The sequence below is a fragment of the Actinobacillus porcinus genome, assembly GCF_901764995.1.
GTDB classification, from domain to species: domain Bacteria; phylum Pseudomonadota; class Gammaproteobacteria; order Enterobacterales; family Pasteurellaceae; genus Exercitatus; species Exercitatus porcinus.
This window is the reverse complement of record NZ_CABFKI010000015.1, coordinates 1-51,932: the sequence shown is the minus strand read 5'-3', so window position 1 is coordinate 51,932 and position 51,932 is coordinate 1. Positions and strand designations below refer to the sequence as shown.

Here is a 51,932-nt window from a genome sequence, read left to right as displayed (position 1 = left end):
CTGGAAAGAACGTTACAAGAAGAAAAGAAACTGAATGAAGTAGGCGGCTTGGCTTATTTAGCCGAAATCGCCAAAAGCACACCAACCGCGGCAAATATTGCCACTTACGCGAATATTGTGCGCCGTTCAAGTCAGTCTCGTCAATTATATGCACTTGGTCACCAATTATGTGCAGAAGTTTGCGTGGCAAAATCACAAGAGCAAATTGATACCATCATCAATAACACGGAAAAAGCTCTCACGGATTTAACCTTAAATGAAGCACAAACCGAAACCAATGCGGATTTAATGGATGTGATTGATTCCATTTTGAAAAGAATGGAACAAAATACCATGACTGGTTCTGTCGTAAGTGGCATATCCTTTGGTATCGAACGCTTAGACGCGAACACGACAGGTGCGCAAGATGGTGATCTCATTCTTGTGGCGGCTAGACCATCCATGGGAAAAACCGCACTTTCACTCACATTTGCCTATAGTGCATTAGAAACACAAAAAACGCGCCCAGTCCAATATTACAGTCTTGAAATGCCTGCGGAACAAATTATGTTACGCCTTTTGTCACTACATTCTCGCGTACCGCTACAACGTGTAAAACAAGGTATTACAATGAGTGATGAAGATATGGCGCGTTATGGCGCAGCCATTTCTCATTTTTGTGAAAATTGGGGCAATGCACGTTTTCAGCTGGACGATTCAAGCTATCTCACTCCGCAAATGTTACGCACGCGCGTAAGAAGAAATATCCGTAAATATGGCACACCATCGGTCATTATTGTCGATTATTTACAACTTATGCACGATCCTGCCTTTAGTGGTAATAAAAATCGTAATTTAGAAATTGAAAGTATTTCTCGCTCATTAAAACAGCTCGCGAAAGAAGTCGGCTGTCCTGTTATTGCTTTATCACAACTCAACCGAAACCTTGAAAATCGTGGCGATAAACGTCCTTTACCGTCTGATTTACGCGACTCAGGCTCATTAGAACAGGATGCCGACATCATTTTCTTCATTTATCGCGATGAAGTTTACAACCCCGAAACGGGTATGAATGGTATCGCTGAAATCATTATTGCTAAACAACGGAACGGCCCGATCGGCACTGTCTATAGTCGATTTAAAGGGGAATTTTCTTTATTTGAGAATATTCCTGATGATGAATATGAAAAATTAGCGAGAGAATAATTATGGCATTTTTTAACTCAAAATCACGTGAAGAACGCGCGAAATCAATGATGGCAGCCTTAAATACACCTGCTATCACAAGCAGTTCGCCTGTTTATCAACAAACCCAAATTGCAAATCCGCCGACTGCGGTAGATTTAAATAAAAAGCGTTTAATTACCGTTACATTGGATAAACTAAAACCTTATGAAGGCAACCCACGTAGAACAAAAAATCCCGCCTACGAAGAAATCAAGGCTTCAATTAAATCTCGTGGTTTAGATCACGCGCCTAACATTACGCAACGCCCGGGGGATGATTTTTACACCATTGCCGATGGCGGTAATACGCGTTTGCAGGCTTTAAATGAGCTATTTGTTGAGACGAAAGATATACGTTTTTGGTCTATCGAATGTGTATTTAAACCTTGGCAAGGTGATGATGAAATTTCATCTGAACTGAATATGATTATTGGCCATCTTGCTGAAAATGATATTCGTGGTGAGCTATCTTTTATTGAAAAAGCATTAGGCGTGCAGCGTGTAAAAACACTGTATGAAGAACAAAGTGGCGAAACACTTTCACATCGCAGATTAGCCGAAAAATTAAATGAAAATGGCTATCCGATTTCATTTCAACTCATTGCCCGTATGGAGCAATGTTTAACCTATTTATATCCCCACATTCCCAATGTTTTATTAGAAGGAATGGGGAAACCACAAATCGATAAACTTCTTGGTATGCGCAATAAAGCAGAAAATGCTTGGGATGTTCATCGATTGGACGTTGAACCGCAGGCTCATTTTGATGAAATCTGGTTAGATACTCTTTCACCTTTTGATGAACAACCCAATGAATTTGTGATTAATGATTTCCAAGATGTGCTAATTACTGCGCTTGTGGAAGCCTTTTATCATCAGATTCCTTATGAAACCTTCAAATTAGAGATCGATTTAGCTGAACAAAAATTACGTAAATTAGCAGAAAAACATGCGGATATTTTACAACTCGCCACAGAAAGTGAACGTCATCTTATTGAAGCAGAAAAAGAACAAACGGCAAAAGTGGCAAAACCGGCTATTCAGGATAATGACCACAAGGATAATGTCGATAATACAGCGTTCTCGGCAAATTCATTTACTGACACAGTAGAAGAAAATCTAAATACTGAAGCAGAAGATGAGTATAGAAATGAATCTGAAGAAACATCTGAAAATCTAGCGATACCATCGATTCAAGAAATGAATAATGCCATTCAAGAACATTTTTCTAATTTAGGTTTTATTCCCGGTGAAAACCCTGAAGCGCAACGTCAAAAAGAAGCCGCGGATAATGGTTTAGACTTTGCTTGCTCGGGGGCATTTCCAATTACGCATATTTGGAAAGTCAATCCTAATAAACCATTAACCATGGAAGCCTATTCCCTTGCGGTAGAAATTGCGGATGAATGTGGTATTGCAGATTGCATTGAACATATTATTCATGAGCCGATTGATTACGCTTTTCGCGTACATCCATTAAATACAGATAAAAATCACTCTGTTTTAACGCAACAAATTCATCAAATATTAACCGCACTTTCAACAACGGATGAACCACAAGAGATTGTCCTGTCACCGATGTTGTGGCTTGGCACTCAAGAGCAAGCACCGCAGGTCTCTGATTTAATGTTAGTGCGCCTATTTAGACTTATTCGCCTTAATCGCTATCTCAAAGAAATGACACTAGGGGGAAACCATGCTTAATGTCTCAATCAATCAAGCTATTATTTCTGAAATCCTTTCCAGTATTCGTAAAGGTGAGCTCGGCTACGGTAAGCAACTGGGCTTTGATGAAAATGAATTAGCGGTCATTTCCGATTTGAATACTCGAGAAATTTTAGATTTATGTAACAGTCCGGTGCCTTTTGCTAAAGTGCAAATTAATCATCAGGCTTTTTGGAATCTCATCGAAGTGGCTCGAGAAAACACACACCAGAGCAATATTATCGATCGCGCGTTAGAGTTAGGTGCGTCAAGTGAGATGTTACATAACCGATTTGGTTGGAGTTCTGCTGACGTTTCTGCTCGCCGCCGCTTGCGTGGCATTAAAGAACCAATGGGAAGAAAGCGCAATGCTTATGAAGCCGAAGAGCTCAAAGTTTGGGAACTTTGGCAAAAACATAAAGATAATGTTAAAGACGATATTGAAACATCCCCTGAAGGCTTTGACTTGCTGATGTTTATTGCGGAAGAAACCGGTGTGAGTTTAACCGAAGTATGGCGTTTAATATCAACATGGATAAAAGAAAATAATTAGATTGTCTCAGGGCGAGATACGCAAGTATCTCGCCAATAGATACGCAATGGACGAAAGAAGGGAAAATGTGATGAACGAGCAATTTCAGAGCCTGCTTTTTATCGGAAATAAGCACGAAACAGTGCCAACAAGATTACTTACGGATAAATATCTCACCGCACGAGCAAAATTGGCTTGGCAATTAATCAAATTAAATGCCGGCCAATTTCAAGGATCGCTATTCCCATCTTACGACCATTTACAACATTGGTTATCGGATAAAGCTTATAAAGATGAGTCTTGTTCACGTAAAATCGTGTCACAAACCTTACACTTACTCCGTTTAACTCGCTGGTTAACCTTGTGTGAAACGGTTCGTAATCACAAGGGACAAATTCTAGGCAACGTTTACATCATGAATGATGAGCCATTAAGTGTCATTGACAGTATCACATTAAATAGCGACTATTTAAATTTAGTGGAGAAGATGGCAAATCACAAAGATCCTATTTTAAAAGACGTAGCATTAAGTATCATTGATGAAATTGTCAGTGATAAATCCGGATTATGGCATTTTGTTTCTCACCTTGATGTATTTAAAGCACGCTATCGTGCATTGCATAAAAACCGTTTAATTGGCACGGCAGAATCGACATCGGTTCTACCAAACCATCTTTCAGAAGCGGTAAACAAAACACAGCAAATTTTGCTCAGTTCCCAAATGGAACTCAGTCAAAATACCGGGGAACTCAGTCAAAAATCACCAAGTTCCCACCTAAAATCACTGAGTTCCAAAATGGAACTAAGCACAAAAACCAATGCTAACTCATTGATTTCAAATGTAGTTCCCAATGGGAACTCTAAGTACAGTACAAGTACTAATAATATTACTAAGTACAGTACTGTACTGGAGAAGGATTTTTCAACACTGAAATTAACACCGCTCGAACAACAATCCGTGATGCAAGCGATGCAGGATTTAGATGAACAACTCTGCCAAGCTATTCTGATTGAAATTAAAGAGCGTATGGCTCAACAAGAAATTCGTAAACCGGTCGGATATATTTTCTCATTAATTCGAGAAGCAAAATTGGGTAAATTTAACCCATACTACGCCGCGAAACAAACGGCAACATCAACTAAAGCTGCGGCAGAAAGAAAAATACGCCCTGCAAGTCAACGTACATTAGGTAAATTGGACTCGGCTTTAACAGATAGTTTAAAATCATCGGAACGCTTTGCACAATTAAAACAACTAAAACAGCGATTAATGCTTTAAACTATGAAACCTGAATCAATATTATTTACTGATTAGAAAATGAACAGTGTCACCCTGGGTGACAGTGGTTAGAAAGTATACAAAGTGTCACCAGTGGTGACAAAATGGTTAGAAAGTATACAAAGTGTCACCAGTGGTGACAAAATGGTTAGAAAGTATACAAAGTGTCACCAGTGGTGACAAAATGGTTAGAAAGTATACACACATATCAATTTATTACTTCATTTATACGAGAATTAATTATGGCAGAATCAACTTCACAAAAATTAGGCGCACTTCGTAGTGAAATTTCCATCACATTACATACTCAACACGCCACTCGCTTATGGCAAGGCAGTAAAGAGATACGTGATCAGGATGGTAAGGTGATTAAACCGAGAATGTTAGGTGTAGTCGGTAGTCTTGGCGCAGTCGCTCGTATTCAACGAGAAGCCGCGAATAATTGTCCTTTCGCTGATTACTATTTAATACGTTTTGAAGATAAAATTATGGATAGTCATCAACAAATGAAGGAAATGACGCAGAAATTAATGCATGTTTATTTGGATGATTTACCTGAAAATATTGATGTACAGCGTTGCGTTAACATTGCGCCAATCACCTATGATCTTCATGTCAATTCGCCTTTAGGGTATAAATTTGCCTATCTCCTTTCTGAATATGACAACTTGGCTAAACTTGCTATGACGGCTGCTTATGTGGCGTTAATGACGCGTAAGGAAAGTCGTGAATGGTTAGAAAATGGTGCAAGATTAATTCGTCAATGTTTTGGTATATTAGATACTTACCGCTCATCTGGTGTTACGCGCGCTGATGATCTTGATAAAATTCAAGAAGCAGAAAAACGCTTGCGCGTGACACTTCCTGCTGATGTCCTTTCTGGTGAAAGACGTGCAATCTTTGCACCTGACATCAGAAAAACGAGCGCGACAGGTCTTTCTAACGCTCAGGCTGATTAAGTATAGGTATGACGCAATATGAATATCCATCGTATTATTCCTGATGATATGTATAAAAGTATCGCAATGAAGCATAATCTTAATGCTATCTTGCGAGATATGTTTAAATATATTGGGTCAGCAAAAGAATTGCATCGCTTGCATGCAGAAATGAATGATGTGCGGCAGTCTTTTGTGGATTATCAACCTGATATGATTGCGGCAATGACTAACAGCCCTGTTGGAACGCTACCATTATGGTTGTTGAGAGATAAAACCAGTAGTAATAATGTTCCTATTTTACGTTGGCGCAATGTCATTACAAAGCGTAACGGTAATTTAGCGTGGTGCGACATTCTTGAAAATGATCATTATGCGCCAGAAGTGAAGAAAGCGTTGCTGCAGATAGAAAAAGAACGATTATTGCTGAGCTTGCAGTTATCTTTATTAAATCATATCGTGCGGCAGTTAGAGACTTACGCTATAAAAATGGATGAGTTGGAGAAAATAATGCATTAATTGCGTCAGGATGGGGCAAAAAAGCAACCGTGAACGCGGTTGCTTTTTTGGGAATTGAGAAAATAATTGTTTTTGTAAACTTTACAATTAATTTTAAGACCATATTTGCACTAAAAATAATCAATTTTAGAGTAAATTTCAGTCGCATAACACTTGTCGGATTCTATTTTTGAGTGTTTTTTAGCCATTTTTCTCCGTGAAATCACCAAAATTTCATCCATGTACATTATCGAAACCTTGTTCTTGTTAATTATCGAACAATGACTTCTGGTAGATTCCCGTGTAAAGGGCCTTTTAAAGGTAAGGGAGCGAGCCCCTTACCTTTATGAAGAAAATACTTTTTTTGTTAAGGTGCAGTGATGAGCAATGTGAAAATGACATTTACCGTTGAAATCGATGGTAAGACTATTATTCAACATCAGATTGAAGAGCAAGTTAAAAAACGCTCTTACTTTTCGTCAGAGCGTAAATTAACTAAAGAAATTATAGATAAAATGAATGAATTTCATTCCGATAGATGGATTGATTCAAAGCCTTGGGAGCAGTAGTTATTAATCCTTTTCTGTTACGTATGCTTTTGGCAGGGATGAGTCACTTGCACTAATTGTTGTAAATCTAAATTTTATTAATGCTCGAATCCGTTGGTGAAATGTTTATGATGACTCTGCTTTTAATTTGTTAATAAATAATATGGCAGGTAAAAAATGGCAGGTGTGAATCAAGTTAATTTATTAGGTCGGTTAGGCGCAGATCCTGAAGTGAGAGTGATGCCTACGAATGGTGATTTGTTTGTGACATTAAGTCTTGCGACAAGTCGTCAGTGGAAAGATAAATCAACAGGTGAAGCAAAAGAGTTAGTCGAATGGCACAGAGTTTTATTAGCTAGACGATTAGCTGAAATCGCGCGTGATTTTTTAAAGAAAGGAAGTCAAGTCTATATCTCAGGATATTTAAGAACGCAAAAATGGACAGGGAAAGATGGCATTGAACATTGGTCAACAAGCATTATCGGTGAATCTTTACAGTTACTTGACAGTAAGCCTAAATCAGACAATTCGGCAATGTCACCTGAGTCTTCACATCCAATGCCGACATCACAAGATGAACTTCCAATCGTTGATGATGAACCGCCATTTTAAATTATAAACACTCAAGGGTGTACTAGCAGTACGTACAGCCAGCGTATGAAAATAAATGGCTGCTATGTCTTTTGGGTATTTAGAAGACTGTAATATGGAATTTATATTAGAAAGTGCGGCAAAATGAAAGAAATCAAATTAGGCATATCCCCTATAACCAATCAAATCTACGCAGGCTACACCAATAAAAGCGGTGAATTGTGGAAAGAAAAACAAGACGTTACTTTAATGGCGTTAGCCTGTGTTGCTCGATACTGCGAATTTATTGATGGCCCAGTAATTTTATCGGAAGGAGACAAAGCAAAATATGAAATAACAGTGAAAGTAATGAGATAGTGTACGAATGGAGAATAAAATGGAATCTTATAATCATGCCCAATTCCTTTCTAGTCTTATTCAGATTACGTCATTCATCGCTAACCGAATCAGATACCTGTTATCTACGAATGAAATAGATAAAGCAGATGCTTTGTTAGATGTTATGAGTAACTTTACACTTTTACAATCGATAGCACTTAATGATAATAAGCTCCAAGACCTAAAATTCTTTCAGTCATTACTCAACTCGCTTTCCTATTCAGAATTAAATGAACTTAAACATGTGATTAATTCTACAATTGCCATGATGGAGATTCGTAAAGATTCTTCCCACTAAGTAATTTTTCGAGTTCTAAATTTAATTCAGTTAAATCATAAAAAGATGTAGGTGTTATGCCTGCATGTTTGGCTAATAAAATCGCATTTTTTTCATTATACACATACACTGGAAATTGCTTTATACCATTCGCAAGCAAATATATTGTTCGAGTTATACCGTTAATAAATGAGCATTCTGCAATAGATTCTTCAGAATATCCGACTAATTTCTCAAACCATAGAAAGTGCTTTTTATAAATTGGTGTTCTTTTTATGTATTCTTTACAACTCACTTCTGCTAATGGAACAGGGTTTCTCCTTCCGAGATTAAAACCTTGTTCTGCATAATGAAATTTATAATCGTTTCTCCAATCATTTTCGTTTCCCCAGCTAAGCTGTGGTTCTTGTGGGTATTGCATATTTCGCCACATAGTCAAAAAGTTTTCAGCTTGGACGAATACAAGTTTTACTTCATCACTGGGATATTTAAAAATGGGATGTTTCAGATATAGCATTTGATTATTTTTAGTTTGTAATTCAAAAATTAAGTAATTCTGTAAGGTAAATTCCGCCTGCTCAATAAAAATCGTATGATGTGGAAATTTCATTAACTCCATCAAATTTTTCCTTAAATTAAAAAATTGAGTAAATTTTAACCGCACTTTTATGAGAAATGAATACTAACAAACTTATCCCTGTTATATAACTAGGTTTTTCAAATTTGATTTGATTTCTGAATAGAATAAATGCTTGTGAAGCATTGTTGCCTTGTTTGTAATATGTCTATTACATACTCTCTATTGGACATTATATGAAACTTTTTCTTTGTGAAAAGCTTTCTCAAGGTAATGATATTGCTAAAGTCTTAGGTGCAACAAAATTTGGTGATGGGTATTTATCTCGCGCAGATGGTTCAGTAGTTGTTACCTGGGCTGTTGGTCATTTGGTTGAGCAATTTAGCCCTGAGCAATACAATCCTGATTATAAACAATGGCGTTTTGACGCATTGCCGATTATTCCTAAACAATGGGGCGTTTCGGCTAAAGCGAACGTCAAGAAACAGTACAATGTGGTGATGGCTTTAATTAAAAAAGCCAGTGTGGTAGTCATCTCTACTGACGCAGATCGTGAAGGGGAAATGATTGCGCGTGAACTCTTAGATCTTGCTCGGTATAAAGGCAACATACAACGTTTATGGTTAAGCGCGCTTGACGCAGAAAGTATTAAAAAAGCCTTATCGTCTATCAAAGATGGACGAGAAACCGAATCGTTATATTATGCCGCATTAGCGCGTAGCCGTTCTGATTGGTTAATTGGCATGAATTTTTCTCGTCTGTTTACTCTACTCGCTCAACAACAAGGTTATATGGGGAAACCCTTAAGTGTGGGGCGTGTGCAAAGTCCAACACTTGCCATTGTGGTCAATCGAGACAAGGAAATTAAACATTTTATTCCTAAAGACCATTATACGCTGATTGTTCGCTTAACTAGCTCTCATGGCTCACCTTTTACGGCTCATTATGTTATTCCTGAAGCGGTGCGTGATGAAGATGGGCTTTGTTTAAATGCGGCAATCATACAAAAAGCGGCGAAAGATATTAATACGCTTGGTTCAGCTCAGATTATTAATATTGAAACAAAACGTGAAAAAAATGCACCGCCCTTATTGTTTGCATTAAGTGATTTGCAGTTTGAATGTAACCGTTTATTTGGGATGGGTGCGCAGCAAGTGCTAGATATTGCCCAATCTTTATATGAAACGCATAAATTGACAACCTACCCTAGAACAGATTGCGGTTATCTGCCTGAAGCGCAATTGGCTGAAGTACCTAATGTCATTCAAGGATTGGTAAATACAGATCCATCTTTAAAAGGCATTGTTGGTAAATTAAATTTGACGCAAAAATCCAAAGCATGGAATGACAAAAAGATTACCGCTCACCACGGTATTATCCCAACCATAAAAGGCGGTGATATAGCCAAATTAAGTCCGTATGAGATGAAAGTCTATGATTTAATTCGCCGCCGTTATTTAGCACAGTTTTTACCGCATTTTGAAGTGGACAAGACGACCGTGCAGTTACAATCAGGTGCGCATTCACTTATCTCGAAAGGCAAAGTCATTGTCGTTACCGGTTGGCAGGCATTGTTTCAAGGAGCGGAAAAAGATGAGAATGATGAATCAAATGATGGCCAAAAGCTCCCGAATTTGTCCAACGGTGAATCTTGTCCGGTTGTAGATACTGATGTCCGATCATTAAAAACGTCCCCACCTTCGCACTTTACGGAAGGGACGTTGCTGAGCGCGATGAAAAATGCCGCGCGTTTTGTGACAGATGAGCAATTAAAACAACGATTACGCGAAACGGAAGGATTGGGGACGGAAGCGACTCGTGCCGGATTAATACAGGGATTGATTGATAAAGGTTTTTTAACAAAAAAAGGAAAGCAATTGCTTGCGACAGCACAGGCAGTTTCGCTGATTGATAGTTTGCCTAATTTATTGAAAGATCCGGGATTGACCGCACTTTGGGAGCAGGCATTGAATCAGATTGCGGAACGTTCCATGACATTAAATGAGTTTATGTCAAAACAGGAAATCTTTGTGCGTCAGCTAATGGATGTCTGTATGAAACAAGGCATAAAAATGGGGAATATTGAAACGAAAAAATGCCCTAAGTGCGGTTCACCCATGGTCAAAAGACAGGGTAAAACCGGGACAGTGTTTTGGGGATGTACTCAATACCCGAATTGTGATGGCGTTGAATTTATTGATTCTGAGAAAAAACGAAAAACACGCAAATCAAGTGGTACATCCTATAAAAAACGCATATTGCAATAATATCATCTCTATGGCTTTAAAATGTGCTAATATGTTGATGCTTAATACATTGTATGGTTAAGCATCCTTTTTTACTACCAGAGTTCACTGGTGAAAAATTGAACGCCCTTTATGCCGTAATGGCGTGCGATGTACCAATAAACGACCACTTAGTTATTGGATAATATGCGGTAGGAAAGCGTTATATCTTGGCAGGGTAACAAATCCTTTAAACATATTAGTTTGGTCTTTTTAAGGGAAGTACATACGGATGGTATGGCTTCCCTTAATTCTTGGTGAGAAGAATTATTTTGTGAGAAGTTTGAATTAACGATTGGGAATCCGATGTAAATTGTCTATACTGCATTTGTGACGATAATATTTTGTTGATATAAATAATAAAAAATCGTACATATATAATCCCCTTTGCCATTAAATGATGATGGGTCATTTAATGGCTCTTTTTTAGCTTAGTACAATAAAATGACGCTGGGCGATAACATCATCACAAAAAAAGTCTCTTTTGTGAATTTTTACTTTTAGCTATTTATTTTCTTAAAAATTGTTTACATTGCGTATCAAGACGAATTCCTTAGTGCTATCGTTGATAGCAAGGAAAGTAGCCAGAGTCTGAAAGGTTACGGTTTTACTGCGGTAAAAATGACTCTTCCTTTAACACAATCGTGGTCTTGAGATTGTGGTTTGCGTAAGCAAATTGACCAATCCCTTAGCCATATATTGGCAAAAAACTCTTGGCTTTCTGTAAAAGAGTGCTCTTTTGAGTTGAAAGCATATATTACCTTATCATCAAACCATTTACCCTGACGGGAAACATTTTTCCCGAATTGGGTAGGAATGTTTCTCCGTCTTTTTTTTACATTTGGAGAAACATTATGAGTACTCAAAAACAAACTTCTTACTTCAATCTTCACACTTCTGGTATCGGTTATCTTAATGATGTTCGCATCATTGATACAAAGGGTGGTGACATCGTAGCTTGTCGTATCGCTGCATTAGTGGGTTCATCTGATAAGCCTGAATATCGTTATTTCGATATGAATGCGGTAGGTGACGAAACTGCATCACTTATCAGACGCTGCAAAGACGCAGTAGACGCGAAAAAGAAAGTTCTTGTTTCGTTTGTCATGGCTGATATGCGGGTTGAGACTTTCACTTATAAAAGTGATAGTCAATACCACAAAAAAGGCGATACCGGTGTTAGTTTGAAAGGTCGGTTGATTCAAATTAAATCAATTAAGATTGACGGTGAATCAAAATATGTGAAACAGTCCGACTCTGAATAGCTATCACTTATCCATAAGGCTTGATTTCTTTTGAAATCAAGCCTTCCCTTTACTTAACGTAGGGATGATTTCCTACGTGGAATCATTCCTACTAAATTCATCAAAGGTGGTGAATGATATGTATCATCTAACCAATCTAATTATACCTAAGCTTTTCATACCTAAAACATTACGCCGTCTTGGTGAAGATCTTCGCAAAGCCGGTGCAATTGCAGGTATTGGATTTGTCGGTTTTGTTCTTCCTAATGATGGCATTGAGACGCTTGAGTCCTTTGCTTTAGTGGTGTTTGGCATATTGTCTTGGTGTATCGGCTTGTATTTTGAATACTTGGTCGATAGAATAGAAGCAAAGCCATTAACCGTCTTGAAGAACAGAAAAGATAGTAGGAGACAATTATGAACTGGGCACTTATATCCGCTATGGCAATGGTTCTTTTACCTGTCATTGCACTTGCCATTTGGGTAACTTGGTTCTATCGAGATGTGTTATTTGAAAATAAAAAATCTCGATAAATTTTCACATTAACCCGTTGGGGATATTTATCCCGATGGGTAAATCTCCCCAATATGATATATTTAGGAGATTTATAATGGAGTTATCTATGACACTACGTTTTGATAAATTACGTTTTGTTAAAAAAGTTCAGGCTGCAAATTGGGATGATAAATCTGAATTGGCAGAAACGTTAGCAGACGCCCTTGATGAAGCTCTGGAGCAGAGTCAAAATGAATTGTTAACTAAAACTGAATTTAAACAAGCCATGGCTGAATTACGTTCCGACTTTAAAGTCGAGATGGCTAATTTGGAAGCTCGTTTGATGACAACCTTAAATGCAACCATGTATAAAATGGCTGGTTTAATCATTGCAAGTGTTGGCGTATTAATGAGCTTGATGAAGCTTATCAATTAATATGATGAAATTATCTATGACACAGCGTTTTGATAAATTAGCGACTAAGGTTGATTTACAGCTTGAAATGGCAAAATTGAAAAATGAATTAACCACCGAAATGTATAAAATGGCCGGTCTTATTTTGGCTGGCGTTGGCATTTTGATGGGATTAATGAAGTTTATCAATTAATTTAAATCACATCCTTCAGGGATATTTATCCCTGTGGGTAAATCTCCCTGATATTATTCAATAAGGAGATTTATAATGGAGTTATCTATGACACTACGTTTTGATAAATTGAAATTTGTGAAAAAACTTCAAGAAAGTGGTCAAGATGTAGCTCAGGCTGAAGCTTTAGCCGATGCCATTGATGAAGCACTTGAACAAAGTCAAAGTCCTTTAGCAACTAAAAGTGATTTAAAAGATCTTGAAGTTAAACTCACCACTGAAATGTATAAAATGGCCGGCCTTATTTTGGCAGGTGTTGGCATTTTGATGGGGTTAATGAAACTTATCAATTAGTGACTCAATTTATATCTACAATAGAGATTCTTTATGAATCGTACTTTAATTGTGTTTGATATGGATACGCACTGTTTAGAAGCACAATACCATCATCCAAACCGGAAAAATGCGTATGCGGATATTCAACGTATTCTTAAAAAACACGGTTTCACCAATATACAAGGTACTGTTTATTTAAGCGAAACAGGAATAAAACAAGCACATGGCACACTTGCGTTGCAAGAAGTTGCTGCTCGTTTTGAATGGTTTGCTCATTGCGCATCGAATATTCAATTTTATGAATTAAAAGATGATTTTAATGCGCAATTTATTGTTGATGGCGTACAACGTGCAAGAGAAGCGTTTAATCGCTCTATTGAAACGTTAAGAAAAGAGCTACTTGATGCAGGTCTTTCTGAAAATAAAGTAGAAGAGATTGTGGGTAAACGACAATTTTCTCTACAGTACGCTCAAGATCAACAATTATTATCTAAATAAGACCTTTCACTATCTACCCCCAAAGGGAAATATAACTCCCTTTTGGGTGTCGTATTTCCCTTTATTTTTTAGGAGAAATACGATGTCATTTTTCAATATACCACTTAATTGTTCACCGAAATGCAGTGCTTGGGAAGATATTCTTTATCATTACCGTGATTGGGTTAATGATGATGAAGTATGGGAAATAGCTCGGGAAAGTAAAGAGCTTCCTGTGCTTGGCAATGTCTATCAAAGTTTAGTGCTTGGACGAGTACTTTCACATTTCTGTGATGAAACAGGCTTAGAAGAGAATGATTTAGATATTTTCTTTTGGGTCAATTCGATTGATACACATTTAGTGATTAACGATTGGGATATTTGTACTGTCGATGATTACTGGAATTGTATTGAAAAAAATCGAGTTCATTAATTTATTTTTAACATTAACTACCCCAAAGGGAAATACAACTCCCTTGTGGGTATCGTATTTCCCTTTATTTTTTAGGAGAAATACGATGACTACTACAAATTCTTACGCTAAATTCGCACCAAATGTTTATGTTGCAAAATGCCCTGAAGCACATGCTAAAGGTGATTGCATTATACTGACGAGCAAATATGGTAATGAAACCGAAGTTGAAATCCATAATCTTGTCAAACAACAAGACGGATTTTTCTTCTATTCTTTCGTCCGTTGTGATGGCTCAAATAGTCAAACTCGTGCAGCAATGAAAGCAGAGCGTTATCAAGGTTATGCGCATAATGCAATGATTCGCAGTGAAAAATACTGTGAAGCTGCGAATGAAGGGCGCGAATTTCTTCGTTTAGGTGAGCCAATTAAAATTGGACATCATAGCGAAAAACGACATCGTGCTTTAATTGAGCGCAATGCGCGTAGAATGGATAAGGCAGTTGACGAAATGCGAAAAGCTGAAAGCTATAGCAGCAAAATTGCCTATTGGGAATTAATGGCGGATAAAATTGATTTATCTATGCCCGAAAGTGTTGAATTCTTTGAGTTTAAATTGGCGCAAGCTAAAGAAAAACATCAGGAATTAAAAACACATCCCGAAAAGCGTGCTCATGCTTACTCGCTGACTTATGCGAAAAAAGACGTCAATGAATTTGAGAAAAAAGTGAAATTAGCCAGATTACTTTGGGCATAATCACTTTTATTATTCATTTCTATATTTACTCACCCCTATGGGAAACATAGCTTTCCTATTGGGGAGACTTGTTTCCCTTTTTTTATTGGAGAAACAAGTTATGTGTAAATTTTTAACTGCAAATGAAAATGCTGTAATTGAACAAGCAGCGTTATTAATGGCTAAAGTGATGGAACAATCCCCTGTTTATCAATCAGGGATAACATTCAATGATCCGTCAATGGTGATGGATTTTTTGAAAATGAAATTAGGTTTAAAAGAGCGTGAAGAATTTATGGTGTTATTTTTAGATAACCAACATAAATTGCTTTCTGCTGAAATCTTATTTCAAGGCACAATCAATGCGACTGCGGTTTATCCAAGGGAAGTGATTAAACGAGCACTCGAGCTTAACGCAGCTGCATTAATTCTTGCCCATAACCATCCTTCCGGCCAAGTTACACCAAGTCAGTCTGATAGAAATATCACGACAAAAATCAAAGATGCAGCAGCACTATTTGATATTCGTTTACTTGATCACATCATTGTAGGCGGTACAACTACTTATAGTTTTGCTGAAAATCTTGATTTGTAATATCTCATTTTGATCTGCACCTTAACGAGCCGGCTGTTTCATCCGGCTCTTAGGGGCAGATCATGTTTTGATTAATCTTTCAATAAGCCAAAATTCAGCTTCTCCTAAGTTGGTTGAAATTCATAGTCAAACGTATCATTTAATGATACTGTTATCAATGTAATTTTAAATTTTATTAATGTTAACTGATTTTCTCACATTACCAGTTCATCATCTTTCCTTTCTCATTCTTACGTTCTTATTCATCACCATTTCTATTTGTACTCGATTAAAGTCTTAAAATCACAAATTTAATTTGTTATTAAAATTGATTTTAATTTTATTTATAGTTAATGCCTGTTTTTTTTAATAAAAGGTCTTTTATATGAATAAAAAATACATGGTAAAGCGTAATGCGCATGGTCAAGCTGTTGTTGTATCAGAACTTGCCAAATCAAAAGGTAAACTTTCATCAGTAGCTAAAGTAGTCGGACTTGCTATTTTAGGTCTTTCTTCATCTGCATTCGCAGAAACAACCAACGAAATCACCACTTACGGTCAAGGTGCAACAGCTCAAACCGGGGGAACTGCGGTTGGTGTCAATGCTAAAGCAGATACTAACGGGACCGCCATCGGACAACAAGCAACCGCAAGTAATAATGCGACAGCTAATGGGTATGTGTCAGCAGCGTTAGCTAATGATACGATCGCCATTGGTGTGAATAGTGGGGCAGTGGGTGATGGGTTAGGTAAAGAAACATTTACTCACTTAAAAGAAATCGATCAAAAAATTACAGAATATTCAAAAGAAACTCCACCAGTTGATCCATTAAAGGCGGTTGCACCAACATTACGTCCTGTTGAGGGTTCTATTTTAGCTAATCCATTTAAAGAGACTTCTGGTTACGTTTGGAGTCTAGGAAGTGATGGCGTTTTTGAACAAGTTACATTCATTTTAGGAAATGTAAATTCTTTCGATATTAATGAACAAATCAGAAATGACGCATCATCAGTATATAAAAATTTTTATGAACCTATTAAAGACCAGTTAAAATTTAATACTGAAGAAAAAATGCGTGCAGTGACATTAGATTCAATGAAAGCATTGTATCAAAGTTTTGTTGATAGCAAATCTTCAACAGTAAATGATTTCACTAGTGAATATGTGACAAATATTCAAACTAAATTAGCAGAATATGAAAATCAAAATAGTGCATTGTATGAAGCACTTTTAACAGTGTATCAAACTAAAAATCCAAATAGCTTAACAGAAACTCAAGCGCAATTAATTGTAGATAATGAAGCTTTATCTGTTGAGATCACAAAATTATTAACACAAAAAGAATATGGTGAATATTATTCAAAAGAATTAGATAGAGTGACTAATTACTCTTTAAATTCATTCCACGATGATAGAGGTGAAAAACCTTACGATGAAACAGTGGCTATCAATATGTATAATCAAATTGAAGCTGCATTAACATCTTACGATACAGCTCTTGCTGAATACAACGCTAAAGTTGCTGCTTATGACGAAGCCGTAAAAACTCGTGAAATCACGGAAGCAGAGCGTGTCGTAAAACTCGAAGAAGCGATCAAAGAGTTGAACGACAAAGCGACAGAATTAGGCTTGGGTGATGGCTATACCAGTCTTTCACAAGTATTAGGCTCGTTAGAAGGTCGTGCTATTGCTATCGGTAATCAGGCGTATGTGTCTGGTAATGAAGCAGTGGGTGTTGGTTATGGCAATACCGTAACAGGCTCTCGCTCAAATGTGGTCGGTACGCACAACAATGTGACAACAGCGAACAATAACGTGATGGGTAATGACAATACCGTAACCGTTAGCGAAGGTAACGTACTTGTGGGTAATAACATCACTTTTGCTCAAGGTGTAACAACCAGTGATAACATTGCATTAGGCTCGAATACTGTAATTTCTGCACCTTTTCCGACTACCAGTGTAGATATTCAAGGAGCAACATATAGCTTTGCTGGTAAAAATCCAACATCAGTATTAAGTATTGGTAGCGAAGGTAATGAACGTCAGATTCAAAATGTGGCGGCAGGTCGTGTTACCAAAACTTCAACCGATGCCATTAACGGTTCACAACTTTATGCCGTTGTAGAAGCGGTTAATGCTCTTCAAGCGATTAACTTTGACGGTATTTTTGCGGCAGATACCAACACACAATATGCCGTATCCGCTAAGTTAGGTAAAGGCTTAAAAGTGGACGAAAACGGCGCGATTGCGGCGACTGCTCAACCGATTAATGGCGGTTCAGGTGTTTCGATTACCACAAATGCTCAAGATGAAGCCGTAGTGAATGTTGCAGGTGTAATGACCACGACTGATGATGGCAAATCTTACGCTCGCTCTGATTTAACGAAAGCTGTTGACATAAAAGGCGATGGTAAAAATATTCGTACTTCAACCGCTGCTAATGGTGATGTACAGGTTCAATTGGCTGATGAAATTCAAGTCAAAAACATTGTGATTCAAAATGGTCCTGTCATTAATCAACAAGGTATTGATGCGGTAGGTACACGTATCACTCATGTTCAAGATGGTGTTGCACCCACGGATGCCGTTAATGTTCGTCAGTTAACCCAACAAGGAAATATTATCAATCAACGTATTGATAACCTTGCCGATCATGTGAAGAAAAACAAAAAACGCACGGATGCGGGTATTGCTTCCACTGCGGCAATGACCAATATTCCGCAAGTGTTGCTTGCCGGACAATCCGGGATTGGTGTGGGTATCGGTCACCGCGATGGACAAAGTGCGATTGCCGTGGGGTATTCTCGCGCGTCTGAAAATGCTAAACATAGCGTTAAATTCTCTGTAGGTATGGATACCCAAAGCAAAGCCACCTTGGGTGCTGGTTATATGTATAATTGGTAATGATTTGACATCAGGCATGTCTTTCGATATGCCTGATTTTCCTTTACTTAAGGTTTAATAATATGAAAATGACATTAAAATTAACCGCACTTACGTTGATCAGTGCAGCGATTACGGCTTGTGGTAATCTTTCGCAAGTCTCACGTGATGGAACAACGGATTCCCCTGTTTTCCCAAATATTGAACAATCCACATTTAATCATGATGGTACGCAGTATGGTACTTGGCCAAACTGGGATAATGTCCGTATGATTGAACGCGGTATGTCGAAAGATCAAATTCGGCATTTAATTGGCAACCCGCATTTTGGTGAAGGGTTGTATGGGGTTCGTGAGTTTGATTATGTGTTTAACTACCGCGAAAAAGGAATACATAAAATTTGTCAATATAAGGTGCTGTTTGATGACCAAATGCAAGCGCAAACGTTCCTTTGGTATCCAAATGGGTGCCATTCCAACCATACGTTCAATATGAATACCGATTTGCTGTTTGATTTTGATCAATATGAATTAACGGCTCAAGGCAAGCAGGTGATCGCAGAATTAGCGCAATCATTAAATACCCTGTCCGTGAAATCCATTGTGATTGGTGGGTATACTGATCGCCTAGGCAGTGTGAAATATAATTTAGATTTATCTAAACGCCGCGCGGAATCTGTTAAGGCAGAATTGCAGCACTTAGGTGTCAATACTGACATTAAAACGATTGGTTTTGGTAAAGCACATCAAGTGAAGCATTGTGATGGTTACGATCAGGCAGCGAAGGATTGTTTACGACCAAATCGCCGCGTTGTGGTTAAAACCGCAGCCAGCAAGACGATGAATACGCAACAAGCAGGTACCATTGGTCCTGCACCGCTTTATGATGTGAATTATCCTTATAGCCCCAATGTGACAGGAAATCCGTATCCAACACAGCTTCCTTATTCCGCTGAGCCGTTGATGAAAAGATACGAATTATAATGCTTTAATGCTCATCTCTAGTGTTATCAATGCCCGAATTATGATCGGGCATTTTTATTGACGCTGTCTATGATGAGATGTGACTGATTCAGAGAGAAAAAAAACTCTCTTAAATGTAAATTTAATTTATTCTAAAAATCTCCGCTGTTTTCCGCCATTATGTGCACGCTAATTTCATTATCTCTTTTTAATCACGAAGGAATATTCCATGAAGAAAGTCTCTTTTGTATTTACGTTAACGGCAATGTCCGTGATTGCCGTAAGCTTAACAGGATGTGCTAAAAGTTCTTCATTTAAAAACACATCACAAACTACCTTATCACCAGGTATTCCTTTACCTAGCCCTGAAGAAGTAAAAACATCGCCTGTTAAAATGTTAGAGTTTAAATCAAAAGACGGAAAAATTTTAACGCTCAGCGAAAAACAATTTGCTGAATTAACCGGTAAGCAAAATACATCTTATCATGCTGTGGATGAAGATATTTATACCGCTGCTTATGATGAAGCCCCTGAAGTGGTGCGTTATGATCGCTATACCCTTGTGAGCAGCAAACCAAACGGCGGCCAAAAATACTTATTAGAGCAAGTGGTTTCTGTCGATATTCCGACCGGTAAAGGGAAAAATGTTTCCTATTCACAAAATGTGCGTCAAGGGATTGAAGCCGCTTTAAAACATACCGGTTTTAGTTTATGTGCTTCTCCTGAGAGTAGCGTTAGCGGTTTATTCAATCGTCCATTGCCGAAAGTGCATTATAGCTTTGGTCCGATGAAATTACGTGATGCGTTAGAAATGCTCGTAGGTGAAGCTTATACCTTGAAGGTGAATTACGAAACACGAGATGTTTGTTTTGAACGCCGATTCGATATTCCTAAGAAAGTGACACCTCCTGTACAAGTAGAAAGTAACCTAGCCCTATAACAATAAGAAATACCAACCTCAATTTGGTCATCATCATGATGGCCTTTTTTGCTTTCTTTATTTTCCCTTTTTATTTTTTTGTTTTTCTTTTTTGAGCTTTTTATTTTTCTTTTTTTGAGTTTTTTGGTTTTTTGGCTTGTGTTGTTTTTGGCTCTGATTGTTTTGGGCTTTGTCATTTTTTTGATGATGGCTCTTGGCGCAAAAATTGTTTTATTTCCCAATTTAGTTTTTCATTAAATTTTTTTTTGACTTTTGGCATAGTCTGAAAAATTGTTGTATCAACAGTCCATGAAATGGAGAAAATAATGAAATCTCGTATCACCATGCTAATTACTACCACACTGGCTATGTCGTCTGCCTATGCGGTTCCCAATCAAACGGTAAATAGTGCCAATTTACAATCACTTCAGCAAGCTGAACAGCAGAAAAATACTGTTGAAAAAGCCTTGGGACAGAATACAACCAATCAACTTAAACTATCCGAAAGTCCTTGGCTTGACTGGGGATTAACGCAAGAAGAATGGTCTCAATATCAGCAATTGAAAGCGGGGTCTCGTGGCATTTGGACGCCTAATCTCGATCCATTAACGATGCTCGGTATTGAAGCGAAAACAGAGCAAGAGCGTGCTCATTTCGCTGAATTATTGGCTAAAAAAGAATATCAACGTGTAGAAAAAGAAATCGCTTTCCAAATTGCCTATAACCGCGCGTTTGAACGGCTCTACCCGAACCAATTGCCATTCTCTAATGATGGTAATGCCGGCACACCTGTTTCTGCCGTCAGTCGCGTGATTTATTTTACTAAACTGGATTGTGATGAATGTAATAAGAATGTTGGACGCTTATTGAATATTGTTGGCGATAAACCGATTGATATTTACTTCTTAGATTCGATGAAAGATGACAACAAAATTCGTGATTGGGCGGTGAAATATCAAATTGATATTGAGAAGGTTCGTCATCGCCAAATTACCTTAAACCATGATTCAGGTTATTGGCTGAAGTATGGTCAAGGTAAGATGCCTGTTGCCTTTCAAATTAGCGGAGACAATCAATGGAAAATACTGCGCTATTAAACTATCGAACACTGCTACAGGGACTTGTGGGATTGGGTATTTGTATTTTGGGGCAGGATGTTGGGGCAAGAACGCATACAGTACCGCCTGCGTTTAGAGAAATTGCGCAGACACATCAAGTTCCCCCGACTATTTTATATGCGGTTGCCATGAATGAGAGCAAAACCAAGCTTGCTTCGGCGAATGTTAAACCTTGGCCATGGTCGATCAATGTGGCAGGAAAAGGCTACCAATATGCCAGTAAGTTAGAAGCGTGCCAAGCCTTTCATCGCTTTGCCAAACGTTATCCCTTAAAAAATATTGATATTGGCATTGCGCAAGTGAATGTAGGTTGGAATGGAAAACGCTTCTTCCGTTCAACCTGTGATGGATTTGAACCCTACACCAATTTGCATGCGGCATCCATTATTCTCAGTGAATGTCATCAAAAGCATCAAAACTGGATTGCCGCGACCGGGTGCTATCATCATCCGGCAGGTGGTCAACCTGCCGAAAAGTATAAGTCAGGGATTCGCGCAAACTTAAAGCAAATCCGTGGTATCGATCATTCACCGTCAGGTTTGGACAATGCCATTGAAACCGCGCGAATTCAGTTGCAGGACAGTAAAAAGTCAATGACTACGACATCTAAAATACGCCCATCTCGAAGTGTATCAGTCACATCACCCGGTGTTCGTTTGGTATCAGATAGCCCTGTGAATTGGATTCAACCTGTCACAACGGCAGAGAATATTACCTGGGTTACACCATTATCTGTCTCAAAAAACAATTAATGGTCAATATTGTATCTACGTTTAATTAATCTCATCGTGAAATAGAATCAATGAAACATCAAAACAAAAATCGAAAAATGTCTCTACTCTCGCTTATTATGAGCCTGTGTAGCCTATCTGCCATCGCACAACCGACAGTCATTGCAGATTTAGGGGGAGAAAGTGCGGTTCGTTTTTATGAACCTATTCAGCCTGTACATTCGCCTGAAGCTCCAAAGCATCATAATGCTGTACCGAGTCAACTTTCTGAAGCGCAACTGCTTCCTGTGGTTTCGCATAAATTTTCAGTCGGTAAAGTCAATGCCCAAGCGATGAATTTACCCGGCATATACCCCTTTTTTCTTGTCGGCTATGATGATGTATCCATGGATTGGTTGAATGCCAATCGCGACAAACTGATTAAACTACAAGCAACAGGTTTGGTCATTAATGTAAAGACTGAAGCAGAATTACAAGCGTTACGCGATATTTTACCTGAGCTTACATTCATGCCGGCCCCAGCGGACAGCTTAAGTGAACGGCTGGGGATTCAGCATTATCCCTTATTATTAACATCGGAAGGTATTTATCAATGAGTAATAAGTATTTAATGGAAGCCTTGCTGCGTCCCCCGGTTGAGTTTTATACCACGGCAATTTGTATTGTTGCCATTATTTTTTGTACGTTAATGCCATGGGCAATTGCCTTGCAACCTACGGTGGGATTGGGCTTAGCCTGTGGGTTTGCATGGTTAGGGATTAAACGTGGCTTAGAAGGCTGGAAAATTGTGAAATATCACCGCAATTTGAAACGCTTACCAACCTACGCGCTAACCAGTAAACAAATTCCTGTGGGGAAAAAATTTTTGTTCCTTGGGAAAGGCTTTCAGTGGGGACAAAAGCATACTCAGCGGTTGCATGATTGTTTTCAACAAAATGCAGAAAAGTATATTCGCCCATCAAAATGTTTTGTGGCTGTTCGTGAATTTGAAAAGAAATATGAAAATAGCTTTATTGCGAAATTAACATCAAAAGACAGCCCCTTTAATCCATTTCGTCCTTTACCACCGGTAGAAGGGATTCCGGCTATTCATGGTATTGAACTTGATGAAGTTAATGTGACCGTACCACTCAGTAGCCGTGTGGGGCATATGTTGGTCTTAGGCACAACACGTGTAGGAAAAACGCGATTAGCTGAGTTGTTGGTCACACAAGATATTCATCGTGGTAAAACCTTTAATGAGCGTGAAGTGGTTGTTTTCTTCGACCCTAAAGGGGATGCTGATATTCTGAAGCGGATGTACGCCGAAGCGAAACGTGCCGGACGCGACAACGAGTTTTATGTGTTCCATTTAGGTTGGCCTGATATTTCTGCACGCTACAACGCGGTTGGACGTTTTAACAAGATCACGGAAGTGGCAGGACGTATTTCCGGACAACTAAGCGGTTCAGGCAATAGCGCGGCATTTAAAGAATTTGCTTGGCGATTTGTCAATATTATTGCCCGCGCTTTAGTGGAACTGGGTCGCCGTCCTAATTATGAGCAAATCGCGCGATATGTTCGCAGTATTGATTCGTTATTCTTAGATTACGCGAAATTCTATTTTGACCGTCAAGATAAGAAAATTTGGGCAATGATTGCGGAAGCATCCACAAAAATCGATCAAAAAAACTTATCCCTTGCCATGAAAGGGCGTAATGAAATGGTTGTCGCAGTCGATCAGTATATTCGGGATAACCAAGTCTTTGACCCTGTCCTTGATGGCTTATGTAGTGCGGTGCGATATGATAAAACTTACTTTGATAAGATTGTCGCATCATTATTGCCTTTATTAGAAAAACTGACATCCGGGAAAATTGCGGAGCTTTTATCCCCTGATTACTCTGATATTCTTGATGCTCGTCCTATTTTTGACTGGGAAGAAGTTATTCGTAAACGTGGGATTGTTTATATCGGCTTGGATGCTTTGTCCGATTTAACCGTGGCGGCTGCAGTAGGAAATTCTATGTTTGCGGATTTAGTTTCGATGGCCGGTCATATTTATAAATTTGGTATTGATGATGGTTTACCGCAATCGCCGAACGCCAAACAAAGCAAAATTTCTATCAACGTCCACTGTGACGAATTCAATGAGTTGATTGGTGATGAGTTTATTCCGCTCATCAACAAAGGCGGCGGTGCAGGCGTACAGGTTACGGCTTATACGCAGACGATTTCTGATATTAAAGCACGAATTGGTGATGCTGCAAAAGCCGGGCAAATTGTCGGTAACTTTAACTCTATGGTCATGTTACGCGTGAAAGAACAAGCGACAGCAGAAGTCTTAACGAAGAATTTACATGAAGTGACCATTTTAGAAAGTATGGCGATTTCAAGTGTCACGGACAGTAACGATCCGAATTCGGATAAAGACTTTGGCTCTAATACAGGTGACCGTGTAACCGCAAAACAAAAACCGATGCTTTCACCGGCCGATATTACGAACTTACCTAAAGGTCAAGCCTTTGCGCTGATTGAAGGGAGTCAGCTATGGAAAATTAGAATGCCATTACCCATTGAAGATAAGGACGATATGATGCCGGCTAATCTTCAACAACTGGCCCAGTCTATGCGTGAAAATTACCGTACCACTGAAACTTGGTGGGAAGGGGTTAATGCTTATCAGCCTAATAAAGACGTGGTCGATGCCTTTGAATCACTTTCTCAAACCGCGATGCCGGTATAACACTTAAGTAGGTAATCCAATTATGGCAACAGAAGAAACACCACAAGTACAACAGGCAAAACGAAGCTCATCTAAATTAAATCCCTTTTCGTTAATCGGGATTTTATTGGGATCGCTTCTTTTTAGTATTATCGTTGAATGGATAGGTATTGCGTTCTTTTGGACAGCAGAAGGTGCAATGCACAGTAAACAGGTGATGATGGATGAATTCGGTTGGTTTTCTACGGACTTTCAACAAAGTCTGATTTATAGCCAGCCTGTTCATTTTGCCGAATGGGCAATCTCGTCACTTCATCATTGGTTATTTGTGAAAACAGGGATTCAAGCGTGGCTTGCGCATCCAACGGAGTCTAATTGGAGCGCGTACATTTATTATCATGTGCGTGATTATGTGGAAGCATCACTGTATGTGCTGATCACCTTTATTATCCGCCTGATTATTATTGTGCTAACCAGCCCACTGTTCCTATTAGCGGCGTTAGTTGGGTTTATTGATGGATTGGTACAGCGTGATTTACGCCGTTTTGGTGTTGGGCGTGAGTCAGCCTTTAAATACCATTATGCGAAGCGGTTGGTTTTTCCATCCATGATCGTTGCTTGGCTGATTTATTTAAGTATTCCCTTTTCCATTCACCCCAATTTGATATTAATTCCATCGGCGGTGTTATTTGGCTTGCTGATTGCATTTACATCTGCCAACTTTAAAAAGTATTTGTAAGTATCAAAAAAATCCCTGCGAATTCAAAAAAAACTTACTTTTTGAGTTTGCAGGGATTAAAAAACATCGCTTATTCTTGGCTATAAGTTCTCAGATTACGATTAAAATCACGTACAAATTTATTGCGATTTTTATATAAGTTTTTGCGATCTCGCTCAAAACCATGATGAACATCAGGATATTCCATTGTTTTTTGCAAAACTGATGAGACGATACTTAAATTAGTTAAGCGTTTAAATAAGTTCAACATGCTCTCTCCTTACAAATTAGGTATATATTAAAATCAATTTAAACCAAAACACAACAAAAAAATTCTCTCAAGTTCAATTTTAGTTTTCTATTTTCTTTTTCAAACCAAGTTTTTAATGTGTCATTAAAATACCATTAATCTTGATTGAAATTATGAAAATACCACATCAACACACTCAACTTAGCTTCCAACTCATAGGCTTATGTGTATTAGGCGCAATGCCTTATGCACAAGCAACATCACCCATTGAAAACACACAAGTCATCGCCTATTCCATTACAGCTTATCCCATCAAAGGCGCACATCTAGCCGATGAAAGTCATTACCTTGATAGGGTTGAAATAATTGAAAATGACGTCAGCCGCCATTTAGGAACATCGCTGGAAAGTGCAGAAAAACAAGCGAAAGAATGGCTAAATTCCCCACAATGGAAACAAATCGAAGGTCAATTGGCAGAAGCCTATCAGGGCGTTGTCAGTGGCTGGAAAAATGGCGTGATGAAAGTCCCTGCAGTTGCCTTTATTTCATCGGACAACACGAAAACGGAAATTGTGTATGGCACGAGTGATGTTGAGCAAGCTATCCATCTTTATCGAAAAGCACATCATATCAAGGAAAAAAATGAATAGATCTAAATTTTTCACCGTCTTTTTAAGTGGCACGATGGGGATGTTGCCACTGACTTATTCCGGCAACGTTGCGGCGAATCAAATTAATACTGCGACTATTTTAACATCTAGCGCGTCTCCCGATTGCGCGGATTATAAGCTTGTCGGAATGTGTTATTGGCTGTTTTGCACTAAATTTGGTTGCACTGTCCGAACGTCCGTGAAAGTTCATCATTTCATCCCGGAGATGGTTGTTTCGAGCTACAACCATATAGGACAAAGTCCTTGGACGGAAATGAGCTGGATGAATCAAGGCGCACAAGGCGGACGAGCACAAAGTCCGATTAAAAATTACAGTCAATATCGTTTCAAAAATGCAGAAGCTATTGGTCATCCCGGCGGTTTATTTTTGAATATGATTAGCAGTATGGGTTACTCCTGTGAATCACAAACAACACCGTTTCAACCTTATTTTTTAAGTGCCTTAGATTATCTTGCATGGAATCAAGGTGTTCCTGAAATGCTTTACCCTGAAGCCTTAACACCGGGCATGCGCGAAGTGCGCGCCAATGGTGATTTATGGGGAAATATTTATCCGCGTTCAGGCAGTGTGACGCAAGTGCATGATTACAAAGCGGCAGGGCTCATTGCACAACGTGTAGCAGACATTGTCAGTCGCTCAGGACAATTGCATGTGTATTACCCGGCTACAAAAGGGAATTCAGCGGGATACTGGCCACCGAAAGAAGTCAAAGAAGGGGATAAGAAAACCCATAAATGGCAAATGTTAAGCCCTGCGATGTCACAATCTTGTTCGATTTTCCCTGATGGTCAAGCTGCGGACAGTTATTCGAGCAAATTATCCGAACAAGGAAATTACAGCTGGGCATTGTGGCGACCTTATGCCTGTTGTAAACGCCGTGGGCAAACATTCCTAGGTAGCACGGATTGGATGAGTTATTAGTCTTTTAAGGGAGAACGTTATGAAGTCAAAGAAATCCTATCAACAAAAATTAACGCCACTTGCATTGAGTATGCTAGTGGGGATCAGCACCTTAACATCGAATTCTGTTTCAGCTAATTATTTGCAAGGCTCTGTCTTATCCGATAATTTGTTTTATTCCATCGGGGGCGGTGCGGCGATTATGCCGCCGACTGCCAATAAAGCCCCCAATACCTATAGTATCGGTATTGGTTGGTCGAGTAACTTAATGTGCGGTAATTTTGATTTAAAAACGAGCGTTAAAAATCAATTAAATGGCGTAACAGAAGGGTTTAAAGATTTATTCGGGAATGTGATTGAATCCGCACAAGGCGCGGTCGCGAGCTTACCTGCCATGATTATTCAACGTGCCAATCCGCAGTTGTATGACATTTTAACCAATGGGATGTATCAAGCGTCCCTTGATTTTAATAAGTTTAAAACCGACTGTGAAACGATGAGTGCTCAATTGGCCGATCGTGTCATGGGGAATAAATGGACAGATTTAGCGAAGCTTGAAAACTACAAAGACATCGTAAGTGTCTCGACCGACCCTAAAATGGCGAAAAAGCAAATGGAGAAAGACGGCGGTAAAAATGGTGTTCAATGGATTGGCGGTGAAAAGAAAGGGGGACAAAATCAAGGACGAATTGAAGTCATTTATGACTCTGTACTTGCAGGTTATAACGTTCTCTTAGGGCGTAAGGCAACGGATAAAAGCAGTATTTCATCGCAAGCTTGCGATGGCATGCTTTGCTCTGAATGGAAAAAACCTGAAGACGCCGCAGCTTGGGTGAGAGATGTCTTAGGTGATAAATCATTGTCTACTTGTGCAGACTGCGGTACACCTGCCATCGAAGCAAAAGCCGGGACGGGGCTTGCGCCGAAAATTGAGAAAGAAACCATTAAATTGATGGCAAATTTCCAAGATGTTTTAAATTCACCATCGGTCACCAATGAACAATTAGCAACATTAGGCTCTACCACTGTCCCTATTACGCGTACAGTGATTGAATCATTAAAAGAAGATCCTGACGCTGTCATTTTAGCGACTCGTTTGTCGAACGAAGTGGCGATTTCACGTAACCTTGAAAAAGCATTAATGGCAAGACGTATGCTATTAGCCGGGATGCGCGAACCTAACGTGACACAAAATACCGATGCGATGGAAGAATTAGAGCGTAATTTAGCGACATTAGATCGCGAGATTAACCAAGTGAAAATGGAAATGGACTTGCAACGTTCCATTAACCAAAATACGATTATCGCCATTTTAAATAACCGCACGGTTGAGCAACAACGTGCATTAACCAGTAACGCAAAAGATAACAGTGATACGCGTATCTGGGGCGAAAAAACAAAATCGCAGGGTAGTGTCAGTGGTTCAAACTTAGCCCCTGTTGAACGATATATCAACATGAATGTGCCAACAGAAGAAAGTGGGTTAAATGGCTTCTATGGCTCATATAACGCCACACCAACCCCGGGCGGTTCAGGTAGTGGGACAGGAATTTCAGGTTCAGGCAGTTATAGTTCAATTCCGCCTTTAACTGGAGCAGCTATCGATCAGGCAACGGCATTATTGAAAAATTTTGAAGGATTTAGTTCAAAAGCCTATTGGGATGTTAATGCTTATCGGACAGGTTATGGTTCAGATACCATTACCAAAGCCGATGGTACTGTGGTTAAGGTCACTAAAGATACGGTGATAACGCGAGAAGATGCGGAACGTGATTTGGCGCGCCGTACTCAAGAGTTTGCCAATAGAGCAAGAAACCAAGTATTAGCTGAGTCATGGGATGCATTACCTGCAAACGTGCAAGCTGCGCTAACATCGTATGCCTATAATTATGGACGACTAACGAAAGATGTGAAACAAGCAGCCATTAACGCTGCCAAAACAGGTGATATGACAGGTTTAGCCAATGCGGTGAGAAATCGTCAAACGAATAACGGTGGCATTAATGCCAAACGAAGAAATCAAGAAGCAGATTATATTCTTGGTAAAAGTTAAGGTATAATACCGAAAGTTAACCATCTATTTAAGGAGATTTATTATGCGTAAACTTATGACTGCCTTAGTGTTAGCTGCAATGTCTGTTTCAGCAAGTGCAGCGAATTCCACAATTTTTTCATGTAAAACGGAAAATGGCTCATCCGTGTTGGTGAAAAAAGTTGGTAATAACTATGAATTTACTTATGGCAGCACAACCTTTAAAAATGCGATTAAAGATGTGATGGCAAGAGAAGAAACGGCGGTTGCAGTGGGGTCTGGCTTCTCAACAAGCACATTGGAACTTGTTGATAAAGGTACGTCATATCAAATTGAAGTGGTGATACCACGTGGCAGTGACGAAGTTGATACCGCCGCGTTATCCATTTCGAAAGGTGATCGTTCAGAGAACGTAAACTGCAAACAAGCTAAACAAAATCTTGAATTTACTAAGATGAGAAGTTTATAAATGCTTATCGAACAATAGCATAAGCACAACAAAACCGCCTTGGATGGCGGTTTTTTTGTGGTTTATCGGTAAAATAAACCACATAAAGTGGGAAAGTTATTGTCAGTTAAAGTTAACTGATTTAGAATACAGCATTATATTTATCAGATACAGCCTGCAAGTCTTACTTGTAGGCTATTGGTTTAATTGGGGATTTAATGAATAGCGATAATAATCGAAATACAAAAGTCACTTGGGCACAAGCGGTGCGAGATGTATTAAATACTGCAATGAATCGTGGTCAACTGCCTATTTTGATTGTCATGCTTGCTTTTCTGTTTGTTCTCTATAGATTACCATCTGAAGATATTTCTAAATTAACTTTTTTATTTCTTGAATATCTAAAAACAGGTTATATCGTAGGATATATCCTGTTTATTGTGACTGTGTTGGCGTGGATTCGTGATGCTAAAAGAAACCGCCGTAACTATGCAAAATTAGAGAAAGAATTCAAGAAATATTCATCAAAAATGAAAAATAAAATAGGAGTACAAAGATGATTAGTGTAATGACTGGATTGCTTTATGTGATCATCGCTTTAGCACTTGGGCATTTAGTATATGAGTCAATCATTGCACCTAATAAAAGAATGGCGTTACGTGCAGAGCTTTTGATGATTCAAATGGAACTACATCAAATGGATATTGAAGAGTTGAATGAAAATGATAAGGTAGTTTATCATATGATTAATGAAAGCGTTGCTAATTTAATGACGCGCTTACCTAAAATTGACATTTCTCTTATTTTCGAAATGAAAAAACAATATGAAAACGATGCAAAACTAAGAGAACGTTTAGAAAAACGACACAAAATGGTATTGGCAACAGAAAATAGCGAATTAAAATCGCTTCTAAATCAAAGCCAATCTGTTATTTCTAATGCGTTCAAAGCCAATTCAGGTGCTTGGGTTATGTGGATTATTCCTATTGCAGCAGTCTCTATTGTTATGGTTAGTGTTCAAGAATTTGCATCGGGAATTATCACTGCAACATCCAAACAGATTCGAAAATTGATACCGAGCCCAGATATTGAAGATGAATTATTAATTGCATAATAAGCTTTTTTAGCCGCCAGTAATGGCGGTTTTTCTTTTCCGGATAAATTAACTTTTGTGTCTCTTGCCATCACTAAATACTCATTCGTAGTTTGTCGTATTTATCGCTTAATTCATAAATTTGTTCAATGACATCAACGGCTTTAACCTGATCTTTATCACACAGAGACAAATACGCATTATCAAGCTGATGTAAACGGTATTTATCTTGTTCAATATCAGAGACATGGATATTTTCTCTTTTTAAGACAATCATATCTGCTTTAGTGTCAGCAATAACTTCACAGACAATATCTGTCAGTACAACATAATCATCTTTCAAACTTTGAATCATTTCTGCTTTTCGTTTTGTACTTAACATTTTTGCTACCCAAATAGTGTTTATATAAATTGCCGAATAATCATATTCGCGGTATTATGTAGCAGTTGCACAAAGATTTAACCGATTGAAAACATTAACATCCCTATTGAAATTTTCACTCAATAGGGATTTTTATTATGACACAAAAGTTACTCAAACACGAGTTAGTCGAACGGTTGCTTCAACTGAAAGAAAAACAAGATTTATTAACGGTGCAAATGCAACTTTTAACGCAAGAGATTAGCGAGTTGGCAGATCCATTTATGCCGAAAACACCGAAAAGCCAGCCTGTGATTACCGCTCATTTAATCGCACAAGTATTAAAGGAAAATCAGGGTACGTGGTTGGTATGTGGAGATATCGCAGAAAGAGTATTACGGTTAGTAGGACAACAACAATTTGTTGATGTAGGTGATAGTTATTATAAGGTAGTAAAAAGAATGTTGTTGCGGTTGGAGAAAAAAAGATTGATTGAGCGTAGTGGGATTCATTGGCGGTTGAAGCCATTAAAGTCATCTCATTCGTAAAAATAGCGGTATCACACCGCTATTTTTGTATATATTCTATCGAAATAGCTTTGTTCTATTTATTACAATTCGTTCTACAACACTCTTATTTACGTTCTAATAAATTAATAAGATATTCCACAAGATCAACTACTTTAGTAGAAGGGTTATCCGTAGAAGCTCTCTGAGCTGATTTATTTACTCGTTTGGCATTTGATATTGCAAATGATGTATTGTGTTTTATGAACTCAAAAATATTAATATTTTTCTCGTAATGAGGAATATATTGTTTTAACTCACTAATAACATTATCAGCTGCAGACTTTCTATATGTAGCAAAATAAGGTCTTGTTGTATAAACGAAATGTAATAAAATCCAATATTCAAAGCAAGGAATAGATGTAATAGCAAAAAATGTGTTTTTAGGTACCAAGCTTTCTAAGCTTTTGATTGCGGACTCATACTTAGCATGTTGATCTTTATCAAAAACACAATACACCCTATCAAAAGAATTTCCTTCGTTTTTAGCTTCCTGATAGCGTATCTTAGCATGATTTACAATGCTTATAGGGTCTGAACCGGAAGAGTTACAAATCTCTATATTTGCAGTATGTAACTGATATTCTTCTCTCAAAGCCTTGAAATATAAAGGCTCTGTTTTGGAGCCTTCACATACAATTAAAACTCGGTCATAAGGTTTTCGTACTCCTATTTTTCGTTGTTTTTGCTTCAATGTCAGGGCTTTTCTTTTTTTATGTAAATCATCACTTCCCATTATTTTACTCCAGTAAATGTACTAATAAAGGGTAATGCACCATATCTACCTGAAAGATAGCCTAATTCTAAATTTTCTTTCCCCTTTTTAGGACTAAAATCTGATAATGGATATAATACTGATGATTGTTCTTTTGAGCGTTCACAAAACCAAATTTGATCCCTACGAAAAACATCTTGAGTCAAAATAGAGGTTTCATGCGTAGTAAAAATTAATTGAGCATTTTTAGGATTACTTTCTTGATTATGAAATAGCTCAACCAGAAACTGAACAAGTTTAGGATGTAAATTCACGTTCAATTCATCAATACACAGCACATAACCATTTTTTAGAACGTCTAAGATTGGACCCGCAAAAGCAAAAAACTTTTGAGTACCGTCTGATTCATCATAGAAATCAAATGGAACTGGATCTCCATTATTATCAGCATGAATCGTCTCTAACCGCAATTTTTTTTCACCTTTAAGGCTTTGTGTTAAAAAATCTTTTAACGGTTCTGGCATATCAGCTGGTAATTCAGAAATATTAAATTCAGTTTTTTCTACCTTGATGTCTGAAATATGAAAATCTGCAGTTTTTAGAAATTTTAGAACATCATTTTTCCTATTATCTTCACATAAATTTGCTGTAAAAATGGGAGTAAAACCATCAGAGTTAGCAAAGTGTAAGGTATCATTAAACCAATCAAAAATAGGTCTTAGTTGTTCATTGTTTAATTGTACTGCAGTTGCTAAGAATAAAGCATTTTCTCTTGTTGATTGAGCCCAAATTTGTTTTGAACCTAATAAGAATGAGCTAAATTTCCAATCGTATGATTTATTTTGTTCATTCCAAATTCTCTCAAACCATTTTTGAGCGTGATTTTTAGGATATACAAATAACCATTCATCATAAATTTGGGTCGTTGAAGCACTAAAACCATATTGATAACGTACGTTATCAACAATAAATGTAACTTCAAATTCTGTTGGTTGGTTAATTGTAGAATCATTCAACTTAAACGGAACAACAGGAAGTTTATCTCCACGTTGATAACTTCCTGTGACCATACGTTTCATAGTCGATAATGCCTTTAGAAAATTAGACTTTCCGCTAGCATTAGCACCATAGATTGCAGCAGTTTTTAGTAAACTAAAGTTTGAGTTTTCACCAATGCCAAAAGCATTGCTAGGTAGCTCATTACTTTTACTTTTAATTAAACTAAAGGTTTGCAATTCATTAAATGAACGGAAATTTTTCGCACTAAAGTCAATAAGCATTGTAGAGCCTTTTTAATGTTATTTTTGGAAATTTTTTCCAAAAATAACATTAAAAATAGTTTTTTTCAAGGGGGAATGATTTTTTCTTTGAAAATAAGCAAAAATGACAATGCTCGTTTACTATTTTTATATCCACTGCCAATAAACTTCTTTGCGGCTGATTTGTGTTCTTGTAATCCAACCACGCTGATGAAATTCATTCAACTGCTTACGAACAGAGTCTAAATGTTTCTCTGATGGAATACCTTGAGTCTGTTCAATATCAAAAATTCGCTGGGTAAGCTCGGTAATGGTAAAGGCTTTGTTCGGTTCATCACGCATCATCTGAATAAGATACTTTCGGATTTTCCCTTTGAATAATTTATACCTACGGCGATAAATGAAGTTTTCCGTGTTATAACGTGCAATATCTTCTTTCGCTTTCATTAGTTCAATGGTTTGTTGAACGGTAGCAATCTTCACATCTAATAATGCTAAATGTTCTAGCACTTGCTTACGTTCAAAGATAAGGGCTTTTAGTTTTTGGTCAAGTTTATAAGCCATTATTATTCCTATTGCCAAATCACTTCTTGATGAACAATTTTTCGTTGCCAATAGCCACACCATTCATTATCTTCGTTTGTGGTATTTAGGCATTTGCTTAGTACATCTTTGAACTGCCAACCATTCGATTTTCTACGATGATCTTCACGGTAAGCCACTTCATTAGCATAATTGAGTAAATAGGTATTACTCATTTTATGGGTTTGTCCGTAGTACATTCGTTTGAAACGGCTAAAGAAACTTTCCGCTTGATTGTTGGTTACACCTAAATCACTACGATATTCTTTTTTGTGATTGACGGTACGTAAATCATAATCTAGCAATAATTCACCGTATCCAAGAAAACCAATAACCCTCTCCGCTCATCTGCATTCATTTTATCTAAATGATAGGTGTGATAGACAAAATAGTTGCTAATTTTTATTTTCTTTAAAGATTAGCAACTTCTTCTATTTAGAAAATCATGTATAAACAATACCTTACGTCTTTTATTTAATCCGTTATAATTATTTATTTTTCGTTTAAGTTCACCAAATAACCCTTCTAAACGATTTGTTGTCCTTTCTATCCTAAGCTACCTTACTTACACACTAACTACAAAAGTTGTGATAATTTCAGTTTTTCAACTGAAAGCATACGGTTAATGTAACTATCCATATATTGCCAATCGGGGGTGTTTTTATCTGTTACAGGTAGTGGAATTTGTATGTCCAAACTTTTAGCACTTCTTAATTTGTCAGAGAAATCATAATTTTTTTGTATGGTTTTCTGTATAACGCTCGTTAAGAAAAGCATTACATTTTTGGAATAACTTGTTTCCGTATTCCAATAAACGCCAGTATCATCTCCTGCACTAAATTCATATTCTCGGTAAAATGTATTTCCAAAAATATCAATCGTAATAGAATTTTTAGGGAACATTACAATAGGATTAGAGATATGATTTGCAACACCTGTATTAGTTCTTCCAGCCATAACAAAAGGAATATTACCTTCAACTTGGTCGTGTTTTTTTAACCGCTTACCTTGTTGTATGCAATTAAATAACTTGCCTAGTGTAAATGTTCCCCATTTCGCTACATTTAACTTTCTGCCTGTTTCCCTTGTTACATATTTTGCAACAGTAGAGATACTCTCTCTCTCTCTCTAGAATATAAGGCTTTGACATAGTTTTCCATATATTCCCAGTCGGGTTTACCGCACGATGTAACAGGCAGTTTTATGGTTTCCTTTTTGAGTAAATCAGGGAACAGTCCATTATTGTATGAATACTTATGTGTTATTGTATTTAGGCAAGTAACGAGAAATAAGCAAGTTTCTTTTGATAGATAGCTTGTATCTATATAGTAAATATCTCTACCTGATACAAATTCTTTTTCTTGATAAAAGAAAGAAGCGTTCTCAGCTCCAAATGAAACAACACCAGAAATAGCAGGTTTCATTATCTCTGTTCTAACTACATTACATTTTATTCCATTATTAAATTTAGTTCGAACTACATAAGGGATGCTATTAGTATCATCTCTTGCATTACATTCTTGAACACCTTTGGAATGAATAACGTTAGGCTTTTTAATCTCAAATAACTCACCAACAATAAATTCCTTCCAATTTGAAATATCTAACTTATTCATCATTTTTTTCTTGTAAATTTAAAATCAATTTGTCGTTTTCAATCTCTGATTGATATAGCACCTTATTAAGTAGATTGTCATTAAAAACTTTCACATCTACACCATCTTCAAACAGAATATAGTCCAAGATAACTTTTTTGAAATCTTCTTCAAAAATTTCAAATGCCTGTTGTGGCTTTTGATACGACAAACATTCTTTTGGGTCCAACCATTGATGTGTTTGGTATTTTTCGTCTGTTTTCATTAAAACAACATCTAACCAATAGCGTTCAATCTCTGCCCAGCGATTTTTAATATCGTGTCGCCCTTGGTTTTTCACTCGTTCTAAGCCATCATCTTCCATATAGCAGGCAAAAATTTTCCGTTCATTCTGTGGTTTGCCTGTTTCAAAGACGAAAATACTGGTGGTTACACCTGCATCAAACAGATTTTCAGGGAGTTTGATTATGCTTTCTAGCGTATGCTTTTTAAGTAAGCCACTCATTTTATCTTTTTCTAGCTTTTTATCAGGCAAAATAAAAGCACATTTTGTCCCGTTCGGCACATTATTCAGTACATTTTCCACAATCTGTTTACAGCCGTATTTTCGCTCATAAGGCGGGTTCATTAACACTTTGCTGATATTTTTAGATTTAATCCATTCACAGGCTTGATTTTCTCGTGCATCTAGCTGCTCTAAATTGGTTTTACCATCTTTATGAATAAGCATATTGGCACAGGCAAGTGCGAAAATCTCACGGTCGAACTCAATACCAAATAGCTGATTTTTCTTAATATTTTCAGCTTCGGCTGTATTTATACCTCCCACTTCTTTAATCATATTCGCCATGGCTTTTACTAAAAAGCCACCGCTACCACAGGTTGCGTCCAACACACGGTCATTATGATTAACACCAATTAAGTCATACATAAAGGAGGTAATGTGTTCAGGGGTAAACACCTGTCCGCTTTCTGATTTTTTCTTATAGCGATTAAACTCGTTAAAGAAAATCCCCATCACATCTTCACCGTTCCAATTGTCCGAATTAACCGAGTGAGAAATATCAATCACGCAATCAATAAAGGTATTAATATCGTCTTGATTTTCTACGATGTTCATGCGAATTTCGCTGTACACCTCAAGCAAAATGCCGATTTTTAAATTTTGTTGTTTATGTTCTTCTAGCGATTTGGCAAGGGTGTTATAGATTTTATTTTGGAATGGTGCGTAACCGTTATTTTTAATCGCTTCTAAATTTCCACCAAATCGTTCTACCACTAATGCAGAAGCAGTAAAAATCATACGATGGTACAAATTTTTAATACCAAATTTAAAGTGCAATAGGTCATTAATTTTCTTTGTTAGTGAATAGATTTTATTTTTGTCTATACTGTTATCTTTGAATAAATCTAGGTAGTATTGCTTAGCTTGCAACGTTTTAGCACAAGGGATTAGCTCTTTGTTTTTGTACACCATCACATCGTTGCCATTGTAAAGAATCCCAACTGTTTTCTTATATTTGTGGCTAATAATATCGATGTTTTTTAATAATTCATCAATAAAGGCCTGCTTGCTAATATCCTTATCTTCAGATTTGGTTTCAAGAATAATAGCTACATCATTGATGTTTTTAGGCAAATACCAACCGTCAGGCTTATCATTAACACCTTTAAAGCCTAATTGGTTAAAAGTGGTAATTTGACCTGTACCTTGTTTAATATCTTTTTCTTCTTTGTCAAATTCTAAGATGATTTTTGCTTCATCTCTCACTTTATCTTCCGTTCTAAATAAACTCATATTAACCTCATTATAAATTACTGTAATAAGATCTTTAAATCAGCAATACAGGTCGTTTCGCAATTTTAACTGTTCTACTTTGGCAGAATGTATTGCGAATAAAGTCGAACAGTATCTTTTCTTTGTTTGCCTTGGTATCTTTGGCGAAGTCCACAAAGTTATGATACACAAGATTACACCTACGTGTCTTATTCAGTAATATCTAGCAACTTACCTTGTATTGTAACAAAATTAACAGATGCGGAAATCAATATTTTCAGATTTGATGGTTCGTGGGGAGTACCGATACAAATCCAAAGAAAACAGCCGCTGGATTTTGGTCGATACTATTCCTGTGAGATGGGAATAATTATTTCCATTTATGGAGTTCGTCTTTTAGATGAACTCCTATTGTTTATAATCCGATAAAATTAGCTTTCTCATAGCAACTCAGCAATGGGTTGTTTTTATTTGACAGAAAAACAACGTAGATCTATATTGAATACCGTTCATCGTTGATGAACCATAACAATTTGCCAATGAACCATTTATTTATATTTAGCCTAGTTTCTTTCAAAGAAGCAAAGCGAACCATATAGGCGTAGAGACCTTTATTAAGGCTCTATTTCGGTTTGCAACTCATTTATTAAAGCCCACGTATTTCTTGTGTGTACAAGGTATTCAAGGCAAAACGCTTTGAGCCGACCTGAAAATTCAGGTGGGCGATTTTTTATGTCTAGCGTTTGGCTTTGAGTACCTTGTACACACAAGGAATACTTATGGCGCAGCATTATCTGCTTTCAAGCAAATCTAAAAATTTAAATCTCAAACAAATCTTTCGTTTAAGTGAAGATGAAGCCTTCCAACTTTTAAAAGCCAACCGTTGGGGAAATCCTAACGATATTACGGACATAGTATGTCCACATTGCGGAATCCGCCACAATGCTTATTTTCTTCAATCTCGTAAACGTTGGTGTTGCAAACATTGCCAACGCCACTTCTATATTACGACTAATACAGCATTTGCTTTTCATAAATTGCCTTTCGTTGATATTTTGGCGGCAATTTTGTTGTTTGCGAATGAAGTCAAAGGTATTTCAGCAATAACAATGAGCCGCCACTTAAACATTAACTACAAAACCGCTTTTGTCCTTTGCCATAAACTGCGTGAAGCCCTATTCAAAACTCGTGATTTAACACCCTTACAAGGTGAAATTCACGAAGATGGTGCGTGGATTAATTTCAAATTACGTCCAACTAACTTCGCTAAAAACGCCCATAAACAGAAACAAAAACACCACTATGACAAACTTAACATTTATTAAAAATACCAAAGTCGATCTTTATCAAGAAGTAACCAACGAAATCATCACGGCATTAGAGCAAGGCACTGTTCCTTGGTTAAAACCATGGAGTAATCCTGAACGTGAACTTGCACTTCCGTCCAATGCAGTATCAGGTCGCCTTTATTCAGGAATCAATATCCTTTTATTATGGATAGCGGCCGATAAAAAAGGATACCAACAAAGCAAATGGATCACGTCTGCTGCCATTCATAAATTGGGTGGTCGCATTAATAAAGGTGAAAAGGCGACAATCGTTGTTAATTACACACCGAGAGAGCGTGAGAAATTGGATGATGATGGACAGGTTATGTTTGATGAAGATGGCAATCCCCAAATGGAGCGATTTGCTGTTATTAAAAGATACCCACTTTTTAATATTGAGCAATGTTCAGGATTGCCGGAAAGCTTTTATGAAAAAGTTGAACCACAGCCAACGCAAAATCCTTATGCGTTGTTTGCGGAAATTCGGCAAATGATTAAAGGTATGGACGTAGATGTTCAAATCAAGCCAACTAACCGTGCTTGCTACATGCCGACAACAGATCAAATTTTGATGCCTGAAATGAAGCAATTTGAATCAAATTCAAAATTTTATAGCACGTTATTACATGAAATGACACATGCAACAGGACATTGCAAACGTCTCGCTCGAGAAGGTATTACTTCAGGAAAAGCGAAGTTTGGTAATCCACTCTATGCCATGGAAGAGCTTGTCGCCGAAATTGGCTGTGCCTTTCTTTGCGCGCATATTGGGTTTGATGATGTACCGCAACATGCTGCCTACATTGATAGTTGGTTAAAGGTGTTAAAAGCAGATAAAAAAGCGATTTTTAAAGCAACGGGATTTGCTCGCACCGCTTGTGATTATATGCTTGACGCACTTAATGCTCAGAAGCTATACGAAAATACGTTCAGTTCCGCTGAACGCATTGCAGAAGTAGCATAATGAACGATAGAGAGATATGTTGTTGGACATATCTCTCATTTATTACGATAAGGATTTTTCTATGAATTTAAGCAAAGTTATTGAACAAACGATAGCATTTAGAGAAACATTGGCGAATGAAGAATGTTTATCTACATCAACTCAAGATAAACAGTCTTTTATTACAATGGGCATCGTTTATGTATTTAATGGCAAATGTTTTTCTTGGTCTCGTTACTTGAAACCGGCTCAAGAATATTGCCCGGGTGTCATCGCGATTTCTATTGAAGGTAAATGTTGTCAAGCAATTGGCGGTAATGAACAAGATGGAGCCAATGAATGGCTGCCACTTTATGCTAATTAATGGCAATATCGTTACTTCATAAGAAAAAACACCCTATTTAAAAACCTTTTACTCAACGCTATATGAGTTTCAGTTAAACCTGTTACTGTAATAGCATCATTCTCACCCATTAGGGATACTTAACCTTAATGGGTGAGTATCTCTCTATTTTTGGAGATAATACAATGCAACACATAACATTTTCACCCATTGTCATTCATAATGGATTTGAGCTATATCGAATAGGAAGCCCTGCTTTGAATGAAACCTGTGATTTACACTGTATCGCAATTCTGAAAGCAGTAGAAAAGTGGCTAGATAATTCTGTTATCTCAAATCGAGATTGGATGGCAGAAATTGGTAATGGTGATGAATATAATGATTGGGTTAGTCGTGATCATGACGAATTCTCAGAATTTAAAGCCATTCCCACTATTCATTCACAGTTGAGATGTATTAATCTTTATGATTATGGTGATCATTCAGCAAATATGACAGATAAACACAAAATGGCGCTTCAGCTTTATTTGGGTTCAGATGTTGATATTGTAGACAATCTAGCCATATCAGTTTTATTTAATAAATCACGACTTCAAGGTAAAGCACTTAAATAATAAGTTTTTACCTTTAATCCCAAGGGGATACATTATCCCCTTTGGGCATAGTGTATCCCTTTTTATTTAATTGGAGTACACTATGCCAATAGTTTTAACTTATCAAGGTTACAAAATATACTTTTATTCAAATGAAGGACTACCATTAGAACCTGTTCATGTTCATATTGATAAAGCAGGTAAAACAGCAAAAGTATGGTTAAAACCAATATCCGTAGCATACACTTATGGTTTTTCGTCAAAAGAAATAAAAGAAATATGTAACTTTTTACAAAAATATGAACGTTTTATTGTGGAGGTATGGAATGACTTCTTCAGCATTAGCGGTAGCGACTAAAGTAACCATTAATCAGGATTTATTTCACATTACATTGCAAGACGGAAGAATATTAGGCGTGCCTTTTGACTGGTTCCCTAAATTACTCAATGCTTCGCAAACAGAAAGAGAAAACTATGAATTATCGCCAACTGGAGAAGGTATTCATTGGTGGGATCTTGATTTGAATTTATCTATTAATGGACTATTACAAGGTAGACGAGAGTTTAATCCTGATTGGTCAATGAAAGATTACCTTACTCGTAAAGGCTTATCTTCACCGTCAGTTTGAAACGTCATTTAAACATTAGGGAATATTATTCACAATATTCCTTCAACCCCAAGGGGATACATTATCCCTTTGGGCATAGTGTATCCCTTTTTCATTTAATAAAAAAAGGAGCACTATGTTCAGGTTATTTAAACCCCCATTTGAAATTTCGACTCTGGAAGCATGGTCAAAACTGAGCGATGATATTGCAAAAGTTGCAATTCTAGCCATTCCTGTTATGCTGTATAGTAATTATGGTTTAGGTTTTAGAATGTTTAATATTGCATTATTAAGCGTAGTCACATTGGCATTTTTGACTATCGGACGACACTTTCGACAAGTTGTCATTCGTTTATCAAGGGAGAAATAATATGGATCCTATTGGATTATCGGTAGGTTTAGCAATTTTAGCGATTATCGGCTGTGTAGCAGCTTATGGAGCGTCAAAACTCGAAGAATCTACTCGAAAACAACACGAGGATTTAGAGTCTAAAAAATAGCTCAATCCATTGATTTACATAGCAGACATTTAACAAGGGATGCGGATTACGACAGAGAGTTATTAGACTCTCAAAGGAGAAATAATATGGAACTATCAATTGGACTAACGATTTTGGCCATTATAGGGCTATTGATTCTTTATGGTGTATCAAAAATCCCTGAAGCTAATCGTAAATATTACGAAGATTTGAAATCTAAAAAATTGAATTCAGATCATTAATCTACAAATAAAAACTAAAAAGGACAGGAATTATTTTCTGTCCTTTTTTAGTGGTGAATAACTGATAGTATTCACTCTTATTTAACACAGTCAATCCTTGGCTAAGATTAATTATGGATTCACCAAAACTATATGTTCAGATTCAAATTTAGCACTTTACACTCACTTCCCTTGCAAAGCTAAAAATTCACTTTCCTTGATTTCTGTAAGAAAATCAGGGATTTCAGGGAATTTATCTCGACTATATTCGCTATTTGGAATCGGAATTTTGGCAATATAATAATTATTTGTAACGCCAGCTACAGAAAAGTATAAATTAGTTAATTCAGGCACCATTATATAAATTCCTAGCTGTTTTAAGCTGAATTTTGAGAAGTCTGGGTGTGCTTGCAATATTTGCCAACATTGAGTAAGTTTTGCATCAAGAACTTTGCCTGCTTTGTACCGCTTATCAGGTTTAACAACTATTATCTCATCGATAGTCTCAACTTTATAACCCTTGGTATTTTTTACTTCCGATAAAACGGTCTCATCATTTTGGCAAACAATACCAAAAATGCTAGTTTCAGAGCCTAACCAACCGTCATGAAAAGGAATAGTATCAAAAATGGCGTTTAGTTTTTCATTTCTAATCTCTTGATTTTCCAACCAATCTTCACGGATTGTTTTTAATGGTTCTTGATTTAAATCACCTTTATAGAATTTAAATTGCATATTTATTTACTCCAAAATTCAATTATAGTTGTTCAATATCATCCCAATCAATTTCTTCCCAGTATTCTGCACCATAGAAATAGTTTCCCCCTTTGGCAATAAAAATACTTAAATCCGACCCCAGCGCAATAGTCCCCGGTTTATCTTTCCAAACAATGGCAGGGTTTAATTCTCTGGACCAGCCATAAATTTTACCGTTAAAAAACTTCACAAATCCCGCCCCTTTGAGTTCGGGGTTATTATCAAGCCAAGCTTTAGCTTTACGAATATATGATTCTTTATGCATTATTGCCACTCCTACTACTTCCTGAACCGTTGCTCATTGTGTCGTAAATTATTTTAGACTGATTGCACTCTCATTAAGAGTGAAAACTATATGAAGTGATGAGATAGTTTTTTACAAAAATTATTCATAGTACAAATAGACATAGCAACCGCAAATAAAATGACTTTTTGGCATACTACCTATTTTTACAAATAGGTGATCTATGATACGCATTTTGGCATGGGTAATTTTTTTATACTGGGGCAATCCGTTAATGGCTCAGATTTCTGAACCAGTAGTCGGCGGTATCTGTCACGCTGAACAGGAAGATTATTTCTGGGCAGGAAACTGGGAATTACAACATCATGAGCTTGTTTGTAATTATTGGCAATATATTGACTTTGATACCTTACCTGTTGCAGATTATGGTGATAAATCTGAACCAGTTTATGATGATTCTGATGGGGAAGAATTTATTTCAGAAGATTTAATCCTAGATATTAGACAGCCTGACTCAGAAAGCAATGAAGATAATGAAGATGAATAAATTTATTATTTATTGCCATTGTAAATCATCATTTTTACCAATCATTGAAAAAATGCTTGGAAAGGATGATAACAAGCTCCGTATTATTTTTGCTTGTATGTAAATATACACGCGATACACCTTTAATACTTCTTGCCTTTCTTAATCCATTACGTTTAGCCATGAAATTTTTGCTAATCTTTAATCGTAGTTTAATACGTCCGATTGCACAAATTTTTTCCCAATCAAGATGGGGAAATTCGTATTTAAAAAACTCTTTTAATAAGATCTTATTCATATTTACCTAATTTTTAGGACTTTATTTTTTATTATATTCTATGCAGGATACTGCACCTTTTGTAAAAGGTTTAATGTAAAATTTAATTTAACACTTTTTAATTGTTCATTGTCTATTTTTAAATTAAGCGTTTTTTTGTTTAGCTCAAAATCAAGTTTTTTTAGTGCTTCTTGTTCTTTATCGGTCAATCTAATTGTTTTAGACATATACTAATCTCTAGTTAAATTAAAACCATCCAAATTTATGTCAGGCATACGATTTGAGTATAAGGCTTCCCCTTGTTTAAAAAGCTCTGCAAAGGGAATAGTTGGAACAAAATACTGTTCATTCCTTTGCTTAATTATGCCATTAAAATAGTATCCGTCTTCAACTTCATTTCTACGTGGGCTATTTTCAAAAATAGCTGTGTCAAATTCCATTTTAGGTATAGAATTAACAGGAATCCAATCTTTATGAATATCTGTGCTATATGCTCGCCATAGTAAGAAATCTTGTGATACAGTATCGAATTCATTATCCAACAAATTAAATGTGATATAATGAAAATGGTCATTTTCATCATCATTCACAATAGTTTTCCATTTTTCATAAACTGTAAATTTATTGATTTGCTCTTCTTCTATATGTGCCAGTAACCCCACAAAAGCTTTATTTTTTCGTTTTCCACAAGCAACACAATAACTTTTATTCCGATATGGCTTTTTTAAAGATAATTCTGTGATTGGTATCTCGTATTCAAAATTATCCTTTTCAACAAAAATACTTAATTGTTCTAACGTTACTTTAACGTTCTGATAAGGGTTAAAAAATGTCGGTGTTAAGTGTATTAGCATAGCATTACTCCTTTATATCTATTACCTTGTAATGTAAAGTCGTTGTTTTTTCTTCATTATTTCTCATTTAGTTAATAACCTGTATCGCCTGTAAAATCCCAAAAATCGAAGTCTTTTAATAATGGGTGTGCTAACCAATAACTGTTTTTAGTCGTGCCATATTTACTTGCTATTGGTTCATTTTTACTAAAATCATCACAAAAAATTTCAATAATTGCAGATTTTGAATTTTTTAATTCTTCAGGTAGATGTTTACTAGCAAGCCTTTTAGCTTGGTGTAGTGAGTTTTCTATAAAAATAGGATTAAAATGTATATATTCACTGTGAGAGCTATAAACAATACGGTACTTTTTAAGTATTCTCATAGTATTACTCCTTTTATTATCTTGATAAATGCTATTTAACGATTTTTTGGACGCATTTTTCTAGCAAAAATTGTTGTCCAAAATATTATGATTTTTTGGAATGAATATAGACTGCATAAATATGCAAGCAAATGCATATTTAACCCTAAACATGACAAAAGAAAAGGAAAAGGCGAAGGGATAAGGGGAATGGGGTAAGGGTAATCCGTTTCTCTTAAGAGAAACGGGCTTGCCCGTAAAAGGTCTTATAAAAGGGCCTTGTAAAAAGGCCAAAAGGCCTAAAAGGCTTTTATTTCACTTTCCAATTAACCATTTCATCATACAATGAGATAATTTTAGGAATATCTCCATCATTTGACGTCATTTCTAATTTGGAATATTTCGCAGTAGATACATACATTGTATCGAAGTTGTATTTATCTAAACGTTTTTCTGTTCCATCAGCTTGTCTTTGGTATCGTTCAGGATATTTGGTTCTTTCATATCTAAAAATATCAGTAGCTATATCTGTAATATCCTTACTAATATCAATCATTTCTAAGTTAGATAAAAATTGCTCAGCTTTTTTATATTTACTTTCATTATCCGTAGAATAGTCATAAAATCGCAATACTTCATGCCTAATTAATGGGGTCGTAAAAAATAAAACATTTCCTTGCTTGTATTTATCCTTCAACCATTCAAGATCGTCCTGTTCGCCTTTAAGTATATTGATAATCTTATTTGTATCTAATAAAACTCTACACATTTGCACACCTATTCAGAAATTCCTAGAATATTAAAAATTTGATTTTGTTGCTTTTTATAACGTTCAGATTGAATGTCAGTTAATTTAATATTATTTAAATTTACATTAAATGCTGTAGAAAGCAGATCAACAAATGCTTCATTACTAGGGTTATTTATTTCTTCATTTACGACTACGCCATTATTATTGACTAACTGATAAGCTTTTCCATTATACAACTGAGATAGTACTAATGATGAATGTGTTGCAATAATAAAAGTTGTGTTAGGAAAAACGCTATTCAATATTGGCAAAATTCTAGTTTGCCAACTAATATGCAAGTGACTTTCAATTTCATCTATAATCACTACACCTTTTTCATTTTCAATATCACGAGAATTGGTGAAAAACGAATATCCAGAAATAATTGATTGTGCAATCCGAATTAATGATGCGAAACCTGTACTAAGCTCTTGTAACTTTCTTTTTTTTCCGTCTATGGTAAATTCAACTGAATCACCGCCGGGAATAGAAAAATCTGTCTTCTCATTACTAATACGGCTATCAATCTTGTTTAATACATTTAATACTGAAAGTAATTCAATTTCTCTGTTATCATTTCCCCTTTGATAGCTATTGGTAGACATCGCTCGTTGAATAAACCACTCTGTGATAGATGTTTCATTAATATTACCTAGGGAACGATATAATTCATAGAAATAGTTTTTTTGACGCTCTTCATACGAACCTAATGGTTTTATACTGCTAATGTTTTTTTCATTTATATACCCCCTAGCTTGTGCAGGGATATAAACTATAGGAAAAGAAACCATTTTATAAAAATCATTAACAAACCTAATATTATCTCTTTCTGAAACAAATGTACCATCTAAACTTGCCTTAGAAAAAACAAGCTTCTTATCTAAAGAATAATTATCAAGAGTATATTTATCATTTGAAAATAATAAAACTTGATACAAACACTCTAATGTTTTAGTTTTACCAACCCCATTATTTCCAATAAATACATTAATCTTACTATTTGGGTCAAGGCTAATAGAAGCTTTATCTATTCCTATAACCCCTTCAAAATCATATTTTGATGGAATTTCATTCAACATTAAGTTCATATTTACCTCTAAAAAGGTTATAAAATCGTTAATTACGTAAAGCCTAGATGCGCCTTAGTATAGAGAAACTACTACCGTTTTGCATTAACTTTCTACTGTAGTATCCCCACAAAGCTACAGCCTGGCACGCGATAATACTCAGATTGGCACTTATAAATAATTGATTTGTAAATTCATTTTCTTATGGATTTAATTTCACCTTTCATCTCATAATCCTACTCAACAATAATAAGCTCAACGTATAAAAAGAGATAACATCAATGTTCAAGAAAATTCTGTCAAAGATAAGAAAAACAACAATACCAACAAATCAAGTCACTGAAACCGCGACTCTTACTATTAATGAGCCCAGTGAATTTAATACGCCACAGACTCATCAAGAGTTACTTAATACGCCATTAAGACAAAAACAACTGACCACAATCTGGCAAAATGTTTCTATGTCCCCAGCATTATTTGATGAATTATATCGTCATCCTATTGAAAAATATGCGGAATTAGTCCAACTTTTCCCCGCTTCAGAATCTCATCATCATTCGCATCTCGGCGGAATGTTAGATCATGGCTTAGAAGTGATTGCCATTGCTACAAAATTAAGACAAAACTATGTACTGCCACCGAATGCCGCACCTGAAGAACAAGCTAAACAACGTGATGCTTGGACTGCAACCGTTATTTATGCCGCCCTTATTCATGATATTGGCAAAATTACAACAGATATAGAAGTTATTCAAAAGAATGAACAACGATGGTTTCCTTGGTTAGGCACGCTAAGCCAGCCATACCGATTTAGATATATTCAATCTCGCGATTACAATTTACATCCTACACTAGGGAGTTTTTTCCTTTCGTATTTAGTACCGCAAAAAGCATTAACATGGCTAGGTGATTTCCCACAAGCGTTCGCTGCATTAATGTATTTTGCTTCAGGGCATGCAGATAAGGCGGGGATACTCTCGGAGATTATTCAAAAAGCAGACCAACTGAGTGTTACCATGGCACTTGGCGGTGATATTCGTAAATTATCTGAAACACCTAAAGTGTCTTTTGCCACTCAGTTACAATTTGCTTTACGAGAAGTGGTTTCTAATTACAAATTAAATGCCACACAAACAGGTAGCGATGGCTGGCTGACAGAACAAGGCTTATGGGTTATGAGCAAATCAACCTTGGATAAAATTAGAGCCACACTCACTCAACAGGGTATCTCTGCACCAAGTAGCAACGGTAAATTACTAGATGAGCTGCAAGCCCATAAACTTGTTCAAACAACCAAAGAGAATATGGCAGTTTGGTCAGCTAAAGTTGAATCTTACGCGGGTTGGAATCCACAAATGACATTTACATTATTATGCATTTCACCCATCTTAATTTGGAGTGATGTAAACCAACGACCGCCTTATTTTGAAGGTAAAGTCACCATCGTTGATAAACATGGAAATCCTATTGAAGCTGCTATTGAAACTAATTTGTCAACGCCATCTATTAATATTGAAAACAGCGAAAGTCAAGAGACAACGGATGAGCATTTACTTGATAATACAAGCAATACAGTAGATATAAATATTGAATCAGTTAATGAAAAGATGATAGAGACCGAAATTACTCATTCTATGAGTATCGATAAGGATATGACACTTACTGAATCATCGGTCGTAGAAGACTCTGCTGAATCAATGGATTTGATTGGCAACATTCTTGATTTATTCCCAATTCAAACTAACACCGTATCAGCAGAAACTGTTATAACGACTGAACCAGTCATTAAACAACATTTAAATACTGAACCAGTCATAAATGAAACCGCGGCAATTCAAATAACTGACCCAGTAAATAATGACATACAACAAAAGTCATATAAAACACCAAGTACCGAAGTGACGGCTAATAATTCATCAGGAGCAAATTTTATTTCTTGGTTGAAACAAGGAATTAGCTCAGGAAAACTGCTGATGAACCGCCCAAATGCAATGATTCACATCGTTGACGATCATCTATTTCTTGTCACTCCTAACATATTCAAAAGCTACGCAATTGAAATTACAGGTAACACAGAAAATTCTGACTGGGAATTGGTGCAGAAGGAATTTCAAAAATTGGAATTACACAAGCGTCAATATATTAAGGAAGAAAATGATAGTCGTAATATTTGGATGTGTTCAGTCATGGGCCAAAACAAAACATCTTTACTTAATGGATATTTACTTCCGAACGTAAAAGAGTATATTGGTTCCAAATTAGCATTAAATAACCATTGGTTAAAATTAAAAGGTACAAAAAATGACAATAAATGATTTATTAGATCAATTTTTTTATACAAACACATTAATATCAGACCTAAAACTAAAGACACCTATCAAAAGGTAGCGCATCAACTTCTAAAGTTCTATCCTGGCTTAAGCATTGAAGAACTCACTCAAGAGCATATCATCAGATGGCGAATGCAAGCTCTATTGTCGATTAAGCCAGTAACATGGAACAACTACATGCGGCATTTACATAGTTTATTTAACTTCGGTATGAAGAAAAAACTTGTACCGCAAACTGAAAACCCATTTAGTGGCTTAATGCTTAAATTAGGGAAAAAACCGAAGAAAACCTTGACGGAAAAGCAATTAAGCAAAATTGCGACCGTTTTAAATGATGAAGGTCGGTTGCCTGATATATTGCAACCTGCATGGTTTATGCGTTGCCTTATTGATATGTTGAAATACACCGCCATACGCCGTGGGCAACTATTGAAGTTGAAAATAGAGCATATTGATTTAGATAAGAAACTATTATTTATCCCTTCAGATATTAATAAAACGCATAATTATCACCAAATTCCTTTATCTAAGCACTTAATACCCAGCTTAACGTATCTCATACAAGAATTGAGAAAACAAGGCTTAAACAAAGAAGCTCAATTGTTCAATTTAAATCGATTTTCCTTTTACACAAGGGATTGCAAACGAGATATGACGGACGACCAATTGTCCCATGTGTTTAAGGTTCTCTCTAAACTTGTAGGATTTAGTGTATCTCCACACCGTTTTCGTCATACAGTGGCAACAAATTTGATGAAAAATCCACAAAATCTTTATATCACTAAACAGTTGCTAGGCCATAGCAATATTAGTGTAACATTAGAGTATATCGAATACGATGCAGAGACACTTAGAAGCAGTGTAGACAATCTATAATTATTAATGACAATCAAGATCTAACCGTAAAGTTAGATCTTGATTAAAAAAATAGATCAATTTTTTACATTCGGGAATTTACATAACCAAAATTTCTGATACAATTTGCAATGAGACATTTTAGGTGCTCTTTTAAATTCAAAAATTTATGTAATTATAGTTGCACAAAAGATTTAAAATCCCTCGCCTTTCGGGGCGTGCCAGTTCAAGTCTGGCCTCGGGCACCATTTCAAATCTTCTATTCTGTGTGATTTTTGATAGGTAATAAGATGTTTGATATTCATTCTTAACGAATAGGATATTAATTATGACCCATCAAGACCATTCTTTTATTGTTACTGGCATGTCCACTAAAGGTGGCGTAACAAAGTCAACTAACGTTGCAAATATTGGCGCATTTTGTGCAGATCATGGTATTCGTACTTTAATGATCGATACGGATTCGCAACCTACTTTATCTTCTTATTATCATCTTAACTATACTGCACCGCAGGGATTATTTGAATTTCTCACTCAGCGTGTGGTAACGCCTGAACTCATCATCTCTCAGACTGAATTTGAGAACCTTGATATTATCCAATCTAACGACCCTACCGATGCCATTACGACTTATTTACGTAATGCGCCAGATGGCATGTTGCGTTTTACGGATGTAATCTCAGAAATCAAAGGTTATGACTTAATCATTATTGATACACGCGGTACAAGTGGTATTACTGTCGATATGTCGGTTTTGGCCAGTGATCTCGTTTTATCACCGTTAAAACCTGAATTATTATCCGCTCGTGAATTTATGCGCGGCACTGTTGGACTTTATCAACAGCTCCAAACATGGACAAAATTTGGTTTTACCCTTCCGCCTGTCAAAGCGGTTATTAATTGTTTAGATAGAACCACCGATGCCAAAAATGTTGTATCAGGATTGCAACAGCTTTTTGAACAATATTCCGATTCCAACTTAACCTTACTGGATTTTTCTATCCCATCTCGCGTTGCATACCGTGAAGCAGCAAGCCTTGCTTTGCCTGTTCATCGTCATAGCGAGAAAGAAAAACAAAATATTCAACAGTTATGCACGCTACTCTTCCCGCAATGGACTGACCGTTTTAATCAGTAAAAATAAGGGGGAAGGTATGACAAATTCTGTTGAAAATTATTCCATGGAAGCAGAATGTGCAGTCATAGGCAGTTTGTTGCTTGATAATGAATTGTGGGATGAAGTATCCCCCATTATTAGCACGCAAAACTTCTATTTTGCTGCACATAAAATCATTTTTACGACAATAACAAAAATGTTGTCGGCTAATACTCCTGTCGATCTGTTAACACTGGAAAGAACGTTACAAGAAGAAAAGAAACTGAATGAAGTAGGCGGCTTGGCTTATTTAGC

63 protein-coding genes and 3 pseudogenes are annotated in these 51,932 nt (G+C 36.8%); 47 read left to right on the top strand and 19 right to left on the bottom strand.

What is annotated here, in order from left to right:
• The 9 genes from dnaB to E7T07_RS09945 form a co-directional block, all read left to right on the top strand.
• Window positions 1–1,185 (top strand): replicative DNA helicase (gene dnaB, locus E7T07_RS09985; protein WP_167874956.1); only part of this gene is annotated, 1,185 nt, incomplete at its 5' end.
• Window positions 1,186–1,187: 2 nt separating this feature from the next.
• Entirely contained in the window at window positions 1,188–2,909 is a 1,722-nt protein-coding gene (locus tag E7T07_RS09980) for a ParB family protein (protein WP_135710996.1), read from the top strand.
• Complete coding sequence (locus tag E7T07_RS09975; RefSeq protein ID WP_135710995.1) at window positions 2,902–3,462, top strand: DUF2857 domain-containing protein; 561 nt, start codon at window positions 2,902–2,904, stop codon at window positions 3,460–3,462. Before E7T07_RS09980 ends, E7T07_RS09975 begins: the two co-directional genes overlap by 8 nt.
• 70 nt (window positions 3,463–3,532) lie before the next feature.
• Window positions 3,533–4,720: an STY4528 family pathogenicity island replication protein gene (locus E7T07_RS11005; protein WP_180338722.1), complete on the top strand. Its 1,188-nt coding sequence runs from the start codon at window positions 3,533–3,535 to the stop codon at window positions 4,718–4,720.
• Window positions 4,721–4,962: 242 nt separating this feature from the next.
• Entirely contained in the window at window positions 4,963–5,679 is a 717-nt protein-coding gene (locus E7T07_RS09965) for a PFL_4669 family integrating conjugative element protein (protein WP_135710994.1), read from the top strand.
• 18 nt (window positions 5,680–5,697) lie between these two features.
• Complete coding sequence (locus tag E7T07_RS09960) at window positions 5,698–6,177, top strand: DUF3158 family protein (RefSeq protein ID WP_135710993.1); 480 nt, start codon at window positions 5,698–5,700, stop codon at window positions 6,175–6,177.
• Between the two features lie 359 nt (window positions 6,178–6,536).
• Window positions 6,537–6,725, top strand: a complete 189-nt coding sequence (locus E7T07_RS09955) for a hypothetical protein (RefSeq protein WP_135710992.1) — start codon at window positions 6,537–6,539, stop codon at window positions 6,723–6,725.
• 156 nt (window positions 6,726–6,881) lie between these two features.
• Window positions 6,882–7,316 carry a single-stranded DNA-binding protein gene (gene ssb / locus E7T07_RS09950; protein WP_135710991.1) on the top strand — a complete coding sequence of 145 codons (435 nt, stop codon included), beginning with the start codon at window positions 6,882–6,884 and terminating at the stop codon, window positions 7,314–7,316.
• A gap of 123 nt (window positions 7,317–7,439) precedes the next feature.
• A complete protein-coding gene (locus tag E7T07_RS09945; protein WP_135710990.1) occupies window positions 7,440–7,652 on the top strand; it encodes a DUF7446 family protein in 213 nt (70 codons plus the stop codon).
• 275 nt (window positions 7,653–7,927) lie between these two features.
• Here E7T07_RS09945 and E7T07_RS09940 read toward each other — a convergent pair whose 3' ends face one another.
• Window positions 7,928–8,569, bottom strand: a complete 642-nt coding sequence (locus E7T07_RS09940) for a plasmid fertility inhibition factor family protein (protein WP_135710989.1) — start codon at window positions 8,567–8,569, stop codon at window positions 7,928–7,930.
• A 194-nt stretch (window positions 8,570–8,763) separates the two neighbouring features.
• Between E7T07_RS09940 and E7T07_RS09935 the strand changes: the two genes are divergently transcribed.
• From E7T07_RS09935 to E7T07_RS09855, 18 genes are all read left to right on the top strand, one after another.
• Window positions 8,764–10,794: a DNA topoisomerase III gene (locus E7T07_RS09935; RefSeq protein ID WP_135710988.1), complete on the top strand. Its 2,031-nt coding sequence runs from the start codon at window positions 8,764–8,766 to the stop codon at window positions 10,792–10,794.
• Window positions 10,795–11,666: 872 nt separating this feature from the next.
• Window positions 11,667–12,077: an STY4534 family ICE replication protein gene (locus E7T07_RS09930; protein ID WP_135710987.1), complete on the top strand. Its 411-nt coding sequence runs from the start codon at window positions 11,667–11,669 to the stop codon at window positions 12,075–12,077.
• A 118-nt stretch (window positions 12,078–12,195) separates the two neighbouring features.
• Window positions 12,196–12,477 carry a hypothetical protein gene (locus E7T07_RS09925; protein ID WP_180338721.1) on the top strand — a complete coding sequence of 94 codons (282 nt, stop codon included), beginning with the start codon at window positions 12,196–12,198 and terminating at the stop codon, window positions 12,475–12,477.
• 190 nt (window positions 12,478–12,667) lie between these two features.
• On the top strand, window positions 12,668–12,988 hold the full coding sequence (locus tag E7T07_RS09920) for a hypothetical protein (protein ID WP_135710986.1): 321 nt from the start codon (window positions 12,668–12,670) through the stop codon (window positions 12,986–12,988).
• A 1-nt stretch (window position 12,989) separates the two neighbouring features.
• Window positions 12,990–13,160: a hypothetical protein gene (locus tag E7T07_RS11000; RefSeq protein ID WP_167874955.1), complete on the top strand. Its 171-nt coding sequence runs from the start codon at window positions 12,990–12,992 to the stop codon at window positions 13,158–13,160.
• Between the two features lie 75 nt (window positions 13,161–13,235).
• Window positions 13,236–13,493 (top strand): CCDC90 family protein, encoded by a 258-nt coding sequence (locus E7T07_RS09915; RefSeq protein ID WP_135710985.1) that lies wholly within the window; start codon window positions 13,236–13,238, stop codon window positions 13,491–13,493.
• Window positions 13,494–13,526: 33 nt separating this feature from the next.
• The gene (locus E7T07_RS09910) at window positions 13,527–13,973 is read left to right on the top strand and encodes a virulence factor (RefSeq protein ID WP_135710984.1); all 447 of its coding nucleotides are present in this window, start codon (window positions 13,527–13,529) and stop codon (window positions 13,971–13,973) included.
• An 82-nt stretch (window positions 13,974–14,055) separates the two neighbouring features.
• Window positions 14,056–14,385, top strand: coding sequence for a hypothetical protein (locus E7T07_RS09905; RefSeq protein WP_135710983.1), 330 nt, complete (start codon window positions 14,056–14,058; stop codon window positions 14,383–14,385).
• An 85-nt stretch (window positions 14,386–14,470) separates the two neighbouring features.
• Entirely contained in the window at window positions 14,471–15,121 is a 651-nt protein-coding gene (locus tag E7T07_RS09900; RefSeq protein WP_135710982.1) for a DUF3560 domain-containing protein, read from the top strand.
• A gap of 100 nt (window positions 15,122–15,221) precedes the next feature.
• The gene (locus tag E7T07_RS09895; protein ID WP_281279619.1) at window positions 15,222–15,695 is read left to right on the top strand and encodes a JAB domain-containing protein; all 474 of its coding nucleotides are present in this window, start codon (window positions 15,222–15,224) and stop codon (window positions 15,693–15,695) included.
• Between the two features lie 364 nt (window positions 15,696–16,059).
• Window positions 16,060–18,582 (top strand): YadA-like family protein, encoded by a 2,523-nt coding sequence (locus tag E7T07_RS09890; RefSeq protein ID WP_135710980.1) that lies wholly within the window; start codon window positions 16,060–16,062, stop codon window positions 18,580–18,582.
• A gap of 62 nt (window positions 18,583–18,644) precedes the next feature.
• Window positions 18,645–19,544, top strand: a complete 900-nt coding sequence (locus E7T07_RS09885; protein ID WP_135710979.1) for an OmpA family protein — start codon at window positions 18,645–18,647, stop codon at window positions 19,542–19,544.
• Window positions 19,545–19,752: 208 nt separating this feature from the next.
• A complete protein-coding gene (gene pilL2, locus E7T07_RS09880) occupies window positions 19,753–20,463 on the top strand; it encodes a PFGI-1 class ICE element type IV pilus protein PilL2 (RefSeq protein ID WP_135710978.1) in 711 nt (236 codons plus the stop codon).
• A gap of 305 nt (window positions 20,464–20,768) precedes the next feature.
• Window positions 20,769–21,539, top strand: a complete 771-nt coding sequence (locus E7T07_RS09875; RefSeq protein WP_167874954.1) for a TIGR03759 family integrating conjugative element protein — start codon at window positions 20,769–20,771, stop codon at window positions 21,537–21,539.
• On the top strand, window positions 21,518–22,312 hold the full coding sequence (locus E7T07_RS09870; protein WP_135710976.1) for a transglycosylase SLT domain-containing protein: 795 nt from the start codon (window positions 21,518–21,520) through the stop codon (window positions 22,310–22,312). The genes E7T07_RS09875 and E7T07_RS09870 overlap by 22 nt, the downstream gene beginning before the upstream one ends.
• Window positions 22,313–22,362: 50 nt before the next feature.
• Window positions 22,363–22,887 (top strand): integrating conjugative element protein, encoded by a 525-nt coding sequence (locus tag E7T07_RS09865; RefSeq protein ID WP_135710975.1) that lies wholly within the window; start codon window positions 22,363–22,365, stop codon window positions 22,885–22,887.
• Window positions 22,884–25,016, top strand: coding sequence for a type IV conjugative transfer system coupling protein TraD (gene traD / locus E7T07_RS09860; RefSeq protein WP_135710974.1), 2,133 nt, complete (start codon window positions 22,884–22,886; stop codon window positions 25,014–25,016). The genes E7T07_RS09865 and traD overlap by 4 nt, the downstream gene beginning before the upstream one ends.
• A 22-nt stretch (window positions 25,017–25,038) precedes the next feature.
• On the top strand, window positions 25,039–25,734 hold the full coding sequence (locus tag E7T07_RS09855) for a TIGR03747 family integrating conjugative element membrane protein (protein ID WP_135710973.1): 696 nt from the start codon (window positions 25,039–25,041) through the stop codon (window positions 25,732–25,734).
• Window positions 25,735–25,804: 70 nt separating this feature from the next.
• On the opposite strand, the gene E7T07_RS09850 is transcribed toward E7T07_RS09855, so the two are convergent.
• Window positions 25,805–25,984 carry a hypothetical protein gene (locus tag E7T07_RS09850; protein ID WP_135710972.1) on the bottom strand — a complete coding sequence of 60 codons (180 nt, stop codon included), beginning with the start codon at window positions 25,982–25,984 and terminating at the stop codon, window positions 25,805–25,807.
• A 152-nt stretch (window positions 25,985–26,136) separates the two neighbouring features.
• On the opposite strand from E7T07_RS09850, the gene E7T07_RS09845 reads away from it, so the two are divergent.
• The 6 genes from E7T07_RS09845 to E7T07_RS09820 all read left to right on the top strand — a co-directional run bounded on the left by E7T07_RS09845 (window position 26,137) and on the right by E7T07_RS09820 (window position 31,129).
• Entirely contained in the window at window positions 26,137–26,613 is a 477-nt protein-coding gene (locus tag E7T07_RS09845) for a TIGR03757 family integrating conjugative element protein (protein ID WP_135710971.1), read from the top strand.
• Complete coding sequence (locus tag E7T07_RS09840) at window positions 26,606–27,556, top strand: TIGR03756 family integrating conjugative element protein (RefSeq protein WP_135710970.1); 951 nt, start codon at window positions 26,606–26,608, stop codon at window positions 27,554–27,556. Before E7T07_RS09845 ends, E7T07_RS09840 begins: the two co-directional genes overlap by 8 nt.
• Before the next feature lie 19 nt (window positions 27,557–27,575).
• Window positions 27,576–29,588 (top strand): integrating conjugative element protein, encoded by a 2,013-nt coding sequence (locus tag E7T07_RS09835; protein WP_135710969.1) that lies wholly within the window; start codon window positions 27,576–27,578, stop codon window positions 29,586–29,588.
• 43 nt (window positions 29,589–29,631) lie between these two features.
• Window positions 29,632–30,036, top strand: coding sequence for a hypothetical protein (locus E7T07_RS09830; RefSeq protein WP_135710968.1), 405 nt, complete (start codon window positions 29,632–29,634; stop codon window positions 30,034–30,036).
• Between the two features lie 197 nt (window positions 30,037–30,233).
• Window positions 30,234–30,575 carry a hypothetical protein gene (locus E7T07_RS09825; RefSeq protein ID WP_135710967.1) on the top strand — a complete coding sequence of 114 codons (342 nt, stop codon included), beginning with the start codon at window positions 30,234–30,236 and terminating at the stop codon, window positions 30,573–30,575.
• Window positions 30,572–31,129, top strand: coding sequence for a hypothetical protein (locus E7T07_RS09820; protein ID WP_135710966.1), 558 nt, complete (start codon window positions 30,572–30,574; stop codon window positions 31,127–31,129). Before E7T07_RS09825 ends, E7T07_RS09820 begins: the two co-directional genes overlap by 4 nt.
• Window positions 31,130–31,202: 73 nt before the next feature.
• On the opposite strand, the gene E7T07_RS09815 is transcribed toward E7T07_RS09820, so the two are convergent.
• A complete protein-coding gene (locus E7T07_RS09815; protein WP_135710965.1) occupies window positions 31,203–31,490 on the bottom strand; it encodes a hypothetical protein in 288 nt (95 codons plus the stop codon).
• 137 nt (window positions 31,491–31,627) lie between these two features.
• Here E7T07_RS09815 and E7T07_RS09810 point away from each other — a divergent pair, with 137 nt between their 5' ends.
• Window positions 31,628–32,017, top strand: coding sequence for a hypothetical protein (locus E7T07_RS09810; RefSeq protein ID WP_135710964.1), 390 nt, complete (start codon window positions 31,628–31,630; stop codon window positions 32,015–32,017).
• A gap of 85 nt (window positions 32,018–32,102) precedes the next feature.
• On the opposite strand, the gene E7T07_RS09805 is transcribed toward E7T07_RS09810, so the two are convergent.
• The 8 genes and pseudogenes from E7T07_RS09805 to E7T07_RS09770 all read right to left on the bottom strand — a co-directional run.
• Window positions 32,103–32,771, bottom strand: a complete 669-nt coding sequence (locus tag E7T07_RS09805; RefSeq protein WP_135710963.1) for an RloB family protein — start codon at window positions 32,769–32,771, stop codon at window positions 32,103–32,105.
• Window positions 32,771–34,030, bottom strand: a complete 1,260-nt coding sequence (locus E7T07_RS09800) for an AAA family ATPase (RefSeq protein ID WP_135710962.1) — start codon at window positions 34,028–34,030, stop codon at window positions 32,771–32,773. The genes E7T07_RS09805 and E7T07_RS09800 overlap by 1 nt, the downstream gene beginning before the upstream one ends.
• Before the next feature lie 126 nt (window positions 34,031–34,156).
• The gene (locus E7T07_RS09795; RefSeq protein WP_135710961.1) at window positions 34,157–34,573 is read right to left on the bottom strand and encodes a hypothetical protein; all 417 of its coding nucleotides are present in this window, start codon (window positions 34,571–34,573) and stop codon (window positions 34,157–34,159) included.
• An 8-nt stretch (window positions 34,574–34,581) separates the two neighbouring features.
• Window positions 34,582–34,908: pseudogene (locus E7T07_RS09790) on the bottom strand (transposase); the annotation flags it as partial.
• Between the two features lie 259 nt (window positions 34,909–35,167).
• Window positions 35,168–35,704: a restriction endonuclease subunit S gene (locus E7T07_RS09785; RefSeq protein ID WP_135710960.1), complete on the bottom strand. Its 537-nt coding sequence runs from the start codon at window positions 35,702–35,704 to the stop codon at window positions 35,168–35,170.
• Window positions 35,680–36,207 carry a restriction endonuclease subunit S gene (locus E7T07_RS09780; RefSeq protein ID WP_246046241.1) on the bottom strand — a complete coding sequence of 176 codons (528 nt, stop codon included), beginning with the start codon at window positions 36,205–36,207 and terminating at the stop codon, window positions 35,680–35,682. The genes E7T07_RS09785 and E7T07_RS09780 overlap by 25 nt, the downstream gene beginning before the upstream one ends.
• Complete coding sequence (locus E7T07_RS09775; RefSeq protein ID WP_135710958.1) at window positions 36,200–37,984, bottom strand: HsdM family class I SAM-dependent methyltransferase; 1,785 nt, start codon at window positions 37,982–37,984, stop codon at window positions 36,200–36,202. The genes E7T07_RS09780 and E7T07_RS09775 overlap by 8 nt, the downstream gene beginning before the upstream one ends.
• 34 nt (window positions 37,985–38,018) lie before the next feature.
• Window positions 38,019–38,156: pseudogene (locus E7T07_RS09770) on the bottom strand (IS1595 family transposase); the annotation flags it as partial.
• Between the two features lie 586 nt (window positions 38,157–38,742).
• On the opposite strand from E7T07_RS09770, the pseudogene E7T07_RS09765 reads away from it, so the two are divergent.
• From E7T07_RS09765 to E7T07_RS11180, 8 genes and pseudogenes are all read left to right on the top strand, one after another.
• A pseudogene (locus E7T07_RS09765) lies at window positions 38,743–39,258 on the top strand (transposase); the annotation flags it as partial.
• 7 nt (window positions 39,259–39,265) lie between these two features.
• On the top strand, window positions 39,266–40,255 hold the full coding sequence (locus E7T07_RS09760) for an ArdC family protein (RefSeq protein ID WP_135710957.1): 990 nt from the start codon (window positions 39,266–39,268) through the stop codon (window positions 40,253–40,255).
• Window positions 40,256–40,316: 61 nt separating this feature from the next.
• Complete coding sequence (locus E7T07_RS09755) at window positions 40,317–40,598, top strand: hypothetical protein (RefSeq protein ID WP_135710956.1); 282 nt, start codon at window positions 40,317–40,319, stop codon at window positions 40,596–40,598.
• Window positions 40,599–40,762: 164 nt separating this feature from the next.
• Complete coding sequence (locus tag E7T07_RS09750) at window positions 40,763–41,191, top strand: hypothetical protein (protein ID WP_135710955.1); 429 nt, start codon at window positions 40,763–40,765, stop codon at window positions 41,189–41,191.
• Window positions 41,192–41,273: 82 nt separating this feature from the next.
• On the top strand, window positions 41,274–41,528 hold the full coding sequence (locus tag E7T07_RS09745) for a DUF4160 domain-containing protein (protein WP_135710954.1): 255 nt from the start codon (window positions 41,274–41,276) through the stop codon (window positions 41,526–41,528).
• On the top strand, window positions 41,497–41,799 hold the full coding sequence (locus E7T07_RS09740) for a DUF2442 domain-containing protein (protein ID WP_135710953.1): 303 nt from the start codon (window positions 41,497–41,499) through the stop codon (window positions 41,797–41,799). The genes E7T07_RS09745 and E7T07_RS09740 overlap by 32 nt, the downstream gene beginning before the upstream one ends.
• A 350-nt stretch (window positions 41,800–42,149) precedes the next feature.
• Entirely contained in the window at window positions 42,150–42,278 is a 129-nt protein-coding gene (locus tag E7T07_RS11185; protein ID WP_273316961.1) for a hypothetical protein, read from the top strand.
• An 86-nt stretch (window positions 42,279–42,364) separates the two neighbouring features.
• Window positions 42,365–42,499, top strand: a complete 135-nt coding sequence (locus E7T07_RS11180) for a hypothetical protein (RefSeq protein WP_281279617.1) — start codon at window positions 42,365–42,367, stop codon at window positions 42,497–42,499.
• A 162-nt stretch (window positions 42,500–42,661) separates the two neighbouring features.
• Here E7T07_RS11180 and E7T07_RS09730 read toward each other — a convergent pair whose 3' ends face one another.
• Together E7T07_RS09730 and E7T07_RS09725 are read right to left on the bottom strand one after the other, a co-directional pair.
• Window positions 42,662–43,213, bottom strand: coding sequence for a DUF5420 family protein (locus E7T07_RS09730; protein WP_135710951.1), 552 nt, complete (start codon window positions 43,211–43,213; stop codon window positions 42,662–42,664).
• 22 nt (window positions 43,214–43,235) lie between these two features.
• Window positions 43,236–43,499 (bottom strand): antirestriction protein ArdR, encoded by a 264-nt coding sequence (locus E7T07_RS09725; RefSeq protein ID WP_135710950.1) that lies wholly within the window; start codon window positions 43,497–43,499, stop codon window positions 43,236–43,238.
• 214 nt (window positions 43,500–43,713) lie between these two features.
• Between E7T07_RS09725 and E7T07_RS09720 the strand changes: the two genes are divergently transcribed.
• Window positions 43,714–44,025, top strand: coding sequence for a hypothetical protein (locus E7T07_RS09720; RefSeq protein WP_135710949.1), 312 nt, complete (start codon window positions 43,714–43,716; stop codon window positions 44,023–44,025).
• 34 nt (window positions 44,026–44,059) lie between these two features.
• Here the strand turns inward: E7T07_RS09720 and E7T07_RS09715 are convergent, their stop codons facing one another.
• The 6 genes from E7T07_RS09715 to E7T07_RS09695 form a co-directional block, all read right to left on the bottom strand.
• Window positions 44,060–44,302 carry a hypothetical protein gene (locus E7T07_RS09715; protein WP_135710948.1) on the bottom strand — a complete coding sequence of 81 codons (243 nt, stop codon included), beginning with the start codon at window positions 44,300–44,302 and terminating at the stop codon, window positions 44,060–44,062.
• Window positions 44,303–44,340: 38 nt separating this feature from the next.
• Window positions 44,341–44,508: a hypothetical protein gene (locus tag E7T07_RS10995; RefSeq protein WP_167874953.1), complete on the bottom strand. Its 168-nt coding sequence runs from the start codon at window positions 44,506–44,508 to the stop codon at window positions 44,341–44,343.
• Window positions 44,509–44,511: 3 nt separating this feature from the next.
• Window positions 44,512–45,135: a DUF6012 family protein gene (locus E7T07_RS09710; RefSeq protein WP_135710947.1), complete on the bottom strand. Its 624-nt coding sequence runs from the start codon at window positions 45,133–45,135 to the stop codon at window positions 44,512–44,514.
• Between the two features lie 71 nt (window positions 45,136–45,206).
• Window positions 45,207–45,500, bottom strand: coding sequence for a hypothetical protein (locus tag E7T07_RS09705; RefSeq protein ID WP_135710946.1), 294 nt, complete (start codon window positions 45,498–45,500; stop codon window positions 45,207–45,209).
• A 289-nt stretch (window positions 45,501–45,789) separates the two neighbouring features.
• Window positions 45,790–46,248, bottom strand: a complete 459-nt coding sequence (locus tag E7T07_RS09700) for a PIN domain-containing protein (RefSeq protein ID WP_135710945.1) — start codon at window positions 46,246–46,248, stop codon at window positions 45,790–45,792.
• 8 nt (window positions 46,249–46,256) lie between these two features.
• The gene (locus tag E7T07_RS09695) at window positions 46,257–47,357 is read right to left on the bottom strand and encodes an AAA family ATPase (RefSeq protein WP_246046239.1); all 1,101 of its coding nucleotides are present in this window, start codon (window positions 47,355–47,357) and stop codon (window positions 46,257–46,259) included.
• 260 nt (window positions 47,358–47,617) lie between these two features.
• Here E7T07_RS09695 and mobH point away from each other — a divergent pair, with 260 nt between their 5' ends.
• The 4 genes from mobH to E7T07_RS09675 all read left to right on the top strand — a co-directional run.
• Complete coding sequence (mobH, locus tag E7T07_RS09690; protein WP_135710944.1) at window positions 47,618–49,651, top strand: MobH family relaxase; 2,034 nt, start codon at window positions 47,618–47,620, stop codon at window positions 49,649–49,651.
• A gap of 225 nt (window positions 49,652–49,876) precedes the next feature.
• Window positions 49,877–50,542, top strand: a complete 666-nt coding sequence (locus E7T07_RS09685) for a tyrosine-type recombinase/integrase (protein WP_167874952.1) — start codon at window positions 49,877–49,879, stop codon at window positions 50,540–50,542.
• A 307-nt stretch (window positions 50,543–50,849) separates the two neighbouring features.
• Window positions 50,850–51,659, top strand: coding sequence for a ParA family protein (locus tag E7T07_RS09680; RefSeq protein ID WP_135710942.1), 810 nt, complete (start codon window positions 50,850–50,852; stop codon window positions 51,657–51,659).
• A gap of 16 nt (window positions 51,660–51,675) precedes the next feature.
• Window positions 51,676–51,932: DnaB-like helicase N-terminal domain-containing protein (locus E7T07_RS09675; protein WP_281279616.1), on the top strand; the 257-nt coding region annotated here is incomplete at its 3' end.

What these genes read in the sequence shown, in the direction of transcription:
- pilL2 (WP_135710978.1), top strand. Translation starts at nt 19,753, where the DNA reads ATGAAGAAAGTCTCTTTTGTATTTACGTTAACGGCAATGTCCGTGATT.
- E7T07_RS09700 (WP_135710945.1), bottom strand. Translation starts at nt 46,248, where the DNA reads ATGTGTAGAGTTTTATTAGATACAAATAAGATTATCAATATACTTAAA.
- E7T07_RS09905 (WP_135710983.1), top strand. Translation starts at nt 14,056, where the DNA reads ATGTCATTTTTCAATATACCACTTAATTGTTCACCGAAATGCAGTGCT.
- E7T07_RS09695 (WP_246046239.1), bottom strand. Translation starts at nt 47,357, where the DNA reads ATGAACTTAATGTTGAATGAAATTCCATCAAAATATGATTTTGAAGGG.
- E7T07_RS09930 (WP_135710987.1), top strand. Translation starts at nt 11,667, where the DNA reads ATGAGTACTCAAAAACAAACTTCTTACTTCAATCTTCACACTTCTGGT.
- E7T07_RS09685 (WP_167874952.1), top strand. Translation starts at nt 49,877, where the DNA reads ATGAAGAAAAAACTTGTACCGCAAACTGAAAACCCATTTAGTGGCTTA.
- E7T07_RS09840 (WP_135710970.1), top strand. Translation starts at nt 26,606, where the DNA reads ATGAATAGATCTAAATTTTTCACCGTCTTTTTAAGTGGCACGATGGGG.
- E7T07_RS09875 (WP_167874954.1), top strand. Translation starts at nt 20,769, where the DNA reads ATGAAATCTCGTATCACCATGCTAATTACTACCACACTGGCTATGTCG.
- E7T07_RS09890 (WP_135710980.1), top strand. Translation starts at nt 16,060, where the DNA reads ATGAATAAAAAATACATGGTAAAGCGTAATGCGCATGGTCAAGCTGTT.
- E7T07_RS09895 (WP_281279619.1), top strand. Translation starts at nt 15,222, where the DNA reads ATGTGTAAATTTTTAACTGCAAATGAAAATGCTGTAATTGAACAAGCA.
- E7T07_RS11180 (WP_281279617.1), top strand. Translation starts at nt 42,365, where the DNA reads ATGGAACTATCAATTGGACTAACGATTTTGGCCATTATAGGGCTATTG.
- E7T07_RS09755 (WP_135710956.1), top strand. Translation starts at nt 40,317, where the DNA reads ATGAATTTAAGCAAAGTTATTGAACAAACGATAGCATTTAGAGAAACA.
- E7T07_RS09955 (WP_135710992.1), top strand. Translation starts at nt 6,537, where the DNA reads ATGAGCAATGTGAAAATGACATTTACCGTTGAAATCGATGGTAAGACT.
- ssb (WP_135710991.1), top strand. Translation starts at nt 6,882, where the DNA reads ATGGCAGGTGTGAATCAAGTTAATTTATTAGGTCGGTTAGGCGCAGAT.
- E7T07_RS09815 (WP_135710965.1), bottom strand. Translation starts at nt 31,490, where the DNA reads ATGTTAAGTACAAAACGAAAAGCAGAAATGATTCAAAGTTTGAAAGAT.
- E7T07_RS11185 (WP_273316961.1), top strand. Translation starts at nt 42,150, where the DNA reads ATGGATCCTATTGGATTATCGGTAGGTTTAGCAATTTTAGCGATTATC.
- E7T07_RS09940 (WP_135710989.1), bottom strand. Translation starts at nt 8,569, where the DNA reads ATGGAGTTAATGAAATTTCCACATCATACGATTTTTATTGAGCAGGCG.
- E7T07_RS09710 (WP_135710947.1), bottom strand. Translation starts at nt 45,135, where the DNA reads ATGCTAATACACTTAACACCGACATTTTTTAACCCTTATCAGAACGTT.
- E7T07_RS09915 (WP_135710985.1), top strand. Translation starts at nt 13,236, where the DNA reads ATGGAGTTATCTATGACACTACGTTTTGATAAATTGAAATTTGTGAAA.
- E7T07_RS11005 (WP_180338722.1), top strand. Translation starts at nt 3,533, where the DNA reads ATGAACGAGCAATTTCAGAGCCTGCTTTTTATCGGAAATAAGCACGAA.
- E7T07_RS11000 (WP_167874955.1), top strand. Translation starts at nt 12,990, where the DNA reads ATGATGAAATTATCTATGACACAGCGTTTTGATAAATTAGCGACTAAG.
- E7T07_RS09740 (WP_135710953.1), top strand. Translation starts at nt 41,497, where the DNA reads ATGACTTCTTCAGCATTAGCGGTAGCGACTAAAGTAACCATTAATCAG.
- E7T07_RS09680 (WP_135710942.1), top strand. Translation starts at nt 50,850, where the DNA reads ATGACCCATCAAGACCATTCTTTTATTGTTACTGGCATGTCCACTAAA.
- E7T07_RS09855 (WP_135710973.1), top strand. Translation starts at nt 25,039, where the DNA reads ATGGCAACAGAAGAAACACCACAAGTACAACAGGCAAAACGAAGCTCA.
- E7T07_RS09805 (WP_135710963.1), bottom strand. Translation starts at nt 32,771, where the DNA reads ATGGGAAGTGATGATTTACATAAAAAAAGAAAAGCCCTGACATTGAAG.
- E7T07_RS09750 (WP_135710955.1), top strand. Translation starts at nt 40,763, where the DNA reads ATGCAACACATAACATTTTCACCCATTGTCATTCATAATGGATTTGAG.
- E7T07_RS09945 (WP_135710990.1), top strand. Translation starts at nt 7,440, where the DNA reads ATGAAAGAAATCAAATTAGGCATATCCCCTATAACCAATCAAATCTAC.
- E7T07_RS09775 (WP_135710958.1), bottom strand. Translation starts at nt 37,984, where the DNA reads ATGAGTTTATTTAGAACGGAAGATAAAGTGAGAGATGAAGCAAAAATC.
- E7T07_RS09900 (WP_135710982.1), top strand. Translation starts at nt 14,471, where the DNA reads ATGACTACTACAAATTCTTACGCTAAATTCGCACCAAATGTTTATGTT.
- E7T07_RS09745 (WP_135710954.1), top strand. Translation starts at nt 41,274, where the DNA reads ATGCCAATAGTTTTAACTTATCAAGGTTACAAAATATACTTTTATTCA.
- E7T07_RS09825 (WP_135710967.1), top strand. Translation starts at nt 30,234, where the DNA reads ATGAATAGCGATAATAATCGAAATACAAAAGTCACTTGGGCACAAGCG.
- E7T07_RS09725 (WP_135710950.1), bottom strand. Translation starts at nt 43,499, where the DNA reads ATGCATAAAGAATCATATATTCGTAAAGCTAAAGCTTGGCTTGATAAT.
- E7T07_RS09910 (WP_135710984.1), top strand. Translation starts at nt 13,527, where the DNA reads ATGAATCGTACTTTAATTGTGTTTGATATGGATACGCACTGTTTAGAA.
- E7T07_RS09870 (WP_135710976.1), top strand. Translation starts at nt 21,518, where the DNA reads ATGGAAAATACTGCGCTATTAAACTATCGAACACTGCTACAGGGACTT.
- E7T07_RS09835 (WP_135710969.1), top strand. Translation starts at nt 27,576, where the DNA reads ATGAAGTCAAAGAAATCCTATCAACAAAAATTAACGCCACTTGCATTG.
- E7T07_RS09810 (WP_135710964.1), top strand. Translation starts at nt 31,628, where the DNA reads ATGACACAAAAGTTACTCAAACACGAGTTAGTCGAACGGTTGCTTCAA.
- E7T07_RS09975 (WP_135710995.1), top strand. Translation starts at nt 2,902, where the DNA reads ATGCTTAATGTCTCAATCAATCAAGCTATTATTTCTGAAATCCTTTCC.
- E7T07_RS09715 (WP_135710948.1), bottom strand. Translation starts at nt 44,302, where the DNA reads ATGAATAAGATCTTATTAAAAGAGTTTTTTAAATACGAATTTCCCCAT.
- E7T07_RS09780 (WP_246046241.1), bottom strand. Translation starts at nt 36,207, where the DNA reads ATGAATAAGTTAGATATTTCAAATTGGAAGGAATTTATTGTTGGTGAG.
- E7T07_RS09845 (WP_135710971.1), top strand. Translation starts at nt 26,137, where the DNA reads ATGAAAATACCACATCAACACACTCAACTTAGCTTCCAACTCATAGGC.
- E7T07_RS09960 (WP_135710993.1), top strand. Translation starts at nt 5,698, where the DNA reads ATGAATATCCATCGTATTATTCCTGATGATATGTATAAAAGTATCGCA.
- E7T07_RS09795 (WP_135710961.1), bottom strand. Translation starts at nt 34,573, where the DNA reads ATGGCTTATAAACTTGACCAAAAACTAAAAGCCCTTATCTTTGAACGT.
- E7T07_RS09980 (WP_135710996.1), top strand. Translation starts at nt 1,188, where the DNA reads ATGGCATTTTTTAACTCAAAATCACGTGAAGAACGCGCGAAATCAATG.
- mobH (WP_135710944.1), top strand. Translation starts at nt 47,618, where the DNA reads ATGTTCAAGAAAATTCTGTCAAAGATAAGAAAAACAACAATACCAACA.
- E7T07_RS09705 (WP_135710946.1), bottom strand. Translation starts at nt 45,500, where the DNA reads ATGAGAATACTTAAAAAGTACCGTATTGTTTATAGCTCTCACAGTGAA.
- E7T07_RS09885 (WP_135710979.1), top strand. Translation starts at nt 18,645, where the DNA reads ATGAAAATGACATTAAAATTAACCGCACTTACGTTGATCAGTGCAGCG.
- E7T07_RS09820 (WP_135710966.1), top strand. Translation starts at nt 30,572, where the DNA reads ATGATTAGTGTAATGACTGGATTGCTTTATGTGATCATCGCTTTAGCA.
- E7T07_RS10995 (WP_167874953.1), bottom strand. Translation starts at nt 44,508, where the DNA reads ATGTCTAAAACAATTAGATTGACCGATAAAGAACAAGAAGCACTAAAA.
- E7T07_RS09800 (WP_135710962.1), bottom strand. Translation starts at nt 34,030, where the DNA reads ATGCTTATTGACTTTAGTGCGAAAAATTTCCGTTCATTTAATGAATTG.
- E7T07_RS09925 (WP_180338721.1), top strand. Translation starts at nt 12,196, where the DNA reads ATGTATCATCTAACCAATCTAATTATACCTAAGCTTTTCATACCTAAA.
- E7T07_RS09730 (WP_135710951.1), bottom strand. Translation starts at nt 43,213, where the DNA reads ATGCAATTTAAATTCTATAAAGGTGATTTAAATCAAGAACCATTAAAA.
- E7T07_RS09760 (WP_135710957.1), top strand. Translation starts at nt 39,266, where the DNA reads ATGACAAACTTAACATTTATTAAAAATACCAAAGTCGATCTTTATCAA.
- E7T07_RS09935 (WP_135710988.1), top strand. Translation starts at nt 8,764, where the DNA reads ATGAAACTTTTTCTTTGTGAAAAGCTTTCTCAAGGTAATGATATTGCT.
- E7T07_RS09830 (WP_135710968.1), top strand. Translation starts at nt 29,632, where the DNA reads ATGCGTAAACTTATGACTGCCTTAGTGTTAGCTGCAATGTCTGTTTCA.
- E7T07_RS09850 (WP_135710972.1), bottom strand. Translation starts at nt 25,984, where the DNA reads ATGTTGAACTTATTTAAACGCTTAACTAATTTAAGTATCGTCTCATCA.
- traD (WP_135710974.1), top strand. Translation starts at nt 22,884, where the DNA reads ATGAGTAATAAGTATTTAATGGAAGCCTTGCTGCGTCCCCCGGTTGAG.
- E7T07_RS09965 (WP_135710994.1), top strand. Translation starts at nt 4,963, where the DNA reads ATGGCAGAATCAACTTCACAAAAATTAGGCGCACTTCGTAGTGAAATT.
- E7T07_RS09920 (WP_135710986.1), top strand. Translation starts at nt 12,668, where the DNA reads ATGGAGTTATCTATGACACTACGTTTTGATAAATTACGTTTTGTTAAA.
- E7T07_RS09865 (WP_135710975.1), top strand. Translation starts at nt 22,363, where the DNA reads ATGAAACATCAAAACAAAAATCGAAAAATGTCTCTACTCTCGCTTATT.